This window comes from Kitasatospora sp. NPDC004531, assembly GCF_053602195.1.
Window position 1 is genome coordinate 1 of the sequence record NZ_JBSGDD010000059.1, and the last position, 48,245, is coordinate 48,245.

Annotated in this window: 54 protein-coding genes; 19 read left to right on the forward strand and 35 right to left on the reverse strand. The window is 73.4% G+C overall.

Going from position 1 to position 48,245, the window contains the following annotated elements; genetic code table 11:
• Positions 1–156: 156 nt before the first annotated feature.
• Positions 157–360 carry an acyl-CoA carboxylase epsilon subunit gene (locus ACWEMJ_RS22375; protein ID WP_452138859.1) on the forward strand — a complete coding sequence of 68 codons (204 nt, stop codon included), beginning with the start codon at positions 157–159 and terminating at the stop codon, positions 358–360.
• 52 nt (positions 361–412) lie between these two features.
• Here ACWEMJ_RS22375 and ACWEMJ_RS22380 read toward each other — a convergent pair whose 3' ends face one another.
• The 7 genes from ACWEMJ_RS22380 to hemL form a co-directional block, all read right to left on the reverse strand.
• Positions 413–817, reverse strand: a complete 405-nt coding sequence (locus ACWEMJ_RS22380; protein WP_452138860.1) for a hypothetical protein — start codon at positions 815–817, stop codon at positions 413–415.
• Positions 818–864: 47 nt separating this feature from the next.
• Positions 865–1,989: a c-type cytochrome biogenesis protein CcsB gene (gene ccsB / locus ACWEMJ_RS22385; RefSeq protein WP_452138861.1), complete on the reverse strand. Its 1,125-nt coding sequence runs from the start codon at positions 1,987–1,989 to the stop codon at positions 865–867.
• Positions 1,990–1,992: 3 nt separating this feature from the next.
• A complete protein-coding gene (gene resB, locus ACWEMJ_RS22390; RefSeq protein ID WP_452138862.1) occupies positions 1,993–3,723 on the reverse strand; it encodes a cytochrome c biogenesis protein ResB in 1,731 nt (576 codons plus the stop codon).
• A gap of 3 nt (positions 3,724–3,726) precedes the next feature.
• Entirely contained in the window at positions 3,727–4,506 is a 780-nt protein-coding gene (locus ACWEMJ_RS22395; RefSeq protein ID WP_452138863.1) for a cytochrome c biogenesis CcdA family protein, read from the reverse strand.
• Complete coding sequence (locus ACWEMJ_RS22400) at positions 4,503–5,099, reverse strand: TlpA family protein disulfide reductase (RefSeq protein WP_452138864.1); 597 nt, start codon at positions 5,097–5,099, stop codon at positions 4,503–4,505. Before ACWEMJ_RS22400 ends, ACWEMJ_RS22395 begins: the two co-directional genes overlap by 4 nt.
• 173 nt (positions 5,100–5,272) lie before the next feature.
• Positions 5,273–5,923 carry a histidine phosphatase family protein gene (locus tag ACWEMJ_RS22405; protein ID WP_452138906.1) on the reverse strand — a complete coding sequence of 217 codons (651 nt, stop codon included), beginning with the start codon at positions 5,921–5,923 and terminating at the stop codon, positions 5,273–5,275.
• 32 nt (positions 5,924–5,955) lie between these two features.
• Positions 5,956–7,284: a glutamate-1-semialdehyde 2,1-aminomutase gene (gene hemL, locus ACWEMJ_RS22410; RefSeq protein WP_452138865.1), complete on the reverse strand. Its 1,329-nt coding sequence runs from the start codon at positions 7,282–7,284 to the stop codon at positions 5,956–5,958.
• A gap of 378 nt (positions 7,285–7,662) precedes the next feature.
• On the opposite strand from hemL, the gene ACWEMJ_RS22415 reads away from it, so the two are divergent.
• Positions 7,663–8,151 carry a hypothetical protein gene (locus ACWEMJ_RS22415; RefSeq protein WP_402498719.1) on the forward strand — a complete coding sequence of 163 codons (489 nt, stop codon included), beginning with the start codon at positions 7,663–7,665 and terminating at the stop codon, positions 8,149–8,151.
• Positions 8,152–8,249: 98 nt separating this feature from the next.
• Here the strand turns inward: ACWEMJ_RS22415 and ACWEMJ_RS22420 are convergent, their stop codons facing one another.
• The 3 genes from ACWEMJ_RS22420 to ACWEMJ_RS22430 all read right to left on the reverse strand — a co-directional run bounded on the left by ACWEMJ_RS22420 (position 8,250) and on the right by ACWEMJ_RS22430 (position 11,634).
• The gene (locus tag ACWEMJ_RS22420; protein ID WP_452138866.1) at positions 8,250–8,786 is read right to left on the reverse strand and encodes a hypothetical protein; all 537 of its coding nucleotides are present in this window, start codon (positions 8,784–8,786) and stop codon (positions 8,250–8,252) included.
• 1,199 nt (positions 8,787–9,985) lie between these two features.
• A complete protein-coding gene (locus tag ACWEMJ_RS22425; protein WP_452138867.1) occupies positions 9,986–10,720 on the reverse strand; it encodes a hypothetical protein in 735 nt (244 codons plus the stop codon).
• The gene (locus ACWEMJ_RS22430) at positions 10,717–11,634 is read right to left on the reverse strand and encodes a LysR family transcriptional regulator (protein WP_452138868.1); all 918 of its coding nucleotides are present in this window, start codon (positions 11,632–11,634) and stop codon (positions 10,717–10,719) included. The genes ACWEMJ_RS22425 and ACWEMJ_RS22430 overlap by 4 nt, the downstream gene beginning before the upstream one ends.
• A 65-nt stretch (positions 11,635–11,699) precedes the next feature.
• On the opposite strand from ACWEMJ_RS22430, the gene ACWEMJ_RS22435 reads away from it, so the two are divergent.
• Positions 11,700–12,497, forward strand: a complete 798-nt coding sequence (locus ACWEMJ_RS22435; RefSeq protein ID WP_452138869.1) for an NAD(P)-dependent oxidoreductase — start codon at positions 11,700–11,702, stop codon at positions 12,495–12,497.
• 89 nt (positions 12,498–12,586) lie between these two features.
• Here the strand turns inward: ACWEMJ_RS22435 and ACWEMJ_RS22440 are convergent, their stop codons facing one another.
• Entirely contained in the window at positions 12,587–13,867 is a 1,281-nt protein-coding gene (locus tag ACWEMJ_RS22440) for an MFS transporter (RefSeq protein WP_452138907.1), read from the reverse strand.
• Between the two features lie 249 nt (positions 13,868–14,116).
• On the opposite strand from ACWEMJ_RS22440, the gene ACWEMJ_RS22445 reads away from it, so the two are divergent.
• Complete coding sequence (locus ACWEMJ_RS22445; protein WP_452138870.1) at positions 14,117–14,644, forward strand: YbhB/YbcL family Raf kinase inhibitor-like protein; 528 nt, start codon at positions 14,117–14,119, stop codon at positions 14,642–14,644.
• Between the two features lie 126 nt (positions 14,645–14,770).
• Entirely contained in the window at positions 14,771–15,928 is a 1,158-nt protein-coding gene (locus ACWEMJ_RS22450; RefSeq protein WP_452138871.1) for an alpha/beta hydrolase, read from the forward strand.
• Between the two features lie 53 nt (positions 15,929–15,981).
• Here the strand turns inward: ACWEMJ_RS22450 and ACWEMJ_RS22455 are convergent, their stop codons facing one another.
• Positions 15,982–16,740 carry a GntR family transcriptional regulator gene (locus ACWEMJ_RS22455; RefSeq protein WP_452138872.1) on the reverse strand — a complete coding sequence of 253 codons (759 nt, stop codon included), beginning with the start codon at positions 16,738–16,740 and terminating at the stop codon, positions 15,982–15,984.
• A 179-nt stretch (positions 16,741–16,919) separates the two neighbouring features.
• Between ACWEMJ_RS22455 and ACWEMJ_RS22460 the strand changes: the two genes are divergently transcribed.
• Positions 16,920–17,483, forward strand: a complete 564-nt coding sequence (locus ACWEMJ_RS22460; protein ID WP_452138873.1) for an ATP-binding protein — start codon at positions 16,920–16,922, stop codon at positions 17,481–17,483.
• Positions 17,484–17,499: 16 nt separating this feature from the next.
• On the opposite strand, the gene ACWEMJ_RS22465 is transcribed toward ACWEMJ_RS22460, so the two are convergent.
• The 3 genes from ACWEMJ_RS22465 to ACWEMJ_RS22475 all read right to left on the reverse strand — a co-directional run bounded on the left by ACWEMJ_RS22465 (position 17,500) and on the right by ACWEMJ_RS22475 (position 20,367).
• Complete coding sequence (locus ACWEMJ_RS22465; RefSeq protein WP_452138874.1) at positions 17,500–18,477, reverse strand: N-acetylglucosamine kinase; 978 nt, start codon at positions 18,475–18,477, stop codon at positions 17,500–17,502.
• On the reverse strand, positions 18,474–19,229 hold the full coding sequence (locus ACWEMJ_RS22470) for a sugar isomerase domain-containing protein (RefSeq protein WP_452138875.1): 756 nt from the start codon (positions 19,227–19,229) through the stop codon (positions 18,474–18,476). The genes ACWEMJ_RS22465 and ACWEMJ_RS22470 overlap by 4 nt, the downstream gene beginning before the upstream one ends.
• 97 nt (positions 19,230–19,326) lie before the next feature.
• On the reverse strand, positions 19,327–20,367 hold the full coding sequence (locus ACWEMJ_RS22475) for an SMI1/KNR4 family protein (RefSeq protein ID WP_452138876.1): 1,041 nt from the start codon (positions 20,365–20,367) through the stop codon (positions 19,327–19,329).
• 84 nt (positions 20,368–20,451) lie between these two features.
• Between ACWEMJ_RS22475 and ACWEMJ_RS22480 the strand changes: the two genes are divergently transcribed.
• Positions 20,452–21,030, forward strand: a complete 579-nt coding sequence (locus ACWEMJ_RS22480) for a DUF4291 domain-containing protein (RefSeq protein WP_452138877.1) — start codon at positions 20,452–20,454, stop codon at positions 21,028–21,030.
• A 22-nt stretch (positions 21,031–21,052) separates the two neighbouring features.
• On the opposite strand, the gene ACWEMJ_RS22485 is transcribed toward ACWEMJ_RS22480, so the two are convergent.
• Positions 21,053–22,702: an RICIN domain-containing protein gene (locus tag ACWEMJ_RS22485; RefSeq protein WP_452138878.1), complete on the reverse strand. Its 1,650-nt coding sequence runs from the start codon at positions 22,700–22,702 to the stop codon at positions 21,053–21,055.
• Positions 22,703–22,963: 261 nt separating this feature from the next.
• Positions 22,964–23,203, reverse strand: a complete 240-nt coding sequence (locus ACWEMJ_RS22490) for a chaplin (RefSeq protein ID WP_452138879.1) — start codon at positions 23,201–23,203, stop codon at positions 22,964–22,966.
• Positions 23,204–23,456: 253 nt separating this feature from the next.
• Between ACWEMJ_RS22490 and ACWEMJ_RS22495 the strand changes: the two genes are divergently transcribed.
• From ACWEMJ_RS22495 to ACWEMJ_RS22510, 4 genes are all read left to right on the forward strand, one after another.
• On the forward strand, positions 23,457–23,699 hold the full coding sequence (locus ACWEMJ_RS22495; RefSeq protein WP_452138880.1) for a chaplin: 243 nt from the start codon (positions 23,457–23,459) through the stop codon (positions 23,697–23,699).
• 183 nt (positions 23,700–23,882) lie between these two features.
• Positions 23,883–24,125 (forward strand): chaplin, encoded by a 243-nt coding sequence (locus tag ACWEMJ_RS22500; protein WP_452138881.1) that lies wholly within the window; start codon positions 23,883–23,885, stop codon positions 24,123–24,125.
• A gap of 84 nt (positions 24,126–24,209) precedes the next feature.
• Entirely contained in the window at positions 24,210–24,545 is a 336-nt protein-coding gene (locus ACWEMJ_RS22505) for a chaplin (protein ID WP_452138882.1), read from the forward strand.
• A gap of 98 nt (positions 24,546–24,643) precedes the next feature.
• Positions 24,644–25,027, forward strand: coding sequence for a hypothetical protein (locus tag ACWEMJ_RS22510; RefSeq protein WP_452138883.1), 384 nt, complete (start codon positions 24,644–24,646; stop codon positions 25,025–25,027).
• A gap of 72 nt (positions 25,028–25,099) precedes the next feature.
• Here the strand turns inward: ACWEMJ_RS22510 and ACWEMJ_RS22515 are convergent, their stop codons facing one another.
• Complete coding sequence (locus ACWEMJ_RS22515) at positions 25,100–25,807, reverse strand: hypothetical protein (protein WP_452138884.1); 708 nt, start codon at positions 25,805–25,807, stop codon at positions 25,100–25,102.
• A 313-nt stretch (positions 25,808–26,120) separates the two neighbouring features.
• Between ACWEMJ_RS22515 and ACWEMJ_RS22520 the strand changes: the two genes are divergently transcribed.
• From ACWEMJ_RS22520 to ACWEMJ_RS22530, 3 genes are all read left to right on the forward strand, one after another.
• Positions 26,121–26,465, forward strand: a complete 345-nt coding sequence (locus tag ACWEMJ_RS22520; RefSeq protein ID WP_452138885.1) for a rodlet layer protein — start codon at positions 26,121–26,123, stop codon at positions 26,463–26,465.
• 145 nt (positions 26,466–26,610) lie between these two features.
• Positions 26,611–26,958, forward strand: a complete 348-nt coding sequence (locus tag ACWEMJ_RS22525) for a rodlet layer protein (RefSeq protein WP_452138886.1) — start codon at positions 26,611–26,613, stop codon at positions 26,956–26,958.
• A gap of 195 nt (positions 26,959–27,153) precedes the next feature.
• Complete coding sequence (locus ACWEMJ_RS22530; RefSeq protein WP_452138887.1) at positions 27,154–27,411, forward strand: hypothetical protein; 258 nt, start codon at positions 27,154–27,156, stop codon at positions 27,409–27,411.
• A 74-nt stretch (positions 27,412–27,485) separates the two neighbouring features.
• Here the strand turns inward: ACWEMJ_RS22530 and hemB are convergent, their stop codons facing one another.
• The 7 genes from hemB to ACWEMJ_RS22565 form a co-directional block, all read right to left on the reverse strand.
• Positions 27,486–28,466 (reverse strand): porphobilinogen synthase, encoded by a 981-nt coding sequence (hemB, locus tag ACWEMJ_RS22535; RefSeq protein ID WP_452138888.1) that lies wholly within the window; start codon positions 28,464–28,466, stop codon positions 27,486–27,488.
• Positions 28,467–28,533: 67 nt separating this feature from the next.
• Complete coding sequence (locus tag ACWEMJ_RS22540; RefSeq protein ID WP_452138889.1) at positions 28,534–30,153, reverse strand: uroporphyrinogen-III synthase; 1,620 nt, start codon at positions 30,151–30,153, stop codon at positions 28,534–28,536.
• Complete coding sequence (hemC, locus tag ACWEMJ_RS22545; protein WP_452138890.1) at positions 30,150–31,124, reverse strand: hydroxymethylbilane synthase; 975 nt, start codon at positions 31,122–31,124, stop codon at positions 30,150–30,152. The genes ACWEMJ_RS22540 and hemC overlap by 4 nt, the downstream gene beginning before the upstream one ends.
• A 41-nt stretch (positions 31,125–31,165) precedes the next feature.
• Positions 31,166–32,554, reverse strand: a complete 1,389-nt coding sequence (locus tag ACWEMJ_RS22550) for a glutamyl-tRNA reductase (RefSeq protein WP_452138891.1) — start codon at positions 32,552–32,554, stop codon at positions 31,166–31,168.
• 31 nt (positions 32,555–32,585) lie between these two features.
• Positions 32,586–33,446 carry a redox-sensing transcriptional repressor Rex gene (locus tag ACWEMJ_RS22555; protein WP_452138908.1) on the reverse strand — a complete coding sequence of 287 codons (861 nt, stop codon included), beginning with the start codon at positions 33,444–33,446 and terminating at the stop codon, positions 32,586–32,588.
• Positions 33,447–33,553: 107 nt separating this feature from the next.
• Entirely contained in the window at positions 33,554–34,231 is a 678-nt protein-coding gene (locus ACWEMJ_RS22560) for a 3'-5' exonuclease (RefSeq protein ID WP_452138892.1), read from the reverse strand.
• Between the two features lie 153 nt (positions 34,232–34,384).
• The gene (locus ACWEMJ_RS22565; RefSeq protein ID WP_452138893.1) at positions 34,385–34,663 is read right to left on the reverse strand and encodes a glutaredoxin family protein; all 279 of its coding nucleotides are present in this window, start codon (positions 34,661–34,663) and stop codon (positions 34,385–34,387) included.
• A gap of 99 nt (positions 34,664–34,762) precedes the next feature.
• Between ACWEMJ_RS22565 and ACWEMJ_RS22570 the strand changes: the two genes are divergently transcribed.
• The 3 genes from ACWEMJ_RS22570 to ACWEMJ_RS22580 all read left to right on the forward strand — a co-directional run bounded on the left by ACWEMJ_RS22570 (position 34,763) and on the right by ACWEMJ_RS22580 (position 38,579).
• The gene (locus ACWEMJ_RS22570; RefSeq protein ID WP_452138894.1) at positions 34,763–35,701 is read left to right on the forward strand and encodes an HAD family hydrolase; all 939 of its coding nucleotides are present in this window, start codon (positions 34,763–34,765) and stop codon (positions 35,699–35,701) included.
• Between the two features lie 502 nt (positions 35,702–36,203).
• Entirely contained in the window at positions 36,204–37,052 is an 849-nt protein-coding gene (locus ACWEMJ_RS22575; protein WP_452138895.1) for an ECF subfamily RNA polymerase sigma factor, BldN family, read from the forward strand.
• 357 nt (positions 37,053–37,409) lie between these two features.
• Entirely contained in the window at positions 37,410–38,579 is a 1,170-nt protein-coding gene (locus tag ACWEMJ_RS22580; protein WP_452138896.1) for a DUF5667 domain-containing protein, read from the forward strand.
• A 56-nt stretch (positions 38,580–38,635) separates the two neighbouring features.
• Here ACWEMJ_RS22580 and ACWEMJ_RS22585 read toward each other — a convergent pair whose 3' ends face one another.
• From ACWEMJ_RS22585 to ACWEMJ_RS22630, 10 genes are all read right to left on the reverse strand, one after another.
• Positions 38,636–39,640 (reverse strand): lysophospholipid acyltransferase family protein, encoded by a 1,005-nt coding sequence (locus tag ACWEMJ_RS22585; protein WP_452138897.1) that lies wholly within the window; start codon positions 39,638–39,640, stop codon positions 38,636–38,638.
• The gene (locus tag ACWEMJ_RS22590) at positions 39,637–40,692 is read right to left on the reverse strand and encodes an NAD-dependent epimerase/dehydratase family protein (RefSeq protein ID WP_452138898.1); all 1,056 of its coding nucleotides are present in this window, start codon (positions 40,690–40,692) and stop codon (positions 39,637–39,639) included. The genes ACWEMJ_RS22585 and ACWEMJ_RS22590 overlap by 4 nt, the downstream gene beginning before the upstream one ends.
• A 159-nt stretch (positions 40,693–40,851) precedes the next feature.
• Positions 40,852–41,001 (reverse strand): 30S ribosomal protein bS22, encoded by a 150-nt coding sequence (locus tag ACWEMJ_RS22595; RefSeq protein ID WP_425268772.1) that lies wholly within the window; start codon positions 40,999–41,001, stop codon positions 40,852–40,854.
• 73 nt (positions 41,002–41,074) lie between these two features.
• Entirely contained in the window at positions 41,075–41,278 is a 204-nt protein-coding gene (locus ACWEMJ_RS22600) for a helix-turn-helix domain-containing protein (protein WP_035863710.1), read from the reverse strand.
• A 117-nt stretch (positions 41,279–41,395) separates the two neighbouring features.
• Complete coding sequence (locus ACWEMJ_RS22605; RefSeq protein WP_452138899.1) at positions 41,396–42,259, reverse strand: phosphatase; 864 nt, start codon at positions 42,257–42,259, stop codon at positions 41,396–41,398.
• Positions 42,256–43,440 carry an acetoin utilization protein AcuC gene (locus tag ACWEMJ_RS22610; protein ID WP_452138900.1) on the reverse strand — a complete coding sequence of 395 codons (1,185 nt, stop codon included), beginning with the start codon at positions 43,438–43,440 and terminating at the stop codon, positions 42,256–42,258. The genes ACWEMJ_RS22605 and ACWEMJ_RS22610 overlap by 4 nt, the downstream gene beginning before the upstream one ends.
• A gap of 318 nt (positions 43,441–43,758) precedes the next feature.
• Entirely contained in the window at positions 43,759–45,009 is a 1,251-nt protein-coding gene (locus tag ACWEMJ_RS22615; protein ID WP_452138909.1) for an MFS transporter, read from the reverse strand.
• 96 nt (positions 45,010–45,105) lie between these two features.
• Positions 45,106–45,756 (reverse strand): HAD family hydrolase, encoded by a 651-nt coding sequence (locus ACWEMJ_RS22620; RefSeq protein ID WP_452138901.1) that lies wholly within the window; start codon positions 45,754–45,756, stop codon positions 45,106–45,108.
• Between the two features lie 11 nt (positions 45,757–45,767).
• Positions 45,768–46,595, reverse strand: a complete 828-nt coding sequence (gene proC, locus ACWEMJ_RS22625) for a pyrroline-5-carboxylate reductase (protein ID WP_452138902.1) — start codon at positions 46,593–46,595, stop codon at positions 45,768–45,770.
• 87 nt (positions 46,596–46,682) lie between these two features.
• A complete protein-coding gene (locus ACWEMJ_RS22630; protein WP_452138903.1) occupies positions 46,683–47,309 on the reverse strand; it encodes a DUF6461 domain-containing protein in 627 nt (208 codons plus the stop codon).
• A gap of 146 nt (positions 47,310–47,455) precedes the next feature.
• Here ACWEMJ_RS22630 and ACWEMJ_RS22635 point away from each other — a divergent pair, with 146 nt between their 5' ends.
• Together ACWEMJ_RS22635 and ACWEMJ_RS22640 are read left to right on the forward strand one after the other, a co-directional pair.
• Positions 47,456–47,884, forward strand: coding sequence for a hypothetical protein (locus tag ACWEMJ_RS22635; protein ID WP_452138904.1), 429 nt, complete (start codon positions 47,456–47,458; stop codon positions 47,882–47,884).
• 71 nt (positions 47,885–47,955) lie between these two features.
• The coding region (locus ACWEMJ_RS22640) for a hypothetical protein (protein WP_452138905.1) at positions 47,956–48,245 on the forward strand (290 nt) is incomplete at its 3' end.

The window sequence follows — 48,245 nt, forward strand, 5'->3', positions numbered from 1 at the left end:
CGCCGAGACCCGCGCCGTGCTGGCCTCCTCACTGGCCATGCTCCGCACCAAGCACGCCGACCTGCCGAGCCGCAAGCACGGCAACCCGCCGATGTAACCGGTGCGACGCACCCACCGCCACCGTTCAGTCGCCAGCCTGGGGGAGAAACAGGAACCATGAACGAACCTCTCGTCCGTATCGTCCGCGGCTCGCTCACCGACGAGGAGCTCGCCGCCCTGACCGCCGTGCTGGCCGCCCGGGCCGCGCAGGCGGCGGCGGTCGCCACCGCCAACCAGGCCGTCGAGCCGATCGCCACCTGGTCGCGGCTGGAGCGCCGCCCGGCGTACTTCTCGCCGGTCAGCTGGCAGCAGGCCGCCTGACACGCGCGAAGGGCTCCGGAGGCGGTGCCTCCGGAGCCCTTCGCGTGTGCTGCTACGCCGCGGCCAGTGCGGCGGGACGGCCGGCGTGCATGGTGGTGAGGTTGGCCGCCAGCCGCAGCGGGTCCTGGGCCAGCCAGAGCCGCACCGCGGCCCCGAGCATGACGCAGGACGACCCGAGCCGGACGCCGGTGGACTGGGCGACCCGCGCGGCGGCGATGGTGAGCAGGTCGGCGAGCTCGGTCGGCAGCCACACCGTGAGCGCGCAGGGCGCCGGGGTGGCGAGCGCGGCGAGCAGCCGGTGGGCGTCCGCAGGGCAGTGCAGCGTGGGCAGGACGTCCAGCAGGCCGTCGGCGACGACCTCCGAGACGTCGCTGTGGTGGCCCTGGGCGAGCCGTCGCAGCAGCGCACGTTCCGCTGCGGTGATTCGGACGGTCATGATGACCTCGTCGCACTCCATGGTGCGGCCCTCCTCGCGGCTTGGTGGTTCTCGGGGGATGCGGTGGGTCAGACCCCGGCGTACGAGTGCTTGCCGGTGATGAAGATGTTGACGCCGTAGAAGTTGAACAGCCAGCAGGCGAAGGCGAGCAGGGCCAGGTAGGCGGCCTTGCGTCCACGCCAGCCGGCGGTGGCCCGGGCGTGCAGGTAGGCGGCGTAGGCGACCCAGGTGATGAACGACCAGGTCTCCTTCGGGTCCCACTCCCAGTACTTGCCCCAGGCGGCCTCGGCCCAGATCGCGCCCGCGATGATGGTGAACGTCCACAGCGGGAAGACCAGGGCGTTGATCCGGTAGGACAGCTTGTCCAGGGTGCTCGCGGCGGGCAGCCGGTCCATCAGGTTGGCGGCGCGGACGGTCAGTCCGGCCGCGAGCCGGTGCTCGTGGCGGTCCTTGATCAGGTAGGTGCCGGTGGCGACGAACGCCGCGAAGAAGGCGCCGCCGCAGATCGTCGCGGTGGAGACGTGAATGCCCAGCCAGTACGAGTGCAGCGCCGGGACGAGCTGCTCGGACTCGGTGTACAGCACGGAGACGGCGATGCCGAGGATCAGCAGGACCGTGATCACCACGGGCAGGCCGAGCCAGCGCACGTTCTTCTTGGTGGCCAGCAGGACCGCGTACGAGCCGACCATCATCAGCGCGAAGGCGACCGAGAACTCGTACATGTTGCCCCACGGCCAGCGCATCACCGACAGGCCGCGGGTGATCACGCCGCCGGTGTGCAGCAGCAGGCCGAGCACGGTCAGCGAGACCGCGATCCGGCCGACCATGTCGGCCTTCTCGCTGGTGCCGGCCGGGCCGAGGCCGTCGGCCGGGCCGTCGTCGTCGCCGCGGCCGCTGGTCACGGTGGTGGCGCCGGCGTCGGCCAGCGCGGTGCGGGTCAGGGTGGTGGTGCCGCCGCCCTGGGAAGCCACCGTGACGCTGACCTTGCGCACGCCCTTGGCCGCGTCGGCGGAGTCGGTGACCGACTCGGCGAGGGTGGCCTGCCGGCGGGAGCGGACGGCGACGCCGCCCTTGGCCCCGAACGTCCACTCGAACATCTGGGCGAACATGGCCAGGGTGTAGACGGCCATCGCCGAATAGATCAGCTTGTTGGAGATATCGGCCAACTCATGGTTGACCTGCGCGAGCAGCACCGTCTACTCCTTGGTTTCCGGGGCGGTGGGGGCGGCTGCGGCCGGGGAGTCGGCGGCTGCCGGTGCGTCTTCGGTGTCGGAGGTCTCGTCGACGGCGGGGGCGTCGTCCTGCAGCTCGACGGCGAGCTCGGCGAGCTCCTCGGCGGTCCGGGCGGACTCGCTGCGGCCCAGGCCGGCCACCTCGACCAGGGTGCGGCCGTCGGCGCCGGTGACGGCCCGGACCCAGATCCGGCGGCGCTGGACGAACAGCGAGCCGATCAGGCCGAGGATCGCGGCGACCGCGCCGACCAGGGCGACGGAGTTGCCGGGGTGGTGCGAGATGGTGAACGTGGCCCACTGCTGGTAGCCGTCGTAGGTGAGCGTGCCGTAGCTGTCCGGCAGCTCCCAGGTCTGGCCGACCTTGAGGCGCTTGCTGGCGGGCTTGCCGTCCTGCTGCAGCGCGGTCATCGCCTTGTCGTCCAGCTGGTACACGTTCTGCGGCAGGCCGCTGTCGGTGCGCAGGTCGCCGGCGAAGACGTTGACGACGAGCTGCGGGTCCACCGCGTCCGGGAACAGCGAGATCGGGCCGGTCCCCTCGAAGCTCGGCGCCGCGGTGGGCAGGAAGAAGCCCTGGAAGGCCAGCTGCGTCTTGTTGCCGTTGACGTCGGTGCCGTAGTCGTTGACCTTGATCACGCCGGGCGAGGTCATGTTGCTGTCGCGCGGCAGGAACGGCGTCGGGCCCCGGAAGACGATCTCGCCCTTGGCGTTCTTGACCGTCACCACCGGCGCGAAGCCGTGGCCGATCAGGTAGACCTTCGAGCTGCCGATCTCCAGCGGGTGGTTGACCTCGATGGTGGACTTCTTCAGCTGGGACGCGTCGTCGCCCTCCCAGTACCGGACGTTCGCGGTGAACTGCCGCGCGGTGCCGGTCTGCGGGCCGCTGGTCTGGTACTTGGCGGTGAAGCCGTCCAGCTTGAAGCCGAACGTGTCCAGGTCGTTGACGCCGTAGAAGCGCGAGCCGTAGAAGTCGTCGATCTGGGTGGTGGTGTTGGAGTAGCCCTGCCCCTCCAGCACCAGCTTGCTGGCGGTGCCGGAGGCCACGCCGGCCCAGGCGACGCCGATCAGCAGCGCGAACAGCGAGAAGTGGAACAGCAGGTTGCCGACCTCGCGCAGGTAGCCCTTCTCGGCGGCGACCGAGCCCTTGCCGGCGGCGACCCGGAAGCCGCGCTTCTTCAGCAGCGCGTGCGCGGCGGCGTTCACCGCCTCCGGGTCGGCGTCGCTCTTCCAGGCCGCGTAGACCGGCATCCGGGTCAGGTTGCGCGGGGCCGCCGGGGGCTGCGCGCGCAGCACGCCGACGAACTGCCAGGTGCGCGGCACGATGCAGCCGGCCAGCGAGACGAACAGCAGGATGTAGATCGCCGAGAACCAGACCGAGCTGTAGACCTCGAAGACCTGGAGCTTCTCCAGCAGCGGCGTGATGCCCTTGTGGGCCTCCTTCCACGCCACCACCTTCATGGTGTCGGGGCCCTCCTGCGGGACCAGCGAGCCCGGGATGGCCGCCAGCGACAGCAGGAACAGCAGCAGCAGGGCGACCCGCATCGAGGTGAGCTGCCGCCAGAACCAGCGCAGCCAGCCGACGAAGCCTATGCCGACCGGGGCGTCGGCCTCCTCGGGCGCGGTGCTGAGCCGTTCGACGTCGGCGGCGTCCGGATCCGCGGCATCGGCCGGCTGGGGGCTGGTCTTGGTGTCGCTCACGGGTCAGATTCCGATCGAGAAGTTCTGGGTGAGGTACTGGAGCTGGTTGACCAGCGCGTCCCACGCCCCCGTCACCAGGGCCAGGCCGACCGCGACGAGCATGCCGCCGCCGATCCGCATCACCCACTGGTAGTGCTGCTTGACCCAGCCGAAGGCGCCCAGCGCCTTGCGGAAGGCCAGCGCGGCCAGGACGAACGGTACGCCGAGGCCCAGGCAGTACATCGCCATCAGCAGCGCGCCACGCCCGGCGCTGGCCTGGTTGAACGCCAGCGACTGGATGGCGGCCATGGTCGGGCCGATGCAGGGCGTCCAGCCGAGGCCGAACACCACGCCGAGCAGCGGAGCGCCGGCCAGACCGATCGCGGGACGGCGGTGCGACCGCAGCTCGCGCATGGTGAAGCCGGGCAGCAGGCCCATGAAGGCCAGGCCCATCAGCACGGTGAGCGAGCCCATCACGATCGAGATGACCCGCCTGTGCTCCTGCAGGGTCTGCCCGAACGAGCCGAACAGGGCGCCGCCGGAGACGAAGACCGCGGCGAAGCCGAGGATGAACAGCAGCGAACCGGCCAGCATCCGCCCCCGGCGCGCGCCGCGCGCGTCCGACAGGTCGGCGGCGGAGAAGCCGGTGACGTAGCTGAGGTAGCCGGGCACCAGCGGCAGCACGCAGGGCGAGAAGAACGAGAGCAGCCCGGCGGCCAGCGCGATCGGGAGGGCGGCCAGCAGGGCGCCGCTGCCCACGGTGTCGTTGTAGCCGACCCCGGCAGCCGCCAGGGCGGCGCTCACTTGGACTCCGCGAGGACCGGTTCGATCATCTTGTCGAGGTCCTCGGTGGACATCGCGCGCATGGCGCGGGCGGCCAGCCTGCCGTCCTTGTCGATCACGATGGTGGTCGGGATGGACTGCGGGTTCAGGCTGCCCTTGGGGAACTTGAGGATCTGGGTGCCGTCCGGGTCGTAGATGCTCGGGTAGGTCACCCCGAAGTTCTTCTCGAACGCGACGGCGTTGGCGGGGTCGGTGTCCCGGGTGTTGATGCCGAGGAACTGCACCTGGTCGCCGTACTTCTGCGAGCTCTCCTGGAGGCCCTTGGCCTCGGCGCGGCAGGGGCTGCACCAGGAGCCCCAGATGTTGAGGACGACCACCTTGCCGCGGTAGTCGGAGAGCTTGAGGGTGCCGGTGCCGTCCAGGCCGGTGCCGGTGATGTCGGGGGCGTCCACCCGGTGGCCGACGGCGGCGGTGTCGATGCCGCCCTTGCCGGTGATGAAGCCCACCGAGCCGTTGCCGCCGGAACCGGAGCTGGCGCACCCGGCGAGGGCCAGTGCGGTGGCCGCGCCGAGGGCGGCGGTGAGGCGGGTGCGGCGGCTGGTCGTCCAAGACATGTGAAAAGTTTCGCATGGCTCTTCGGCCCGTTTTCGGGGGGTCCGGCGTTGTCGACCGGACCCCCTGTGAGCTGCGAAAACTCCGCTTATGATCGTCTTAATTCGGGCATTACGCCGCCCGCCGCGCTTACCTCGGGGACGCCGGTGTGAGCAACGTCCCGAAGCCGTCCGGGTCAGGCCCCGAAGCTCTTCCCGACCGGCTTGTCGCCCTTCTTGCCCTTGCCCACCAGGTGGGCGGGCAGCAGGTCGCGGGCCGGCTCGCGGTAGCCGATCGAGACGATCCGGTCACCCTCGTAGGTGAAGCTGGTCAACGAGGCCAGCGAGCACTGCCGGCGGCGCGGGTCGTGCCACAGCCGGCGGCGCTCGGCGAACGAGCGCAGGATCCAGATCGGCAGCTGGTGGCTGACGCACACCGCCTCGTGCCCGCGCGCGGCGTCCCGGGCGGCGGCGATCGCGCCCATCATCCGCACCACCTGGTCGATGTACGGCTCGCCCCAGGACGGCTTGAACGGGTTGGTCAGGTACTTCCAGTACGAGGGGTTGCGCAGCGAGCCGTCGCCGACGCCGAAGGTCTTGCCCTCGAAGATGTTCTCCGCCTCGATCAGCCGCGGGTCGGCCGCGACGGCCAGGCCGTGCGCCTTGGCGATCGGCTCGGCGGTCTCCTGGGCGCGCTCCAGCGGGGAGGCCACCACGTACGTGATGTCGCGGTCCTTCAGGTGGTCGGCCACCCGCTCGGCCATCTGCCGCCCCAGGTCCGACAGGTGGTAGCCCGGCAGCCGGCCGTACAGCACGCCCTCCGGGTTGTGCACCTCGCCGTGCCGCATCACATGGACGACGGTGACGTCCTTCTTCTCGGTCACTTGGACTCCTCGGTGGCCTCGGCGGCGGCGCGGGCCGCGGCGGGCAGGGCGGCGGCGATCCGCTCGACGGCGCGCGCGTCGTGCGCGGACGAGACGAACCAGGACTCGAACGCCGACGGCGGCAGGTAGACGCCCTGGCTGAGCATCGAGTGGAAGAAGCCGTTGAAGCGGAACGCCTGCTGGCGGCGGGCCTCGTCGTAGTTGGTGACCTGCTGGTCGGTGAAGAACACCGAGAACATGTTGCCCGCGGTCTGCAGGCGGTGCGCCACGCCCTCCTTGGTGAGCGCCTCGGTGACCAGGCCGGAGATCTCGGCGGCGACCCTGTCGACGGTGGCGTACACCTCGTCGGTGCAGTTCCGCAGCTGGGCCAGGCCGGCGGCGGTGGCGATCGGGTTACCGGACAGGGTGCCCGCCTGGTAGACCGGGCCGGCGGGGGCGAGGTGCGCCATCACGTCGGCGCGGCCGCCGAACGCCGCGGCGGGGAAGCCGCCGCCCATCACCTTGCCGAACGTCAGCAGGTCCGGCGCCCAGCCCTCGTGGGCGGCCTCCAGCCCGTACCAGCCGGCCTTGGAGACGCGGAAGCCGGTCATCACCTCGTCGGAGATGAACAGCGCGCCGTTCTCCCGGCACAGCTCGGCCAGGCCCCCGTTGAAGCCGGGCAGCGGCGGGACGACGCCCATGTTGCCGGGCGAGGCCTCGGTGATCACGCAGGCGATCTCGCCGGGGTGCGCGGCGAAGGCGGCCCGCACCGCGTCCAGGTCGTTGTACGGCAGCACGATGGTGTCGCCGGCCTGCGCGCCGGTGACGCCCGGGGTGTCCGGCAGACCGAAGGTGGCGACGCCGGAACCGGCGGCGGCCAGCAGCGCGTCCACATGACCGTGGTAGCAGCCCGCGAACTTGACGACCTTCGCGCGGCCGGTGAAGCCGCGGGCCAACCGGATCGCCGACATGGTCGCCTCGGTGCCGCTGGAGACCAGGCGGACCTGCTCGACCGGGGCGATCCGGGCGACGATCTCCTCGCCGAGCTCGACCTCGCCCTGGCCGGGCGTGCCGAACGAGGTGCCGCGGGCCACCGCCTGCTGCACCGCCTCGATCACCGCCGGGTGCGAGTGGCCCAGCAGCATCGGGCCCCAGGAGCACACCAGGTCCACGTACTCGCGGCCGTCGGCGTCGGTCAGATACGGGCCGTTGCCGGACACCATGAAACGGGGCGTGCCGCCGACCGCGCGGAAGGCCCGCACCGGCGAGTTGACGCCGCCGGGGGTGACCGCCAAGGCGCGCTCGAACAGCGACTGGGACTGGGGTGCTTCGTACGGGTAGCTCATCACTCGCTCATCCGTTGGGTCCGCGGGGTGGCCTGGAGCCTCTCTTACCCGAACATGGTCTCAAATCGTGTCTTTGCGTTCTGCATGTCGGGCCCGATCATCTGGAACGATGATCCGTGTGCTGCTCCCCTCACTGCCTGTGGCGAAGGTAAGGTCGAGTAGCGCGCGCTCGTGTAGCGCGCGAGCAGACGGGTAAGGGGCATGTCCGGAGGGAAAGTCGGACATGCGGGGGTCTGTCGATTCCGGCGAGTTCCGGTGAGGATGGTCCGAGTGTCCGAGAGGCAGGACGGTTTCGACGAGGCCGCGGAACGCACCCGCAGGCCGTCCGAGACCGGCGGGGGCAGGGAAGCGGGCAGGGGAAGGAGGGGCGAGGGCAGAGTGGGGGTCACCTACAAGTACTTCGGGGCACCGGACCGCGCCACCGCCGCCAGAGTCCCCACCGCCCTCGGCCCCGGTGGCCTCGGCCTCGACGCCGGCGAGCTCGGCGCACTCGGCCGGCTCGGCGATCTAATGGAGACCAGTGGCTCCGGCAACGGGCACCTCTCCACCAAGATCAAGCCCGAGACGATGAGCGCGATGGTCCTCACGGGCATTCAGGGCGTCCCGCTGCACCACGTGCCGCCGCTCGAACTGGTGGTCCTGCACCCGGACTACGCGGTGGTCCAACTCCCGCACACCGTCGTCGAACCGCTCCGCAAGGCCGACGAGACCGAGCTCGGCGCCGCCGCCTTCATCTGGTCCACCGTCCCCGACCGCCGCGGCCCGCGCGACGCCTTCGTCATCTACCAGATGCTGCACGAGTGGCAGGACTTCGCCAGCCGCCTGCACGAGGCGGGGCACCAGCTGTACTGCCTGGTCTGGCCCTGAGCGACCGATTCCCGACACACCGTCAGGCCGCTGCAGCGGCAGGGCACTTGGGGCGTGCTCGGACGCCCTGCCCGCCGGGCGGGGCGTCCGGGGAGCGTTCACTCGTGCAGGCCGGCTTCGACCTCCGCCCAGACGTCTTCCAGCGGGCATTCGAGCAGATGCGCGGTGAGCATCGCGGCCTCGGCGGTGAAGTCCGCGAGGTCCGTCACCAGGTTGAGGAAGTCGACCTGATCGCCGGTCACGATCTCCGCGCCGACCTCGGCGAGGCCCTGCGCCGAGGAGAGCTGCTCGATCACCCTCGGCACGTGGGGGTTGCCGTCGTGCGCCCGCAGCTCGGCGACCAACTGCCGCATCACCTCCTCGGGCTCCCGGGACTGGGCCACCGCCATGGCCGGAAGCATGTACGACAGGGTGAAGGCGAGACTCGTGAAGAGGTTGCTCAGGCCTTCCATGTCGCCGTTGTCCATGTCGCGCCGGGCGACCAGCGAGACGATCCGTCCGGCCGGTGAGTCGATCGGCCGCTGGGCCTGCTTCGACGCGGGCTCCAGGGACGCCTTCAGCAACGGGACGACCAGGTCCAGCGCCACCGCCCTCGCCTCGGCGGACCGCGGGCCGATCGGGTCGGCCGCCGGCACCGGAGGGTCCTCGCCCTCCGCCCCGCCCGCGGGGGGCGTCGTCGCGGAGGGCGTCGGTGATGCGGCGCAGGGTCCGGTCGTCGGCGTCGTTCACGGCGGCGGCACGCGACAGCGCCTGCTCGATGTCGTCGCCCGCCGCATCGATCTCCGCTTCGACGTTCGACGCCGGACGGGACCGCGACTCGGGTTCCCGGTCCGGGCCGCCTTCGACGGCGGGCCCGGCGGCGCGAAGCCGGTCGAGTTCCTCGGTCAGCGCTCGGACCTGCTCCTGGACCCGGGCGGCGAGGGCTTCGGCCCGCCGCCGCTTCTCCTCCGCGCGCTCGACCTCCTCCTTCGCCCGGCGCTCCTGGTCCAGCGCGCGCGCCAGCTGCCGCTGGGTCTTCTTCAGGGCGCGCGTCCCACCGGCGGTCGCGCGCAGCCGGTCGCGTTCGGCGGACAGCGTCCCCACCCGCTGATCCAGGGTGCGCAGCATGTGCAGCAGCACCGTCACCAGCCGCGCGGAGTTGTTCGCCGCCCGTTCGAGTTCGGCCTGCTGCTCCAGCGAGCGGGTCAGCCGGTCGTAGACCTCCACCTGCTGGGTCCGTGCCCGGACCAGCTCCGCGACGGCTCCCGGTCCGTCCGCCGCGGCGGTGGCGGGCCGCGTCCCGGCCGGGTTCGCCGCGGCCCGCAGCAGGACCAGGGCCTCGGCCTGTCGGCGCTCACGCAGCCTGGGGTCGGGCACGGTGACGAGCAGCAGCCTGGTGACGAACTCCTGGTCCGCGCGGACCCGGCCGGACAGGTAGGAACCGACCCGGGTCCTGGGCAGCCGGATCCGCTCCGCGACCGCCGTCATCGTCAGCGGGCTCTCGTCGACCCGCGCACGGAGGAAGCTCGCCAAGGCTCGGGCCTCGGCCGTCTCCCCGCGGATCGGGCCCCACGGCCGGCCGACCCGGTGCTGCCCCGCCATCTTCCAACTCCTGTCCCCCACACGACCGTTGTCCCGAATGTCCGGGGACAACCGCCCATTGTCCGGACCTTACCCGCAGGAATCCCCCGTGCGCTGTCGAACAACTCGAACCAACGGCACGGTCTGCTCACCGCCCGGCGCGCCGCCGGGCCGATCCGGTGAAGGAGACCGCGTGTACCCGCCGTTCCTGCCTGTCCCGCTGCCGTTCGGAGCCGTGCAGCGCGTCCTGCTCGTCGCGCTGCTCGTTCCGCTGCTACTGATCACCGTCGTCGCGGCCGTCCCCGCCCTGGTCCTGATGCCCTTCCTGCCGGGCCGCGTTGATCGCACAGTCCGGCTGCTGCACGCCCACGCCTCGCAGCTCCGCACCCTGCTGAGCGGCAGCCGCACCGCCCCCGACCTCCGGCCGGATCGGGCGGGCCGGGCGGGCCGGGCCGGGCGGGCTGGTCGGGCGTGAACCCGGGCTCGTGGCCGGGGCGTTGTCGAGGTTCCACTCGGCCGGCAGGGGGGTGTCGCAGACGGCGCAGGTCAGGTCCTCGTCCTTGACCAGGTTGAGCTGCGTGCACGCCGGGCAGCGGCGGAACACGAACGGGGTGGTGAACCGGCCCGGCCGGGGGATTCCCGCGCGGTCGAGGGCGGTGGCGGCGGCGGCCCAGCTGTCCAGGTCCGGGCAGTAGCCGGTGGACAGGTTGCTGATCTCGCGCACCGCCCAGCCGTCGTCCTGAAGCTCGAAGCGGATCTCCCCGGCGGCCAGGACGTCCGCGCCGCCGGCGCATGCGACGTGCTCGCTGCGACGGCGGGCCAGGCGCAGGACGCCGGTGCGGTCGACCACGTAGGTGACCGGCTCGTCGCGCTCAGCTGGCTCCAACTCGCCGAGCCAGGCGTACAGTTCGGCGCGGGAGGGGATGGCGCGGCCGAGGGTGCTCCGGCCCGCGCGGGCGAGCAGCTCGGGCGGGCCGACGTAGGCGAACGTGCGGGGGCTTCCGGTCATCCGGCCACGGTAGGGCGCGGCGGGGCGGCGGTGGCCGCCGCATGCAGGTACGGCAGGAAGGCGGCGACCGCCGGGGCGGGGCGGCGGCCTCGGCGGGTGGCGGCGTGGACGTGGCGGACCGGGGTGTCGTCCGGGTGCAGCGGCACCAGGGCGAGATCCGGGCGGGCGGCGCGAGCGGCCAGCGACGGGATCAAGGTGATGCCCAACTCGGCCGCCACCAGCCCGAGTTTGGCCGTCCACCCGGCCACCTCGTACTCCACCCGGGGCCGGAACCCGCTGCGGACGCAGGCGGCGAGCAGGGTGGACTCGACCCGGCGGCCGGCGGCGATCCACGGCTCCTCGGCGAGGTCGCTCAGCCGCAGCCGGCGCCGCCGGGCTAGCCGGTGGCTCCGCGGCAGGGCCACCAGAATCGGATCCTCGGCGATCCGGTGCAGATCGAACTGCTCCGTGTCGTACGGATGTTCGGGATACGAGGTGACCAGCGCGAGGTCGATCGCGCCCACCGCGAGCCGGTCGAGCAGCTCGGCCGACAGCCCTTCCGTGAGCGTGAGCGCGACGCCCGGGTGCGCGGCCCGGAACGCCGCCAGGGCGGTCGGGACGAGGGCCGCGTTGGCGCTGTCGAATGCCCCCAACCGCAGGTGGCCGGCAGTGAGGCTGGTCAGCGCGGCGAGGTCGCGACGGGTCCCGTCCAGCCGGTCCAGCATCGCCTCCGCGTGCGGCAGCAGGGCCTGGCCATGCTCGGTGAGGCGCACCCCGCGCGCCAGCCGGTCGAACAGCGGGACACCGAACTCGGCTTCCAGTGTGGAGATTTGCCGGGAGACCGCGGACTGGGTGAACCCCAGCTGCTCCCCCGCCGCGGTGAACGAGCCGAGCCGAGCGGCGGTGCGGAAGACGTCGAGCCAAGCCATGTCCATCCGGCATGGCTACCATGCCGGACATTCGTTTGTCGCCTGTCTTCCGTCGCTCTAGCGTTGCGGCCATGGAGATCGAAGAGCGCCTGGCCTTTCTCGGACTCGGCCGGATGGGGCTGCCGATGGCGCGCCGACTCGCCGACGTCGCCGCCGAGTTGACGGTGTGGAACCGGACGGCCGGGCGGGCCGCCGAACTCACCGAGGCCGCCACGGCCGCGGACGCGGTGCGCGGGGCCGGGGTGGTCGTCAGCATGCTGTCCGATCCGGCGGCGCTGGCCGAGGTCGCCGAGCAGGTCGTCCCGGCGCTGGAGCCCGGCACGCTGTGGATCGAGATGTCCTCGGTCGGGCCGCGGGCCGCAGCCGACCTGCGCGCCCAACTCCCGTTCGGCGTAGCGATGGTGGACGCCCCGGTGCTCGGCAGCGTCGGCCCCGCCGCGACCGGCGAGTTGGTGGTGTACGCGGGCGGCGAGGACGCCGACCTCGACCGCGCCCAGCCGGTCCTGGAGCGCCTCGGCCGCGTCCTGCGCTGCGGCGGGCCCGGCACCGGGGCAGCGCTCAAGCTGGTCGTCATCGGCGCGGTCGTCGCGTCCGTGACCGCCGTCGGCGAGGCCCTCGCACTCGCCGAACAGCTGGGCCTCCCTCAGAAGTTGACCTACAGTGCGCTCGCCGCCGGCCCGCTGGCGGGCGTCCTGGCCCGCGCCACCTCCACCGAGGCGGACTTCCCCATCCGCCTCGCCGCCAAGGACCTCTCCCTCGCCGCCGCCGGCCCCGTCTTCGAGGCCGCCCGCGCCACCCTCCTCTCCGCCCCCGCCCTCGCCGAACAGGACCTGTCCCGGATCACCACCGCCCAGCGCCATCGCCCCTGACTCCCCCTGCGCACCGAGCGACGGGCGGGCAGCAGCCGGAGCCCCCGGGGGCGGAACGCGAGCGGCGCGACCGCGTCCCCCGACAGGCCCTAGGCGCGGGCGCGGGGGGACAGGAGGATCAGGAGGGCGACGGGGGCGGCCAGCAGGGCGAATGCCGTGGCGTAGCCGGTGAGTTGGCCGGTGCCGAGGTAGAGGCAGGCGTTGAGGACGGCGGAGGCGAGGGCGAGGATGCCGACCTGGCCGAGGTTCTGGTTGGTCTGCATGGCGCTGCTGGTGTGGCCCTCGCGGCCGGCAGGGCTGTGGGTGAGGGAGAGGACGGTGAGGGCCGGGGAGAGCAGGCCCATGCCGATCGCGGCGATCGGCATCGCGGGGGCGGCGGTGAGGGCGGGCATGCCGGGCAGGGTGCCGAGGACGGCGAGGGTGACGGCGGCGGACATCACCAGGGCGCCGAGGGCGACCACGCGGTGGCGCGGGGTGCGGGTGAAGAGGCGGCCCTGGGCCCAGGAGCCGGCGGCCCAGGCGACGGCCGCGCCGGTGAAGGCGAGGCCGCTGACGATCGGGTTGACGTGCCGTTCGGTGATCAGCAGCAGCGGTACGTAGGCCTCCAGGGTGAAGAACGTCCCGGAGGAGAGGCCGCGCAGCAGGACGGTGGTGGGCAGGCCGCGAAGGGCGCGCCAGGTGCCGGCGGGGAGCAGGCGCGGGGCGAAGGCGATCAGCAGGGCGGCGCCGACGGCGACGAAGAGCAGGTGCCGGGCGTCCCGGCCGGAGACGCCGTACTGGCCGAGGGCGGCACCGACGCTGACCACGACGGCGACGAGCAGCGGCGGGCGGGGCGGGTGTTCGTCGAGGGTGCGCGGCAGCGCGTGGCGGCGGAGCACGGGGACGAGCAGGACGGTGGGCAGCGCGGTCAGCGCGGCCAGGCCGTAGAACACGGCGCGCCAGGACCAGAGTTCGGAGACCAGCCCGGCGATCGGCGGCCCGACCAGGGAGGGGATCACCCAGCAGGCGCTCATCAGGGCGAGCACCCGGGGCCGGAGGTGTTCGGGGTAGGCCTGTCCGATGGCGGCGTTGACGGCGACGGCGGCCATGCCGGCGGCGAGGCCGTCCAGGAAGCGTCCGGCGGCGAGTTGCCAGATCGAGGTGCTGGCGGCGGAGACCAGCAGGGTGACGACGGTGAGCACCAGGCCGGCGGCGAGCGGGTCGCGGGCTCCGGCGCGGTCCGACCAGGTGCCGCCGAGGACGCCTCCGAGCAGGCCGGCCGCCACGAAGCAGCCCGCGACCAGCGGGAACAGCGGGACGCCGTGCAGGTCGGCGGCGGCGGTCGGCAGGGTGGGCACCACGGCCAGGGCGGCGAATCCGGTCAGGAACATGAGGGCGGTGAAGCAGGCGGTGACCGCCCGGTACTCACGGGCGAAGATCCCGTCCACGGCGCGGACTCCCTCGGCGACGGCGGCAGCAACGCCCAAAGGTCTCTACCAATTCCCGTACGGCGCAAGCGAATTTCGTCGCCTGTCACCGACGATGGGTCACTCCAGGCTCCAGTCAAGGATCTTGGCGGACAAGCGGCCGCCCACTAAGGTCGCGGAGCATCCGTCGACACACCACCCACGGGGGACCTCATGTCTGCATCCGCCAGGCCACCGCTGCCGCACGCCTTCCTGCCCCCCGTCCCGACGTTCACGCTGGTCAGCGAGGAGGTGACGGACGGGGGCCGGCTGGGCGCGGAGCAGGTGTACCAGGGCGGGAACCGCTCGCCGCAGCTCAGCTGGTCCGGGTTCCCGGCGGAGACCCGGAGCTTCGCGGTGACCTGCTTCGACCCGGACGCGCCGACCGGCTGCGGGTGGTGGCACTGGCTGCTGTTCGATCTTCCGGCGACGGTGACCGAGTTGCCGCCCGGCGCGGGCAGCGGCGAGTTCCCCGGGCTACCGGCGGGCGCGGTGCACGGCCGCAACGACTACGGCACCCGGGACTTCGGCGGCGCGGCCCCGCCGCCCGGGCACGGCCCGCACCGGTACGTCTTCACCGTGCACGCGCTGGGCGTCGACTCGCTGGGCCTGGACGCGGACACCTCGGCGGCGGCGATCAGCGGCACGCTCGGGTTCCACGCGCTGGCCCGGGCGAGCGTGGTCGCCGAGTACGAGAGCTGATGCCCGGGAGCACTTGAGCTGATGCCCGGGGGCGCGCCCGACCGCCGGGGACGCCCTCTGGCCGGGCGCGGTCGAGACCTCTAGCGTGAGGAGCCGTCAGGCAGGGCCGAGCTCCGGGGGTGGACGATGATCGGGCGACGATCACTGTTGGTGGCGGCCGGGGCGGGCACCGCCGCTCTCGCGCTTCCCGGCCGGTCGGCCTCGGCCGCGCCCGCCCCGCCGATCGGGCTGCCCGGCCCGACCGGCGGCCGACCGGTCGGCACCGTCGCCCTGCACCTGGTCGACCGGGCCCGGCAGGACCCGTTCGCGCCGAGCCCCGGGCCGCGTGAGCTCATGGTCCAGCTCTGGTACCCGGCGCTCGACGCCGACGCGTACGACCGCGCGCCGTACACCACGCCGAGGGTCGCGGCGGTGCTGGAGGAGTTCCTGTCGCTGGACACCGGCACCCTCGCCGCCGTGCGCCCGACCGCGCGCGCCGGTGCGCCCGCCGTGCCCGGCGCCCTCCCGCTGCTGCTGCTGGGGCACGGGCGCAAGGGCGGGCGAAGCAACTGCACCGCGCTGGCCGAGGAGCTCGCCGCCCACGGCTACCTGGTCGCGGCCGTCGACCACACGTACGACGCCTCCGCGGTGGAGTTCCCCGACGGCCGCCTGGTGCGCAGTGTGCTGTCCGACGACCCGGCCGACTGGGGCGCCACCGAGCGCAAGGAGATCGCGACCCGGGTCGACGACCTGCGGTTTGTGGCCACCGCGCTGACGGAGCGCCGGAACCTGCCGCGCCGCCCCGGCCTGCCGCGCGCGGACGACCGGCGTATCGGCGTGCTCGGCCATTCGATGGGCGGCGCGGCGGCCGCCGAGGCGCTCCGTCAGGACAGCCGCTTCGCTGCCGGGCTCGACCTGGACGGCGGCCTGTTCGGCTCCCCGGTGCCCGAACTCGGCCTGGACCGCCCGTTCCTGCTGCTGACCTCACTGGCCGACCACGACACCTGGCAGCGCTGGCGCGACCACCAGCGCGGCTGGGGACGCCAGTTGCGCTTCCACGGCACCGGCCACCTCAGCTTCACCGACCTCCCGCACGCGGCCGTCCCGGGCGGACTGCCGCAGCACCTGCCGGCCGACACGTACGCGGCGCTGTTCGGCACGCTCGCCCCCGCCCGCACCACCGAACTCGTCCGCGGCTACACCCGGGCCCACTTCGACCACTTCCTGCGGCACCGGCCCGCACCACTGCTCGACAGCCCCTCGCCGCGCTTCCCCGAGGTCGAGTTCCGCTGGAGCCACGGCTAGCCCGCCCGCACTTGTCCACAGGCCTGTGGACAACTGCGCCCGACTGTGGGCGGTCAGGCGTCGAAGTCGTATTCGAGGATGTACGAGGACGAGTCGAGCACCATCGCGTTGAACTCCACCACCTGGCCGTCCTCGGCGAAGGCGGTGCGGTGCACCAGGAAGACCGGGGTGCCGGGGGCGAGGGCGAGGCGTTCGGCCTCGTCGCCGGCGGGCATCCGGGAGCGGATGTGCTCCTGGAAGTGCACGGGCTTGTGGCCGAGCTCGGCGAGCCGGGCGTAGGTGCCGCCGGGGCCGGTGTCGGGGTCGGTGATCCGGCTGCCCGCCACCAGCGCGGCCGGCAGGTACGACTCGGAGAGCAGCACCGGCTTGCCGTCGAGCACGAAGCGCCGGCTGCGCACGCAGGCGGACTCGCCGGCCTTCAGGCCGAGCACGGCGGCGATCTGCTCGGGCACCTCGCGCTCGTCGACGGTCAGCTGGTCCACCGTCAGGTCGCGTGGCCCTATGTCGTCCGACCAGACCGAGAAGCCGCTGCCCCAGTTCCGGCCGGACAGCCGCTGGATGCCGCGGCGCCTTATCGGCCGGAACTCCCGGACGAAGACCCCGACCCCCTTGCGGGCCTCCGCGATCCCCTCGGTCTGCAGGACGCCGAGCGCCTGGCGGGCCGTCATCCGGGCCACGCCGTACGTCACCATCAGGTCGTTCTCGCCCGGGAGTCGGTCACCGGGTCGGTAGCGGCCGGAGTCGATGTCGCGCTTGAGGTCCTCGGCGATCCGCTGGTACTTGGGCTGGGTGGCGCGGGGGTGACTGGTCATGGCGGCGGGTTTCCTTCCCCTCTCTAGACATCCTACGCACGGTGTACCCCCCGATGCATTGACATCTCTAGAGATTTCAGCTTGTCTAGAGATGCAAGAATCTGACATACCCTCATATCGGCTGCCGAGTCTCCCGTTCCACGAGCGTTCATCGAGCGATACCGCGTGAGGAGCCCGCCATGTCCGTGCACCGTCGATGGTTCTCACTGCCCCGCGAGCCCGCCACCGTCGCCACCGGACGCCGCCGGGTCCGCGCTCTCATCACCGCCTGGGGCGGCACACCACTGGACGAGGACACCCAGCTGACGGTCGATCTGGTCACCTCCGAACTGCTCGGCAACGCCGTCCGACACGCCGAAGGCCCGGCCGTCACCGTCGGCGTGCACGCCGACCCGCTGCACCACCGGGCCGTCATAGAGGTCTACGACACCTCCCCCGCCGTTCCGGTGGCCGGCCGCCCCGACCGGGAGTCCGAGTCCGGGCGCGGCATCCTGCTGATCGCCGAACTCGCCCTCGCCCACGGCGTGGTCCGCAAGCGCACCGGGAAGTGGGTGTGGGCGGAGATCGCCCTGCCGACCGGGCGGGTCGCCCGCCTGTGGTGGCCCGGCCGCGGCCGCGGCGCGCAGCGGATCCCGGGCCCCGACCGTTGCCCCGACCACGGCCCGGTCCGCCACCCGGAGGAGGGCGTCCCCCGGAAGACCCCGGCCGACCGGCTCACCACCGGCGCGATGACCTGCCACTGACGGGGCGCCCACCGGCTCAGGCGGTCAGCCGGCCGTGCAGCTCCCGCGTCCCGCACCCCAGGCTCCGGGCCGCCAGCCAGGCCGCGGCCCCGGCGCCGCTGCCGGCGGTGGAGACGACCGCGTCCGGCCAGCGGGCGGCCAGGCGCGGGCGCAGGCGCGCGGCGAGCGCGGTCCTGGACGCGAGCAGGCCACCGGCCAGCACCAGCGGCAGCGCGGAGCCGGGGTCGCGGACCAGCGCGAGGGTGTCGACCAGGTGGTCGGCGGCCCGTTCGACCAGGGCGAGCGCCACGGGGTCGCCGGCCGTCGCGTGGTCGAGCACCAGCGGGGCGAACCCGGCCAGCCGGGCCGGTCCCTGCGCGTAGGCGGCGGCGATCAGCGCGGCGCGCGGCTGCGGGCCCAGCCCGCCCGGCCCGGCCAGCGCTTCGGCGATCGCCCCGGCCAGGCCGGGCAGCCGCAGCGACGGACCGTCGTACGGCAGCGCGCGGTCCACGGCGGTGAGCGCGGCGGAGACCGCCTCGCGGCCGAGCCAGAAGCCGGAGCCGCGGTCGCCGAGCAGCCAGCCGTGGCCGTCGGCGGTGCGGCGCAGCGTGTGCTCGCGGATCTCGGCGGCGATCGCGCCGGTGCCGCTGAGCAGCAGGCTGCCGGAGGCGGCGGCGCTCCCGGCGGCGTAGCCGAGTTCGGCGTCGTCGACCATCCGCGGGGTGACGGTCAGCCCGAGGGCGGGCCAGAGCGCGAGCAGTTCGGGCGGGGCGAGCGAGTTGCCCGCGAGTCCGATCACCCCGGCCGCCACGCGCCCGGGGTCGAGCCCGGCCAGTGCGGCGCGGACGGCCCCGCCGATCTCCCGGACGGCGGCCTCCGCCCCGTGCGCGACCGGGTTGCCCCCGCCGCCGCGCGCCGTCCCGAGGATCTCGCCGTCCAGGGTGGCGACCAGTGCGCGGGTGCTGGTGCCGCCCACGTCGAGGCCGAGCACCAGGCGCTTCCGAGGGGGCGTCATGCGGTGCGGCGGATGCGGCCGGCGTACAGCGCTTCGAGCCGGTTGTTGTGCTCGTCGCCGCCGGGGATGTTCGCCGACAGGTAGACCGGCGGGACGCCGCCGCGCTCCTCGACCCGGCGGATCACCTCGGCGACGATCTGCTGGCCGAGCAGTGCGGCGGTGATCGAGGAGATGCCGCAGGCCAGGCCGCCGCCCGCCATCGGCAGCACGGCGTCGCCGAACGGGGCGCCGTTGTCCAGCACCACGTCCGCGTAGTCCCGCAGCCGCAGTCCGGACGGGTGCTTGGGCCGCACCCCGGCGGTGTGCTCGGCGGAGGTGACGACGATCAGCGGGTGGCCGTTCTCCTTGGCCAGCCGGGCGAGTTCGACCACGCAGCCGTTGACGCCGGAGTTGGACGCGAGCACGAACACGTCGGCCGGGTGCGGGTCGGTCAACTCCCAGAGCAGCGCGGCGGGTTCGGTGTCGCGCTCCAGCTCGGACCCGTCCAGGACCTCCACCGGCCGCCCGCCGAACAGCACCACGTCGCGCAGCGCGATCCGGTTGCTGGGCACCAGCCCGCCGGCCCGCCCGGCGATCTCCATCGCGAACGCCTCGGAGTGCCCGGTACCGAACGCCTGCACGATGCCGTCCGCGGCCAGCGCGTCGGCGATCAGCTCGGCGGCCCGCGCCACCTGCTCCGCCTGCGAGCCGCTGACCCGGTCGATGGCGGCATGGGCGGCGGCGACGAAGTCGGCCGCGGAGGGGCTGGGCACGGGGAACCTCCAAGTGCGCACGGTGGGACGGCTCACATGGTCGGCCCGGGCCGCCATCGCTGTCAACGACAGGACTAGACCAGTTGGGGGGTCTCGATCAAGGCTCGACCCCCGCACACTCGAACGGGTCGTCGTCCGGCTCCAGCCCCGGCAGCCCCGGCACGTCCAGCCCGCCCCGCAGCCACTCGACGAGCACCTCCACCAGACTGCCGGACAGCCGCACCTCCTCGCGGAAGTGCCGGGGACGGACCGCCACCGGCCAGGCCTCCGGGTCCGGCCCGACGGTCAGCCAGCCGAGCCGGTCGTTGTCGATGCTCCATCCGATCACCAGGAAGCCGCCCGGCTCCGGCCAGCACGGGCCGGGCCCGGACCGGCCGATCAGCTCGGGCAGCCCGGCCAGTCCACCGGGCGGGGCGAGCCGCAGCCAGTTCGACCAGTAGCCACCGCCATAGGCATCCATCAACTCCCGGTAGTCGGAGGGCAGTCGAGTGCCCAGCCGGTCGAACACCCGCTCCCAGTCACAGCCGGCCGCCGGGGGCGGCGGCACCAGCAACCGCAGCGCGGCCAGGCCCGCCGGGCCACGCAGGGCGAACTCCCTTCCGGTGGCGGTGGGTTCGCGACGCGGCGACGGAATCCCGGCGACCGGCGGATTCCAGTGCGGCGCGACCGTGGCCGGCAGCGGGCCGAGGTGACCGACCCGGTCGAGGATCACCGCCTCCAGGAAGGCGGTCAGCGTCAGCCCGGAGTCGAGCAGCGGCTCGGATCGGGTGGGGTCGCAGAGCACCACCGTCCAGCGGTCCGGCTCGGGGTCGGCGGTGTTCCACAGCAGGGACGTCCGGCCGTTCACGGTGTCGCCCCAGGGCAGCAGCCCGCCTGGTTCGGGGTGCAGCCGAAGCGGCCGGTGGCCGGCCTCGCGCAGGCCGACCCGCAGGTCGTGCTTGGTCCACGGCAGCCCCCCGAGGTACTCCCGGTCGGCCGCCCACAGCACGATCGCCCCGCCGACCACCACCGTGCCGAACCGCGTCAACTCCCAGTAGTCAGTGGGGAGTCGCACGCCCAGCCAACCCTCGACGGCCGCCCGGTCCACCGCGAACGGCACCAGCGGACGGTCGTTTTCGAGCTGGTCGAGCAGGTCCATGCCGCCGATCCTCCGACCCCTTCGAGGCCCGGGGCAAACGGAAATTCGCGCGCGGTCACGGGCCGCCCCGGACAGGATGGCGCGGTGGACGAGATACCGAAGCGGCAGATCAGAGCCCGCTACGACGACGGGACGGTGACGGTCTACCAGGCGTTCCGCCCCGGGATCGCCGACCCCGCCGCGGCCGAGGGGCGCTGGCCCGACGCCTTCCGGCACGACCGGATGACGTGGATCAAGCCGTCGTTCCGCTGGCTGATGTACCGCAGCGACTGGGCGCGCGCCGAGGGCCAGGAGCGGATCCTCGGCGTGGTGATCACCCGGCAGGGCTTCGACGCCGCACTGGAGGCGGCGGTGCTCAGCGGCTACCGGCCGGGCGTGCACGCCTCGAAGGCCGACTGGCAGCGGGAGCTGCGGCGCAGCAGTGCGCGCGTCCAGTGGGACCCGGAGCGGGACCTGCGTCTCCGCCCGCTGCCGCACCGCTCGCTGCAACTGGGCCTGAGCGGTGAGCTGGTGCGCCGCTACACCGCCGAGTGGCTGATGCGGATCGAGGATCTGACGCCGCTGGCCCGGGAGTTGCACGCCACCAGGGACGCCGCGCTGCTGCCGCCGGAGCGGCCGTACCCGGTGGCACCGGGTGCGGCCGCCCGACTGGGCGCGGGCTGACCGGGGGCCGGCCCGCTCCCGATCAGCCGTGCAGGTAGACGATGCCGAGCTTGGTCAGCTGCCAGTGCTGCGCGGCGGAGCCGTTGTCGGCGGCCAGCTGGACCAGCGAGTTGCCCTTGGCGTCGGTCTTGGCGGAGGCGGTGGCCAGCTTGGTCGGGTCCTGCGAGTCGGCCAGCTTGTAGGTGCCGTCGCCGACCGGCTGGAGGATCCAGTGCTGGTTGCCGCCGCCGTTGCAGCGCCACTGCTGGAGCTGGGTGCCGGGGGCGGTGGAGGCCCCGGCGGCGTCCAGGCACATGTCCCGGTTGCCGCTGAAGTCGAGTTCGTAGGAGCCGCCGGCCTTGATCTCGAAGACGAAGGACTGGTTCAGCCCGCCGCCGGCCGGATAGGTGATCGCGGTCCGGCCGTTGGTGGAGTCACCGTAGGTGCCGCCGCCGGAGAGGTCGAGCACCTTGCCGTCGGCCTGGTTGGTGAGCTGGTACCAGGCGCCGTCCTCGGGCGCGTCCGGGAACGGCTTGCCGGGGGTGAGCGCGGTGATCGAGGTGGTGTTCTGCTGGTTCAGCGAGCAGAACGCCTGGGCCAGCCCGGGCTGCTGGTAGAACTGCCGCAGGCAGGCCGCCTCGGCCGCGTACCCGGCGACCCGTAGGTGGTACGACTGCCGGACGTTGTTCATGCACAGGCCGGGGATGGAGATCGGGGTGTCGCAGCCGTTGCGGGTGGTCTCCGACAGGTCGATCACGTCGCCGTTGGTGTACTCGTACGGCGAGCTGGTCCACTCCGCGCAGACCTCGTGGCCGAAGGCGACCCGGCGCTGGTCGAGGTAGCGCACGCCCGGCACGGCGGAGGCGGCCTCGCGCAGCGCGTCGCTCAGCGTGGGGACGACCCAGTTGTGGCCCCAGGCGAGGTCCTCGGGGAAGGCCGGGCAGCCGTCCGCGACCTTGCCGACGTAGTCGTTGCGCCGGATGTCGGGCGTGATCGGGTTGAAGTACGACTGGTAGACCAGCTGGTAGGAGTCGTCGGAGTAGCCGGCCTTGCGCATGGTGTTGCGGATGTTGGTGAGCGCGGCCGTCACCTTCGGCTTGACCCCGGCGGCGCGCCTGGTGATCTCGGCGCTGCCGATGGTGTCCCGGCAGCCCTGGGACTGCGGGATCGGGAAGTACTGGCCGAGGCAGGACATCATGATGCCCGCGAAGTCGAAGTCGTCGTTGGCGCCGATCGTGACGACGACCATCTTCACGTCGTAGTTCGCCGCCGTCGCGGCCAGCTGGACGTCCTGCTTGGCCTCGCCGAAGTCGCCGCTGCCCGGTCCGGTGATCTTCGCCAGCTCGGGGTCGCTGACCAGGTCGCCGGTCTGCGCGCCGGAGCAGGCCAGGTCGATCGGGGTGACGCCGGGGAGCTGGGTCACGAAGATCTCGGACTTGGTGGAGCGGTGGCAGTAGTTGGTGGGGCTGTCGGTGCCGGGGACGTAGTCGTCGTTGGTGTCGGTGCCGGCGCCTTCGCCGGATATCGCGCTGTCGCCGAGGGCGACGATCGCGGCGGGCTTGCCCGCGCTGGGCGAGGCGGCCTGCGCGGTGGCCGCCGCGCCGAGGCCGGAGCCGAGGCCGAGGGCGGCCAGCAGCGCGGCGGTGGCGAGCAGGGCGGGGGGCCTGCGGCGAACCATAGGTGTCCTGGACACTCATGACTCCTTGCGAGGGTGGGGGATCGCCCGGCGGGTGCCGGACGGCGCGGAGCGTGGGGGAACCGGGCCGGAACCCGGCGAACATGAGGCAGGCTCACATGCTAGGTACTGACAGGTAACACAACAAGACTCGCGGCGCGATCCGGCCGGAGCCCGCCACGCGCGGTCAAACCCAGGACGAACAAACACAGTTGAGCCGCCGCCCGCACCACCGGAAGGGGTGCGGGCGACGGCTCGGATCCGTCAGGGGCCGCCGGATCAGCCGCCGTTGACGCAGGTGTTGCCGAACGCCGGGTTCAGCAGACCGACGATGTCGATCGAGTTGCCGCACAGGTTGATCGGGATGTGGACCGGGACCTGGATCTGGTTGCCGGACACGACGCCGGGCGAGTTGGCGGCGACGCCCTCGGCCTCACTGCTCGCCATGGCGGAACCCGCACCGGCGGCGACGATGCCCGCGACAGCGGCGCCGACCGCGGCAGCCTTCTTGATGCTCATTTGAGTCTCCTCGATAAATCAGATCTTCCAATTGCCGCGCCGGGGCTACCGGAAGGAAGCAACGGGACGTGCACTGGGCCAACGAAGCCCCGCCGGATCAGTTGCGATGCTCTTCCGACAATCACCCGTCCGGCGTAACCCAAGCATTCGGGTGAACGGCTCGAACGAACGCCGATCCCGCCCGTTTCCCCCGCCGCACTGGTTCGTTCTTCCTGGCGAAACCCGATCCACCGCAAGAAATGAGACCCGCATCATGCGCAAGCTCGCCTACGGCGCCTTCGGCTCCGCCGCTGCCGCGACCCTGCTGCTCGGTGCCGCCGGCGCGGCCGCGGCCAGCAGCGACGCCGAGGGTGTCGCCGCCAACTCGGCCGGCGTGATCTCCGGCAACCAGATCCAGATCCCCGTGCACGTCCCGGTCAACCTGTGCGGCAACACCGTCGACATCATCGCCGCGCTGAACCCGGCCTTCGGCAACACCTGCGTCAACGGGGGCTGACGCCACCCCGGCGACCGCTCCCCCGCCGTGAGGAACGGTCGCCGCGCTGCCCGGGCCGCCTGCGACACGCGGGCCCTGGGCCGCGTGAGTGACATTCACGGCACACCCCGAAAACAGCGGGCGATGATGCGATCGCCCGACACCCGACCGTCGAGGTCGGGCCGAACGTGAGGAAGAACCACCATGCGCCACATCAAGAAGGCCGCGGTCCTGTCCGTCGCCGCCGCCGGTCTGGTCCTCGGCTCGGCCGGTCTGGCCAACGCCTCCGCCGAGGCCGAGGGCGTCGCCGCCAACTCGCCCGGTGTCCTCTCCGGCAACCAGATCCAGGTCCCGATCCACGTCCCGATCAACCTGTGCGGCAACTCGATCGACATCATCGCGCTGCTGAACCCGGCGTTCGGCAACACCTGCGTCAACGGCGGCTGACCCGCCCGACGCCACACCGTGCCGCGCTGCCCCCGGGCGGCGCGGCACACCAACTGCCCGCTGTGATCTAGGAGATCAACCCTCATGCGCAACTTCAAGAAGGCCGCGGTCCTGTCCATCGCCGCCGCCGGCCTGGTCCTCGGCTCGGCCGGTCTGGCCAACGCCTCCGCCGAGGCCGAGGGCGTCGCCGCCAACTCGCCCGGTGTCCTCTCCGGCAACCAGATCCAGGTCCCGGTCCACGTCCCGATCAACCTGTGCGGCAACACGATCAACGTCATCGGCGTGCTGAACCCGGCCTTCGGCAACACCTGCGTCAACGGCGACGCCGGTGTCACGCCGCCCGCGCCGGTGCCGGTCGAGCAGCCGCCGGCCGAGGAGCCCCCGCACCACCACCACGAGCCGGTCGAGGACTGCGACTGACCGGTCCGGCCGATCGTCGATCCCGTGCAGACTGCCCCTCGGCCACCGGCCGGGGGGCAGTGCTCGTCCCCGTCCACCTCACCCCGAAGGAATGGCCGATGTCCCGGACCACCACCGGCGCGCTGGCCGCGCTCGGCACCGCGCTGCTGATCGGCGCCGCCACCGCGCAGACCGCCCACGCCGAGACCGAACAGCTCGGCGGGCTCCCGCTGCCCACCACCCACCTGCAACCCACCGACGCCCACCAGGCCCTCAGCGGCACCACCGCCGGGCTCGGCTACGCGGTCGCCCCGGTCAAGGACCTGCGGCTCGACCCGTGGGCCAACTCCTCCGCCGACCTGCTCAACAACGGCATCGCGGTGGTTCCCGACAACGGACTCGGCCCGGTCGGCACCGGCACGGTCACCTCGCCGCTGTCCGCCGGCGGCGGGGCCAAGGACCTCCCGCTGGCCGGCCAGCTGCTCGGCGCGCTGCCGATCTGAGCCGCCCCCGGCACGCCTGCGGCCCGGCCTCCGCGAGGAGAAGCCGGGCCGCCGCGCGTTCGCGCCGCCGCGTCACATCCGCGACTGGTCCAGCGCGCCGGTCAGCGTCCCCACCGGGTTCGCCTCGTCCAGCATCGAGCCGCCGATGGCCGTGGTGGTGGCGGCCAGGCCCTTCACCGACTGGGTGACGGAGATCTGGCCCTGCTCGCCGCCGAGCGAGGCCTTGGCGCCCGGCACGGCCTGCACCGGGGCGGTCACCAGGTGCGGGTCCACCTTGTCCAGGGACAGCGCGGCGTCGCTCAGCCGGCCGCTCTCGTCCTGCACGAAGGTCACCGGCTGCCCCAGGCCCACCGCCGGACCGGCCAGGTTCAGCGGGGCGGCGGGCGCGTCCAGGCCCAGGCTGCCGAGCTTCGCGCCCGGGTCCGCCTCGGGCAGCGGCAGGGTGGCGCCCAGCGACGGGCCCGACTTGCCGCCGTTGACGGCCGGCAGGATGTGGTCCGGGATCGGCTGGGTCGGGCTCTGGCCGGTGTCGGCCGGCGGCAGCAGCGGCGAGGTCGGGATGCCCCCGTGGATCTCGCCGCCGTCCGCGAGCAGCGGCAGCGGCGACCCCGCCGTGCTGAGCGGAATGCTGAACGGCACCTCCTGGGTGGCCAGTCCGTCCTCGACCGCGGCCACCTCGGCCGGCGTCGTCGGGGCCGCCTGGGCCACGCCCTGCGCCGCCGCCACGCCGGCGCCGACCGCCAGCAGCAGGGCGCCCGTGGCCCGCTTGGAGAGCTTCATGGTGTTCGCCGTTCGTTCGATGTCCGTTGATTCAGCGCGCCGGTCATTCCGTAGGTCGGTCATTCCGTATGACTTCTCGTGTCGCCAGCGGCTCGGAATGCACATCGGACGCGCGCACCCTGGCGAACGAGCCAGCTCCCGGCCGGATAGCGGCAGTTAACCCGAACGGCCCAATAATCCGATCGGCACGCAGGGAAATCGGTGATCCTCGACGAATTTTCTCCGACCCCGTAACTTTCCTGTTCGCCATTCTTTGATCCCGACGACGACGGGGCAGCACCCCTCGAACGGTATTTCAGAGAGGTATCTCCACATGCTCAAGAAGTCTTTGGCCACCGTCGGCCTGGCCGCCGCCGCGCTGGCCGCGGTGTCCACCCCCGCCGTCGCGATCGGCGACGCGGACGGTTCGGCCGCCAGCATCCAGGGCAACGGTGGCACCAACTCCAGCGGCACCTGGGGAAACCACAGCCCGAACTTCCACTTCGCCGACAACCCGAACATCTGCCTGCCGGAGATCCACAACATCGGCGTGGCAGTACTGGGCGTGGCCGTCCCGGTCGAGGTCGACGCGCTCAACAACGAGCCCAAGCAGACCTGCGTGGTCGGCCAGGGCACCGTCGGCAGCGGCGACGGCGGCGTCTCCCACCTGGTCGGCTGACGCACCGTCACCTCTCCGACGCGGAGCTCCGGTTCCGCGTCCCACGACCCGCCCGGTCCGTTCCCCCGGCCGGGCGGTGGGCCCGGCGCGAGCCACGCGCAAGGGTCGCTGCTCCACTCCATCAGATCCGAAAAGGAATGACCCCATGATCAAGAAGGCTCTCGCCGCCGTCGGCGTCGTCGCCGCCGGTCTCGCCATGTCCGCCTCCCCCGCGATGGCCATCGGCGACGCGGACGGCTCCGCCACCTCGCTCCAGGGCAACGGCGGCACCAACGCCACCGGCACCCAGGGCGACCACAGCCCGAACAACCACGTGCTGGACAACCCGAACATCTGCCTGCCGGACATCCACAACATCGGTGTCGGCGCCCTGATCGGCATCGTGGTGCCGGTCGAGGTCGACGCGCTCAACAACGGCGCCAAGCAGGTCTGCGACATCGGCCAGAACACCGCCACCGCCGGCGACGGTGGCGTCAGCCACCTGATCGGCTGATCCTCCCGGTCACAGCCGACCGCCGGGTCCGGGGCCAGCCCCGGGCCCGGCGGTTCTGTGTCTCCGGCCGTACCCCCACCCGTTCGTCCGCGGCGCGATCGGGTGATCGGAGCACCGGCGGGCGCGTGCAGCGCTCCGCCAGCCGCACCCCCGTGTTGACGTAGTGACACCACCCGACGCAGAGAGGAACTCTCCATGAAGAGCAAGCTGGGCAAGGCCGTTGTCACCTCCCTCGCCGCGCTCGCCCTGACCGGCATCGGTGCCCCGGCCTACGCGGACATCGTCGCCGGCGGCGGCGGGGGCCAGGCCTTCAGCGCCGAGGAGCCCTTCCTCGCGGAGCACGGCATGGGCTTCGCCGCGACCGACCACCTGTTCGCCGCGGGCGGCGGCTTCGAGGCGGCCACCGCGACCGAGCTCACCGAGGGCGGCGGCGGCGTGGCCGCCATCGGCTGACCCCTTCTCGACGGCGAAGGGCGCGGAACCGGTTCACGGTTCCGCGCCCTTCGGGTGTGTCCGGGGGCGTCCGGTCAGCGCAGCAGGCCCGCGGCCTCGGTGGCCCAGTAGGTGAGGATCTGCTCGGCGCCGGCCCGGCGGATCGAGGTGAGGGTCTCCAGGATGGTCCGCTCGCGGTCGATCCAGCCGTTGGCGGCGGCCGCCTCGACCATCGAGTACTCGCCGGAGACCTGGTAGGCGGAGACCGGCACCGGGGAGGCGTCGGCGACCTGCCGCAGGATGTCCAGGTAGGCCATGGCGGGCTTGACCATCACCATGTCGGCGCCCTCGGCGAGGTCCTGCTGCAGCTCGCGCAGCGACTCGCGGGCGTTGGCCGGGTCCTGCTGGTAGGTCTTGCGGTCGCCCTTCAGCGAGGAGCCGACGGCCTCCCGGAACGGGCCGAAGAACGCGGAGGCGTACTTCGCGGTGTAGGCGAGGATGCCGACGTCCTGGTGGCCGGCCCCGTCCAGGGCGCGGCGGATCACCGCGACCTGGCCGTCCATCATCCCGGACGGGCCGACCAGGTGGACGCCCGCGTCGGCCTGCACCACGGCCATCTCGGCGTAGCGCTCCAGGGTGGCGTCGTTGTCGACCGAGCCGTCCGCGGCGAGCACGCCGCAGTGGCCGTGGTCGGTGTACTCGTCCAGGCACAGGTCGGACATCACCACCAGGGCGTCGCCGACCTCGGAGACCACGTCGCGGATGGCGACCTGCAGGATGCCCTCGGGGTTGGTGCCCTCGGAGCCGACCGCGTCCTGCACCTCGGGGACGCCGAACAGCATGATGCCGCCGACGCCCGCCTCGGCGGCCTCGACGGCGGCCCGGCGCAGGGTGTCGCGGGTGTGCTGGACGACGCCCGGCATCGCGGTGATCGGCTTCGGCTCGGTGATGCCCTCGCGGACGAACGCCGGGAGGATCAGCTCGGCCGGGTGCAGCCGGGTCTCGGCGACCAGGCGGCGCATCGCGGGGGTGGAGCGCAGGCGGCGCGGGCGGACGGACGGGAATTCGGCGGACACTTCGAAGGCTCCCTGAGTCACAAAAAGGGTGTCGGGGGGAGGCCCGGGGCCTCCCCCCGACGGAGGGTCAGCGCGCCTTGCGGCGCGAACCGGGGCGGCGTTCGCTCGGCCGGTAGACCGGCTCGCCCGCCGCGGTGGCGGCGTCCCGGCGGTTGGCCCCGAAGTCGGCCAGCGCCTGGGCGAGCGCGGACGCGGACGGGGCCGGGGCCATCACGTCGACCCGCAGGCCGTGCTCCTCCGCCGTCTTGGCGGTGGCCGGGCCGATGCAGGCGATGACGGTCACGTTGTGCGGCTTGCCGGCGATGCCGACCAGGTTGCGGACGGTCGAGGACGAGGTGAACAGCACCGCGTCGAAGCCGCCGCCCTTGATCGCCTCGCGGGTCTCGGCCGGCGGCGGCGAGGCGCGCACCGTCCGGTACGCCGTCACGTCGTCGACCTCCCAGCCGAGCTCGACCAGGCCGGCCACCAGGGTCTCGGTGGCGATGTCGGCGCGCGGCAGCAGCACCCGGTCGATCGGGTCGAACACCGGGTCGTACGGCGGCCAGTCCTCCAGCAGGCCGGCCGCGGACTGCTCGCCGGACGGCACCAGGTCGGGCTTGACGCCGAAGTCGACCAGCGCCTGCGCGGTGGTCTCGCCGACCGCCGCGACCTTGATGCCGGCGAACGCGCGGGCGTCCAGGCCGTACTCCTCGAACTTCTCCCGGACGGCCTTGACGGCGTTCACCGAGGTGAACGCGATCCACTCGTAGCGGCCGGTGACCAGGCCCTTGATCGCGCGTTCCATCTGCTGCGGGGTGCGCGGCGGCTCGACCGCGATGGTCGGCACCTCCTGCGGCACCGCGCCGTAGGAGCGCAGCTGCTCGGACAGGCCGTGGGCCTGCTCCTTGGTGCGCGGGACGAGGACGTTCCAGCCGAACAGCGGCTTGGTCTCGAACCAGGAGTGCGAGGCCCGGTGGGCGACCTGCTCGCCCACCACGGCTATCACCGAGGTCGCCGGGTCCACCGGGGCGGAGACCGGCGAGGGCAGCACCCGGGCGGCCTTCAGGTCGGCGGCGATCGCCGACAGGGTGGAGGTGAAGGTGCGCTGCCGGGTGGTGGTGCCGGACAGCGTCGCGGACAGCGCCGCGTCGGGCTTGCGGCCGTGCGCCACCAGGGCGTTCGCGGTCGCGGGCAGCTGGCCCAGGGTGGTGCGCACCACCAGGGTGGTCTCGGGCATGCCGAGGTCGACCAGCTGGCCGCCGAGCAGCGCCTCGCCGTCCACGAAGCGGACGTCGGCGCCCTGGTCGCCGCGGAGCGGCACGCCGGCGTAGGCGGGCACGCCCACCGACTGGGCGACGCCGGGGACGACCTCGAACGGGACGCCGGCCTTGGCGCAGCGCAGCATCTCCTGGGCGGCGCAGCCGTCCAGGCCGGGGTCGCCGTCGACGGTGCGGACCAGGTGGCGGCCGGCCTTGACGGCGTCGGCGGCGAGGTCGCACAGCTCCTTGCCGGCTTCGGCCGGGTCGATCACCTGGACGCCGCTGGGGCAGTGGGTGCGGACCGCGGCGGCGGTCAGCGGGTCGGCGATCAGCACGTCGGCGGTGCTGAGGACGTCGACGGCGCGCAGGGTGAGCAGTCCGGGGTCGCCGGGGCCGGCGCCGAGGAAGGTGCAGCGCCCTGCGGGCGGGTGGAATCCGGCGGCGGTCATCGGGCGCGCTCCCCCATCAGGTTGGCCGCTCCGGTGTCGAGCAGCCGGGTGGCCAGGGCGCGGCCCAGGGCCGCGGCCTGCTCCTCGGCGTTCTCGTCGGGGACGAGCGGGCCGTTGGCGGACATCTTGAGCAGTTCGGCGCCGTCGGTGGTGCCGACCACGCCGTCGAGGCGCAGTTCGGTGCCGGCCCAGGTGGCCAGCGCGGCGACCGGCGCGGAGCAGCCGGCCTCCAGGGTGGCCAGCAGGGCGCGTTCGGCGATCACGGCGGCCCGGGTGGGGGCGTGGTCGAGCCGGGACAGCACGGCGGCCAGGGTCGGGTCGACGCACTCGACGGCGAGCGCGCCCTGCCCGGGGGCGGGGAGCATCAGCTCGGGGTCGAGGTGTTCGGTGATCTCGGTGTGGCGGCCGAGCCGGTTGAGGCCGGCGGTGGCGAGCACCACGGCGTCGAGTTCGCCGGAGGTGACGTAGTTGATGCGGGTGTCGACGTTGCCGCGGATGGCGACGGTCTCCAGGCCGGCGTCGTGCGCCCGGGCCCAGGCGTTGAGCTGGGCCATCCGGCGCGGGGAGCCGGTGCCTATCCGGACGGTGCGGCCGTCGGCCTTGCCGACCAGTTCGGCCAGGGTGAGGCCGTCGCGGGCGACCAGGGCGTCGCGGACGTCCTCGCGTTCGGGGACGGCGGCCAGCAGCAGCCCGGCGGGGGCGGCGGTGGGCAGGTCCTTGAGCGAGTGGACGGCCAGGTCGATGCGGCCCTCCAGCAGGGCGTCGCGCAGGGCGGAGACGAACACTCCGGTGCCGCCGATCTGCGCCAGCGACTCCCGGGAGACGTCCCCGTAGGTGGTGATCTCGACCAGCTCCACCCGGCGGCCGGTGATCTTGGCCACCTCCTCGGCGACCATGCCCGACTGGGCCATGGCGAGGGCGCTGCGGCGGGTACCGAGGCGCAGCGGCGTCACTGTCTCTGGACCATTCATGAGGTGATCGTCCTGGTCGTGCTGGGGGGCTGAGGGGGTGTTCATCTGGGGGCTCCGGCGGGCGGGGCGACGGCGGCGGCCTGGGCGGCGGGGATGCCGCCGGCCGGGATCGAGGCCCCGGCCCGGTCGCCGACGGGGGTGCCGGAGACAGCGTGCACTGCTGCGGGGTCCAAGTCGAACAGTTCGCGCAGGGCTTCCGCGTAGGAGGCTCCGCCGGGTTCGGCGGCGAGCTGCTTGACCTTGACGGTCGGGGCGTGCAGCAGTTTGTCGACCACCCGGCGGACGGTCTGCGAGATCTCCGCGCTGGAGCGCTCGTCGAGGTCGGGCAGCCGGGAGGTGAGTCGGGCGAGTTCGCTGCGGACCACTTCGGAGGCCATGGCGCGCAGGGCGACCACGGTGGGGGCGATCCGGGCGGCGCGCTGGGCCTGGCCGAAGGCGTCGACCTCGTCGCCGACGATGGTGGAGACGGCGTCCACGTCGCCGGCGCCGGGGGTGGCGGCGTGGGCGTGGGAGAGGCTCTCCAGGTCGACCAGCAGGGCGCCGTCGAGCGCGTGCACGGCGTGGTCGACGTCGCGGGGCATGGCGAGGTCGAGGAAGGCGAGCGGCTGGTCGGCGTCGCGGGCGGCGACGGCGGCGGCGACCTGGGCGGCGTCGATGACGGTGCCGGCCGCGCCGGTGCAGGAGATCACCAGGTCGACGTCGGCGAGGGCCTGCGGGACCTTGGCGAGGTCCAGGGTGCGGGCGGTGCCGCCGAGGATCTCGACCAGGCGTTCGGCGCGGGCCGGGGTGCGATTGGCGATCTGCAGGTCGGTGACGCCGGAGCGGACCAGGGTGGCGGCGGCCAGCGAGCTCATCGAGCCGGCGCCGACGACCAGGGCGCGCTTGCCGGCGACGGGGCCGGCGCCGAGGGCGACCTGCTCCAGGCCGAAGGTGACCAGGGACTGGCCGGCCTTGTCGATGCCGGTCTCGCTGTGCGCCCGCTTGCCGACCCGCAGGGCCTGCTGGAACAGCTCGTTGAGGCCGCGGCCGGCGGTGTGCTCGTCCTGGGCGGTGGCGAGGGCGTCGCGGAGCTGGCCGAGGATCTGGCCCTCGCCGACGACCATCGAGTCCAGGCCGCAGGCCACCGAGAAGAGGTGGTGGACGGCGCGGTCCTCGTAGTGCACGTACAGGTGCGGGGTGAGTTCGTCGAGGTCGACGCCGCTGTGCCCGGCGAGCAGTTGGGACAGCTCGGCGACGCCGGCGTGGAACTTGTCCACGTCGGCGTACAGCTCGATCCGGTTGCAGGTGTTGACCAGCGCGGCTTCGGCGACGGTCGCCGAGGCGGCGGCGTCGTGCAGCAGGCGGGTCGGGGTGTCGCCGGTGAGGGCGGCGCGCTCCAGTACGCCGACCGGCGCGGTCCGGTGGCTCAGACCGACTACCAGAAGACTCATGCCCCCACCTCGTCGTGACGGATGTTCGTGCTCACGCCGGCATCACCGCGGACAGGTCGTCCTCGGGGCCCTTGGCGGCCGGGGTGTTCTTCGCCTGCTCGGCGGCCGCCTTGCCGCCGCCGGCGGCGCGGCGCAGCTTGGCGGCGGCGGCGCGGACCGGCCCGGGGGCGCGGTCGAGCACGGAGTCGCCGGCGGGTTCGTCGCCTGCCTTGCGCTGCTCGTGGAAGGCGAGGATCTGCAGTTCGATCGAGAGGTCGACCTTGCGCACGTCGACGCCGTCCGGGACGGTCAGCACGGTGGGGGCGAAGTTGAGGATGCTGGTGACGCCGGCCTCGACCAGGCGGTCGCAGACCTGCTGGGCGGCGCCGGGCGGGGTGGTGATGACGCCGATGGAGACGTGCTGGGCGGCGACGATGTCCTCCAGCTCGTCCATGTGCCGCACCGGCAGGCCGGCGGCGGTGCTGCCGACCACGTTGGGGTCGGCGTCCAGCAGGGCGGCCACCCGGAACCCGCGGGAGGCGAAGCCGCCGTAGTTGGCGAGTGCGTGGCCGAGGTTGCCGATGCCGACGATGACGACCGGCCAGTCCTGGGTGAGGCCGAGCTCGCGGGAGATCTGGTAGACGAGGTACTCCACGTCGTAGCCGACGCCGCGGGTGCCGTAGGACCCGAGGTAGGAGAAGTCCTTGCGGAGCTTGGCGGAGTTGACGCCGGCCGCGGCGGCCAGCTCCTCGGAGGAGACGGTCGGCACGGAACGCTCGGACAGCGCGGTCAGCGCCCGCAGGTAGAGCGGGAGGCGGGCCACCGTCGCCTCCGGAATTCCCCGCGCACGCGAGGTCCGGCGCGCGGCGCCCGGGTCGGGCGTCTGCGAACTGCTGGGTGAGGGTCGGCCGATTGCCACGTTGCTCCTGTGGGTGAAGCTGGGCTTGGACCGCCAGGCTATGCGTTTGTGAACGTGTGCACAAAGATGGTGTCCGATTTGTCCCCGAACAGTGACACGCATCACTCGTAACCCGCCACGCCGACCAGCGGACGCGACCCTTCCACTCCGGCGGGCCACGGACCCAGCGGGGCCCACCGGCGCAGCACCCGGACCTGGCCCTGGGGACGGCCCGAACGGGCGGGCGCCAGCCTCGGCCACGGCACCGGGGCGACCGCCGGGACGGGCTCGTCCAGCGGGACGCCGGTCCGCAGGCAGTGCCGCAGCAGCTCCACGGTGGCCTGCGCGTCGCCGAGCGCGGTGTGCGCCGGGAACCAGCCGAGACCGGCCGCCTCCACGCACGCGGACAGCCCGAAGCCGCCCGCCTGCGGCAGCAGCCGGCGGGCCAGCCGCATCGTGCACAGCGCCGGCAGTGCGGGCAGCACCACGCCGATCCGCGCGAACTCCCGCTCCAGGAACGCCCGGTCGCAGGTCACGTGGTGCCCGACCAGCACCCGGTCGGCCAGCAGCTCCAGCAGCCGCGGCGCGATCTGCCGGAACCGGGGTGCGCCGACCACGTCCTCCTGCGCTATCCGGTGCACGTGCGTCGGCCCGACCGGCCCGGCCGGGTCCAGCAGCGTGGCGAACTCCCGCTCGGTGCGCAGGGCGGCGTCCAGCTGCACCACGGCGACCTCGACCACCCGGTGGCGCCAGGGGCTACGACCGGTGGCCTCGACGTCGACGACGGCATAGCCGTTCATCGCGCCCTCCTCTTGCACAGCCCCCGGCGGACACGGAAAGACGTTCGATGGTAAGCCGGGAGGCCGTGGAACTCCTAGGCCCGGGCGCGTCGAACGTCCACGAAGGATCCGCCGCCGAAGGCCGGTGCGAGGAGGGTCACACCGGGTGCGCGGTCAGCTCAGCGCCTTGCGCAGCCGCTGCTCGTCCACCCGCCAGAAGTCGTGCTGGCGGCCGTCGATCAGGGTCACCGGGATCTGCTCGGCGTACTGCTCGTACAGTGCCGGGTCCTGCAGGATGTCCTTCTCCTCGAAGCCGGTGCCGAGCTCGCCGACCACCTTGAGGATCACCGCCCGGGCGTCCTCGCACAGGTGGCAGCCGGGCTTGCCGATCAGCGTCACGGTGATGTCGGCCGGGTTCTTCTTCGCACGTCGCAGCAGGCTCACCCGAGCCATTGTGCCGCCGCTCACGGAGCGGGCCGGGACGCCCCCCGTTCACCGTCGCGGCACTCCTCGGACACGGGCCGGGGCGGCCCGGCTGACTATGCTCGTCGCATGGCAGCGCTGCGAAGGCTCACCCGGTCGAGGCGTTCCACCGACGAACGGACCGCCCTGGCGGGCGAGGCCGCGGCCGACGCCGCCCAGGAACAGCTCGCCCCCGCCGGCCCGGAACCGGACCGCCCCAGGACCCCCGAGGGGGACCACACCCCGGTGCCCGGGGACGTCCGGGCGGCCGCGTTCTTCGACTGCGACAACACCATCCTGCGCGGCGCCGCGATCTTCTACCTCGGCGTCGGGCTGTACCGGCGGCGCTTCTTCACCCGCCGCGACCTGGCCAGGTTCGCCTGGCAGCAGGCCGCCTTCCGGCTGCGCGGCGCGGAGAACCCCGACCACATCGCCGACGCCCGCGACAGCGCGCTCGGCCTGGTCGCCGGCAAGCGCACCGCCGACCTGGAACGGATCTGCGAGGAGATCTTCGAACCCGTCCTGGCCGAGAAGGTCTGGCCCGGCACCCGCGCGCTGGTCCAGATGCACCTGGACGCCGGGCAGCGGGTCTGGCTGGTCACCGCCGCCCCGCAGGAGGTCGCCCGGCTGATCGCCCGCCGGCTCGGCATGACCGGCGCCCTCGGCACCGTCGCCGAGACCCGGGACGGCGAGTACACCGGCAAGCTGGTCGGCGGCATGCTGCACGGACCCGCCAAGGCCGCCGCCGTGCAGGCGCTGGCCCGCCGCGAGCACCTCGACCTGGCGCGCTGCGCCGCGTTCAGCGACTCCGCCAACGACATCCCGATGCTCAGCCTGGTCGGCCACCCGTACGTGATCAACCCGGACGCGGCGCTGCGCCGGCACGCCCGGGCGATGGGCTGGCGGGTGCGGGACTTCCGCACCGGGCGCCGGGCCGCCCGGATCGGCATCCCCGCCGCTGCCGCGCTCGGCGTCGCCGCGGGCGCGGCCGCCGCCGCGGTGGCGATGCGCCGTCGTCAGCGCGCCTGATCGGACGTCACCCGGGACATCCTTGACCGGGCGTCACCCGGGACACCCTTGACCGGGCGTCAATCCGAGGCCGCCGACACGCCCCCGTGCGGGTGGTCCGGGCCCGCCCCGGCGCCCGCCCGCGCGCCCTTCCGGCCGTGCGGGGACCGGCTTGCACGCCGTGACCGGAACTGATCGTTCGACAGTCCGCCAAAGTCGTGGGTTGAGAACGCTCCGACCGGGGAAACCCCGGCCTTCCGCCACCGATCGGTCACCCGGTGCGCACAACTGGTCGCGTTGAGTCGGAGAAATGGTGTCAACTCCGGTCAGCGGCAGACGAATATGCGCAACAAGTGGACCTTGTTCGACCACTTCGACCACGCGGTGTAGCTGTCATTGCACAAAGCGTTATTCTCTCCTGGATGCACGCCACCCCGAAACGTCCCCGTGACGGGTGGTCAATGCGGCGTGCTCTCCGCACAGGCGGAGGTGATCCGTCCACTGTTCTGCCTCTGGGAGTCCCGTGTACCCACCCGTCCGGAACGACGCGCCAGCCACCTCCCGCCCGTCGACCGCCGGCCTGCGCCGCGGTGTGCGCCTGGAGCGACTGTGGGCCGCGATCCGCGAGTTCGAACTGCTGGTCCCGGAACCGGCGGTGGCCGGCCCCGCGTTCAGCGCGCCCGCTCCCGCCGCGTTCGCCGCGCCCCTGCTGCGCTCCACCGCCGCCGGCAACCCCGCCGCCGCGCCGCGCAGCCGGACCGTCCCCTCCCCCGGCACCCGCGGCCGCACCCGCACCGCGCCCGCCGGGCCCGGCTACGACACCGAGCACAACCCCGTCGTCGAGCTGGTCGAACGCGCGCAGAACGGCGAGAGCGAGGCCTTCGGCCGGCTCTACGACCACTACGCCGACACCGTCTACCGGTACATCTACTACCGGGTCGGCAGCCGGGCCACCGCCGAGGACCTCACCAGCGAGACGTTCCTGCGCGCGCTGCGCCGGATCGGCACCTTCACCTGGCAGGGCCGCGACTTCGGGGCCTGGCTGGTCACCATCGCCCGCAACCTGGTGGCCGACCACTTCAAGTCCAGCCGGTTCCGGCTGGAGGTCACCACCGGCGAGATGCTCGACTCCAACGAGTGCGAGCGCAGCCCCGAGGAGTCGGTGCTGGAGTCGCTCTCCAACGCCGCCCTGCTGGACGCGGTGCGCCGGCTCAACCCGCAGCAGCAGGAGTGCGTCACGCTCCGTTTCCTACAAGGGCTTTCGGTCGCCGAGACGGCCCGCATCATGGGCAAGAACGAGGGCGCCATCAAGACGCTGCAGTACCGGGCGGTGCGCACACTGGCCCGCCTGCTGCCGCCCGACGCCCGGTGAACCGCCGCCCGTGGACCCGACCGGCGCCCCGCTCCACCGCCCACCGCCGGCGCGCCGGTCGGGAGCGCGCCCGGGCGCGGCGCGGCGCCCACGGCGCGGGACGCGGATTGACGCGCCGTCAATCGCCGCCTGGCGCTTGCCCGTCCGGGTGAGGGGGCGGTCATCTGCTCTGCTTAATACGCCAGGGGGGTCGTGCGTAACCGCCTCCCGACACCGCTCGTTGGCCAGCGTGCAACCCGCCACCGGGCCCGCAGTCAAGTGGGATCTCGAACTGTCACCCGATGGTGCGGTTTCGGCCTGTCGGGACAACCAACCGGCGGGCCACGGTGTCGAAAACGACGAAGGGAGGTGTGGCCCGTGACGGCAAACGTGCTGGAGCACCGGCGGGCGAAGTCCTTCGCCGAGGCGCTGGAGGCCCACCAGAGTGACCAACGGAGCAGCGGCGCGCACCGGGCCGGCTCCGCCGCCATGACCGAGCTGCTCGCCACGGCCGACGCCCTCGGCGCGCTCCCCGCCCCCGAGCTGCCCGCCGAGACGCGGACCGTCCAACGCGCCCGGCTGATGGCCGCGTTCGAGCAGCAGTGGGCCGACGGCGCCCCCACGGCGGTCCTCCCCGTCCAGCGCGGCAGGCGCACCCGCCGCACCCGCTGGGGCCGCCGCCTGGCCATCGGCGGCCTGGTCGCGGGCGTCGCCGTCGGCTCCCTCGGCGGGGTCGCCGCCGCCTCCACCGGCGCCCTGCCCGGGGACGCGCTGTACGGCATGAAGCGCGGCCTGGAAGGGCTGCGCTTCGACCTGGCCGGCAGCGACTCCGAGCGCGGCGCGCTGCTCCTCCAGCAGGCCTCCACCCGGCTCGACGAGGCGCAGTCCCTGGTCGGCCGGGCGGATCCGGGCAGCACGCTCAGCCCCGCCACGGTCGACCAGGTCCGCCGCGCCCTGGACGACATGCACGCCGAGGCGCTGCGCGGCCGCGACCTGCTGCGCGCGGTCTACCGCTCCAACGGCTCGCTCGCCCCGATGCGCCAACTCGCCGGCTTCGCCGGGCAGGACGAGCGCTGGTCGGCCCTGCAGTCGCGGCTGCCGTCCGGTCTGGCCGGCCAGGCCGACAAGGTGGACCGCCTGTTCAGCGACATAAGCGAGGACGTCGCGCCCCTGCGGCTGGTGCAGCCCGCCGGCGGGAGCAGCGACGGCAGCGGAGCCGCCGGCGGCACCGGCGGCCCGGGCGCCGGTGCCGGGGCGGGCCAGCAGCCCGCCGGCGGCACGGCGGGCGCCGTGGGCGGCGCCGGCCACGACCCGGCCGGCGGGGCGTCCGGGCGGGCCAGCGCCTCGCCCAGCCCGTCCGCCAAGCCCGGTCTGGGCGGCCTGCTGGACGGCCTCACCGGCTCCACGCCCACGCCGGCCACCCCGCCGGCCCAGGGCGGCGCGGCCCCGGCCCCGTCGACCTCCCCGGCCGCGCCCGCGGACGGCGGCCAGGGTCTCAACCTGCCGCCGCTGCTGCCGGGGATCCTGCCCGGGCTCAGCCTCAGCTGAGCGCACCGCCCGCCTCGCGCCCACCGGTCGATGGGCGCGGGGCGGGCGGGCACCCGTCAGCCGAACACCGAGCGGCGCTCCACCAGCAGCTTGTACAGCGTGTGCTGGATGGTCTCGCGCACCTGGTCGGTCAGGTTGAAGACCAGCATCGGGTCGTCGGCGGCTTCCTTCGGGTAGCTGTCCGTCGGGATCGGCTCACCGAACTGGATGGTCCACTTGGTCGGCAGCGGAATCGCGCCGAGCGGCCCCAGCCAGGGGAAGGTCGGCGTGATCGGCACGTACGGCAGGCCGAGCAGCCGGGCCAGCGACTTGAAGTTGCCGATCATCGGATAGGTCTCCTCGGCCCCGACGATCGAGCACGGCACGATCGGCACTCCGGCCCGTAGCGCGGACGCCACGAACCCGCCGCGGCCGAACCGCTGGAGCTTGTACCGGTCCGCGAACGGCTTGCCGATGCCCTTGAAGCCCTCCGGCCAGACCCCGACCACCTCGCCGCGCTCCAGCAGCGTCTGCGCGTCCTCGTTGCAGGCCAGCGTGTGACCGGCCTTGCGGGCCAGCTCGTTGATCACCGGCAGCACGAACACCAGGTCGGCGGCCAGCATCCGCAGGTGCCGGTCGGCGTGGTCGTGCACCGCGACCTGGGTCATCAGCGCGTCCAGCGGGATGGTGCCGGAGTGGTTGGCGACGATCAGCACCCCGCCGTCGGCCGGGATGTGCTCGGTGCCGCGCACCTCGATCCGGAAGTACTTCTCCGCCAACGGGCGCAGCAGCGCCAGGAACACCTCCTCGGTCAGCTCCCGGTCGAAGCCGAAGTCGTCGACCTCGTAGTCGCCCGTCAGGCGGCGGCGCAGGAAGCCGAGTCCGCCGGCGGCGCGCTGCTCCCAGCCCTTGCCGAACAGCTGGGTCGCGGCGACGCCGAGCCGGCCGGAGAGGGCCGCGCCGACGCCGTCGGCGAGCCGGTCGGCGAGCGCCGGGCGCGGTTCGGGGCCGGACCAGCTCGGTGCGGACTCGATCGGGATGACCTTGGCCGCCGGGTCGGCGGGCTCCCGGGCGGCTGTCATCGCGGCCTCAACTCCTCCGGTGCGGTGGGACGGTGGTCGGTGAGCAGGTCGGTGATCCGGTCGGTGACGGCGGTCAGCCGGGCCGGCGGCAGCGGGCCGGGCGCCACGTGCGCGGCGAAGTCGGCGAACGCCTCGGGGGTGGTCCAGCGCGGCGTGAAGCCGAACGTGCCGCGCAGCAGCGCGGTGTCCACCACCCGTCCGTGGGTGAGCAGTTGGAGCTGTTCCTGGGAGAACGCGCGGTCCGCGGGGGCGGTCAGCTGCCGGGCCAGCCGGCCGACCAGGCCGAGGGCGGGCCGCAGCAGCGGCACGGTGGGGCGGCCGAGCCGGCGGGCGCACTGGGAGAGCAGCAGCACGCCGTCGCCCGCGACGTTGTAGGTGCCGGTGGGGGCGTCCAGCGCGGCCAGCCGGAGCACCTCCAGCGCGTCGTCCTCGTGCACGAACTGCAGGCGCGGGTCGTGACCGAGCGCGGTCGGCAGCAGCGGCAGCCGGAAGTAGGCGGTCAGCGGGGTGTCGCCGTGCGGGCCGAGGATGTTGGCGAAGCGCAGCACGGTGACCGCGACGTCCGGGCGTCGGCGGGCGAACCCGCGGACGTAGCCCTCGACTTCGGCGGCGTCCCGGGCGAAGCCGCCGACCGGCAGGGCCTTGGGCTGCATCCGCTCGCCGAACACCGCGGGGTCGCGCGGCGCGGAGCCGTAGACGGCGGTGGTGGACTTCACCACCAGGCGGCGCACGCCGAGGGCCTTCTGGCACGCGGCGAGCAGCTGCATGGTGCCGATGACGTTGTTCTCCTTCACCAGCGCCCGGCCGCCGTGGCCCAGCGCGGTGACGTGCAGGTGCACCACGGTGTCCACCCGGTGCTCGGCGATCACCCGGGCGATCGCCGGCCGGCGCAGGTCCACCTGCGCGTACTCCACGCCGATCGGCAGCGCGGCCGGCGGCGGGCCGGCGTCCACGCCCACCACCCGGTCCACGCCGGGCTGTTCGGCGATCCGGCCGGCGAAACGCGCACCGAGCCGGTGTGCCACTCCGGTGACGAGCACGACCTTGCCCACGTTGCCGCGACCTCCCATGGCTGCCGGTGCTGCCTTCCCCCTGGCCTGCACCGTACCGCGCCGCGGAGGCGGGAGCGGAAACGCCACTGCCCGCCGCCGGAGATCATCCGGGGGCGGGCAGTGGTGAAACCTGGCGGCGCGAGGCGACCGCAGGCGGTGTTACTTCTTGTTGCGACGCTGCACACGAGTGCGCTTGAGAAGCTTGCGGTGCTTCTTCTTGGCCATACGCTTGCGACGCTTCTTGATGACAGAGCCCACGGAACATTCCTCGCTCACTCGGACCCGCGCCCGTGAGGAACGGGAGTCCATACGACTGACGGAGGGCCTAGCCTACCGTCCACCTCGCGTTTGCCGTAATCGGAGTCCGTCGGCGGTTGTGGAGCTACGCGCTCTGCAGTCGCACGTAGGACTCCTGGAGGTATTCGTGCACCTTCTGCTCGGGCACGCGGAACGAGCGTCCGACCCTGATGGCCGGAAGTTCGCCGCTGTGCACCAGGCGGTAGACCGTCATCTTCGAGACCCGCATCACCGAGGCGACCTCGGCGACGGTCAGGAAGACCACATCCTGCAGGGGACGCTCGCTCATGACCCTCACCCGACCCTTACCCGTGTGCAAGGCACCGGCTTCCCCTCCGGTGACTCCACCGGCACACGTGTATCCCCAGAGTAGTTATGGGTGGTACGGGTGGGAAGGGGGTTGTCGTCAACGGTTGTACGGTGCGAGATCCGCCCGTTGCAGTACGTAGTCGCTCAGCGGTCTGTAGCAGGACGCGGCCGAGCCGTCCTCCAGCGGTACGACCACGGTGACCAGCCCGTCCGCCTCGGCGGCGAACGGGGCGACGTCGTTGCAGTCCGCGATCCCCCCGGCCGGGATGCCGAGGAGGCCGGCCCCGCAGAGCCAGCCGTGGTCGCCCAGGACCAGGTCGGGAGGGCGGTGTCCGGCGTCCGCGAGGGCGCTCACGGCGAGTCGGACGGGCAGCGGGGAGTGGGTGTGGGCGAGGTCGCCGGGGCCGGGGCGGCCGGGGCGTTCGGGGCCGTCCAGGGCGCGCATCACCAGGACCCGGTCGACCACGTCGAGGTAACGGGGGCGGTCACCGTCCGGGGTGGGCTCGCGGAAGCGCACGCCCCGCGCGGGGGTGTGCACGGGGCAGCCGGCCGCTTCGAGCGCCCCGGCGAGCGCCGCGTGGAAGCCCGCCAGCTTGGTGGGGTGGCCGGTGCCGGCCAGCACGCTGCCGCGGCGGTCGGCGGTGCGGCGCAGCAGGGCGGCGAGGCGGTCCAGGGCGGCGAGGGTGAGTTCGGGGTCGATGGTGTCGGGGCCCTCGGTGTACCGGGGGTCGGGGCTGACGCCGACGCGTTCGGCCATCAGCGCCAGCACCGCGTCCGGGTCGCGGCGGGGGTGCGGGTCGAGGCCCATCAGCGCCTTGGGGTCGCCCTGGGCGAACAGCCGGTAGTGCCGGAGGTTGTTCTGCCGGGGGGTGGGCACGTCCGGTCCGGCGAGGCGGTGCTTCAGCAGGTGGGCGCGGAGCTCGTCGCGGGAGCGGGCGGTCGCCCGCGCGGTGGCGGTCACGGGAGCAGTCCGTGGTGCGGGAGGACGGCGCGGCGGGTGGCCAGGACGGCCTGGTCGAGGCGGTCGGCGGGGTCGTAGCCGCCGTCGTGGAAGTCCGTCCAGTGCGGGGTGGCGCCGTCGGTCATCCGCAGCGGGGCGGGGCGGCGGGTCAGCCGGTAGACCTCGGCGCGCCACTCCTCGGGGGTTTCGGTCTCCGGGGCGACGGGCTGGCCGGCGGCGGTGGCCACCAGGTGGGTCCAGGTCCGCGGTACCACGTCGACCACCGCGTACCCGCCGCCGCCGGTGGCCACCCAGCGGCCGTCGGCGTGTTCGTGGGCCAGACGGTGCACGGACTCGGCGATCAGCCGCTGGGCGTCGACGGTGACGGCGAGGTGCGCGAGCGGGTCCTCGACGTGGGTGTCGGCGCCGTGCTGGCTGACGATCACCTGGGGGCGGAACGCGGCCAGCAGTTCCGGGACGAGTGCGTGGAAGGCGCGCAGCCAGCCCGCGTCGCCGGTGCCGGCCGGCAGGGCGAGGTTGGCGGCGGTGCCCTCGGCGTCCGGGCCGCCGGTCTCGGTGGCCCAACCGGTCTGCGGGAACAGGGTGCTGGGGCTCTCGTGGACGGAGACGGTGAGCACCCGGGGGTCGTTCCAGAAGGCCTGCTGGACGCCGTCGCCGTGGTGCACGTCCACGTCGATGTAGGCGACGCGTTCGGCGCCGAGTTCCAGCAGTCGGGCGATCGCCAGGGCCGGGTCGTTGTAGATGCAGAAGCCGGACGCCTGGCCGGGCATCGCGTGGTGCAGGCCGCCCGCGAAGTTGACGGCGTGCGGGGTGCGGCCGCTCCACACCGCCTCGGCGGCGGCGACCGACTGGCCGGCGATCAGTGCGGAGGCGGTGTGCAGGGCGGGGAACGACCAGTTGTCGTCCGTGCCGAGGCCGTGTGCGGGGTCGGTGGCGGACGGGTCGGCGGCGGCCTGCTTGACGGCCGCGACGTAGTCGGCGGTGTGCACCAGGCGGAGGGTGGAGTCGCCGGCGGCGGGGGCTGAGCGGACTGTCACGGTCGGCCGCTCGGTCAGTCCGAGGGATTCGATCAGACGCATCGTCAGGGCGAGGCGGGTCGGGTCCATGGGGTGGCCCGGCCCGAAGTCGTAGCCGGTTTGGGCCTCGTCCCAGAAGAGGTGCAGTCCGCAAGTTTCTGCCATGGGCACACGGTATCCGGCGGGGCGTGAGGGGGTTGGGACGCGTCCGCCTGCCGGCAGCGGGAGTGCCTGCCGGGAGCGGACGCCCGTGCCGGGGGGCGCGAGCACGTGCAGGTCATTGGGGGCGGCGCGATCTTTCCCCGGGTCGGCTTCCGATTCGCGCAGTTCCCCGCGCCCCTGGTTTCGCGACCACCCGCGCTGCCGGGTTCGCGACCGCCCCCGCTGCCGGGTTCGCGACCGCCTGCGCCGTTGGGTTGGCGGCCACCTGCCAGGGGCGCGAGCACGTGCAGGTCATTGGGGGCGGCGCGATCTTTCCCCGGGTCAGCTTCCGTCTCGCGCAGTTCCTCGCGCCCCTGGGTTTGCAAGCACCCGCGCCTCGGGGTTCGCGGCCGGCTTCGCGGTGGGGGCGAAGTGGCCGGCGAGGGGGAGGATGGCCAGGATCAGGAGCATGGGGGCGCCGAACGCCCAGCGGTAGTCGGTGAGTTCGGCGAGGGTGCCGACGAGCGGGGAGCCGATCAGGAAGCCGACGTAGTTGAAGAGGTTGAGGCGGGCGACGGCGGCGTCGCTCGCGTGCGGGAGGAGGCGGCCGCCGGCGGCGAAGACCTGGGGGATGATCGCGCAGATGCCGAGGCCGAGGACGGTGAAGCCGAGGATGCCGGCCCAGGTGCCGGGGGCGGTGGCGGCGATCAGGAAGCCGGCGCCGGCCAGGCCCGCGCCGGCCCGGACGACGGGGACGGCGCCGAAGCGCTGGACGGCGCGGTCGCCGACGGCGCGGCCGAGCAGCATGGCGACCATGTAGCCGAGGTAGGAGAGTTTGGCGAGGTCCTCGCGGCTGCCGAGGCCGTCGGTGAGGTACTTGACGCTGTAGTTGGAGACCGAGGCGTCGGCGATGTAGGCGAAGGCCATCGCGGCGCACAGCGGCAGCAGGGGCCGCCAGGGGATGCGGCGGGCGGCGAGTTCGACGGCTTCGCGGACGGCGTCGCCGAGTTCGGCGGGTCCGGCGAAGTGGCGGCCGACCAGGAGCGCGGCGGGGACGAGGACGATCGCGGTGCCGCCGAAGACGGCGGGCAGTCCGGCGTCGTAGTGCGCGCCGAGGCCGGCGAGGGCGGCGCCGGCGATGCCGCCGAGGCTGAACGCGGCGTGGAAGCCGATCATGATGCTGCGGCCGTAGCGGTGCTGGAGGCCGACGCCGAGCATGTTCATGGAGGCGTCGAGGGCGCCCACCAGGATGCCGAACAGGCCGAGGGCGAGGGCGAGTTGCCAGAGCCGGTCGCCGAGTCCGGCGAGCGCGAGGGCGACGCAGATGGCGGGTTGGACGATCCGCAGGACGCGGCGGGGGGTGGTGCGCCTGACCAGGGCCTCGGAGCCGATGGAGCCGACGCCGGCCAGGACCGGGACGGCGGCCAGGAAGACCGGCAGCAGGGCGTCGCTGAGGCCGTAGCGGCCTTGGATCTCGGGGATGCAGGTGACCAGCAGGGCGAAGGTGATGCCCTGGAGGAGGAAGGAGAGTGCCAGCGCGGCACGGGCCCTGCGCAGTCGCGGGGTGGGTTCGGCCATGGCCGTGACCTGCATCGGAACCTCGCTCACCACCGACGCTACCGGCCGGTACGAAGGATGTTGGCCAGAGCGTAGGGGGTGGGCGGCGTCGGCGGGAGGGGTCGCGCGCGATCAGTTCAGGAGGTCGATCGCCCGTTCCAGGTCGGTGTAGAGGCCGGTGGCTCCGGCGGCGGTGAGCTTGGCCGGGTCGGTGAGCGCGGCGTACCCGTACACGTCCATTCCGGCGGCGCGGGCGGCGAGGACGCCGTTGCCGCTGTCCTCCAGGACCAGGCAGCGGGCCGGGTCGGCGCCCATGGTGCGGGCGGCGTGCAGGAACAGGTCGGGGGCGGGCTTGCCGATGCCGACGTCCTGCGCGGAGAACAGCAGCTCGTCGGTGAAGTACCCGGACAGGCCGGTGAGCCGGTGGGCGGTGCGGATCCACGAGTGGTGCGCGGAGGAGGCCACGCAGTAGCGGACGCCGCGCTCCCGGAGCCGGCCCAGGAAGGCCTCGGCGCCGCGTACGGGCTTGAGCTCGCCGTCGAACGCGGCGAACACCCGGTCGTGGAACAGGTCGTCGAAGCCCTCGGGGAGGGCGGCCCCGTACCGCTGCGCGATCACGTCGTGGACGTGGTGCGCGGCGGTGCCCATGAAGTCGCGGTAGGAGTCCTCGACGGTGGTGGGGTAGCCGAGTTCGGTGAGGTACTCGGCGAGCACCCGGTTGGATATCGGCTCGCTGTCCACCAGCACGCCGTCGTTGTCGAGGATCAGCAGGTCGTAGCTCACGTTGCTCCAGGTTACTTTCCGCCGGTGGCGAGTTCCCGGGAGCGGTCCCGGGCGGCTTCGAGGGCGCCGAGCAGGGCGGCCCGGACGCCGTGGTTCTCCAGTTCGCGGATGGCCGCGATGGTGGTGCCGGCGGGGGAGGTGACGGCCTCGCGGAGCTTGACGGGGTGCTCGCCGGAGTCGCGGAGCATCACCGAGGCGCCGATCGCGGACTGCACGATCAGCTCGTGGGCGACCTGCCGGGGCAGGCCGAGCAGGATGCCGGCGTCGATCATCGCCTCGACCAGGAAGTAGAAGTAGGCGGGGCCGGAGCCGGACAGCGCGGTGGCCGCGTCCTGCTGGCTCTCGGGGACGCGCAGCGCCTTGCCGACCGAGCGGAAGATCGCCTCGGTGCGCTCCAGGTGGGCCTCGGTGGCGTGCGAGCCGCCGGAGATCACGCTCATGCCCTCGTCCACCAGCACCGGGGTGTTGGGCATGACCCGCACCACGGGGGTGCCGGGGGCGAGCCGTTCCTCGAACCAGTCGGTGGGGATGCCGGCGGCGGCCGAGACGATCAGCTTGTCGGCGGCGACGTGCTCGGCGAGTTCGTCCAGCAGGGTGCCCATGTCCTGCGGCTTGACGGCCAGGATCAGGGTGTCGGCGAGCTTGGCGGCCTCGGCGTTGGTGACGGGGGCGACGCCGTAGCGGTCGGCGAGTTCGGTGGCGCGCTCGAAGCGCCGGGCGGTGACCAGCACGTCGCCCGGGTCGGTGCCGGCCCGCAGCAGGCCGGAGAGCAGCGCTTCGCCGATCTTGCCGGTGCCGAGGAAGGCGATCTTCTGACCGGCGGTGGTGCTGTTGCTCATGGGGCCCTCCGTGCGCTGCGGTTCGTGCCCGCCATCTTGCCCCGGATCCCCTCCCCCGCGACGCGTCCGTCCACCCTGCGGGCGGGGTCAGTCGGTGTCGTCCTCGTCCGCGTCGGCCACCACGCCGAGCAGGAACTCGGCGTCGCGGACGGTCTCGTCGGTGATCCGGACGCCGGTGAGCCGCTCGGCCAGCGCGAAGAACGCCGCCTGCTTGCCGGACCCGTGGTAGCCGACCTCGCGCAGCAGCGGTTCGAGGGCCCCCGGGTCGCTGCCGTAGGACCACTCGGGCTCCTCGAAGCCGGTGACCACTTCGCCGTCCCGGCAGTGGGTGAAGTGCTGCATGGGCTTGCCGGCGTTGCTGTCGTGGGTGACGGTGACGCCGCCCGCGGAGAGCGCCGGCAGGTGGCCGCCGACGCCGACGCCGGAGTCGAGGGCGAGCAGCAGCGTCCAGTCGCCGCCCTCCCCCGGGACGGTGACGGCGGCCGCGGCGAACGAGTCGTTCTGGTAGTCGTCGACCCACTCGCGCAGTTCCTCGTGGCAGTCGAGCAGGTCGTCGAAGCCGTCGCCGAAGCCCTGCGGGACGGCGCCGATCACCTCCAGCACCTGCTGCGGAGTGCGGCCGCGCACCAGGGTGAGGGAGTACCCGTCCTGGTCGCAGCGCCCGAACCACTGGGAGCGGGCGAGCCAGGCGTAGTCGTTCGCGGTCGAGGTCATCGGACCAGTGTGCCCGCCCGGGCCGACAGGGTGTCACCGGCTGCGTGCCGTGCGGCGGCGGGGCCCCGTAGGGGGAATCTCAGGGGTTCGAGTGCTGGATTCCCGGGCGGCCGTGGAGGACCGTGGGAGGCATGGGACACGGAGAGTTGTCAGGACGTGAGAACCGTCAGGTCGCCGTCGCCGCGGCGACGCTCGGGCCCTGGCGGACGGCGACGGCGGTGGGCGCGGTGGTCGGTGGCGCCGCGCTCGCGGTGGACGTGGTGACCGGGCACTGGGCGATGGACATCCTGGCGGGGCCGGTCGGCCTCGGGCTGTTCTTCTTCTTCCTGGTGGGCACGGTCGGCGGGCGGCTGCGCAAGGGCGGCGACCGGCGGCTGGCGCGCTGGGCGGCCGAGCACCCGTGGCAGTCGGCGGTCCCGGCGTCGGGGGCGCTGTGGCTGGCGAACACCGTGAACCTGTGGCTGCTGGGCGACTGGAACCTGTTCGCGGCGCTGTTCACCTCGCTGCTGCCGGCCGGTCTGCTGCTGGCCGTGGCGGGCGTCGTGGGTTCGGTGAAGGCGGCCCGCAAGGAGTAGCCGCCCGCAAGGCGTGGTTCTCCCGGCCCCCGGTGTCGGGCGTGTCGGCGGCGGTCGGCATACTTCCGGCCGTGCCGAGAATTGCGGGGCCGGGGCCGGAGAACGGCGAGCCCGGACGACAGGGGAACCCGTTCGCGGGGCCGGCGCCGGACGAGCGCGAGCCGCTGTGGGCGGACCGGACGACGCGCCGGACGCAGGTCGCACTGATGGTGTTCGGGGTGCTGATGCTCGTTTTCACGGTGGTGGTGCTGGCCGTGAAGGGGAACCCGAAGGAGAAGCTGCGGGAGCGGGCCTCGGCGCGGCCGCCGGCGAAGGCGGCGCCGGCCGCGCCGAGCAGCACACCGCCGGCCGTGGTGCCGGG

Excerpts from the sequence above, each read along its gene's own strand:
- ACWEMJ_RS22510 (WP_452138883.1), top strand. The coding sequence starts at position 24,644 with ATGTCCCGGACCACCACCGGCGCGCTGGCCGCGCTCGGCACCGCGCTG.
- ACWEMJ_RS22520 (WP_452138885.1), top strand. The coding sequence starts at position 26,121 with ATGCTCAAGAAGTCTTTGGCCACCGTCGGCCTGGCCGCCGCCGCGCTG.
- ACWEMJ_RS22610 (WP_452138900.1), bottom strand. The coding sequence starts at position 43,440 with ATGGCAGAAACTTGCGGACTGCACCTCTTCTGGGACGAGGCCCAAACC.
- ACWEMJ_RS22455 (WP_452138872.1), bottom strand. The coding sequence starts at position 16,740 with ATGACCAGTCACCCCCGCGCCACCCAGCCCAAGTACCAGCGGATCGCC.
- ACWEMJ_RS22465 (WP_452138874.1), bottom strand. The coding sequence starts at position 18,477 with ATGACGCCCCCTCGGAAGCGCCTGGTGCTCGGCCTCGACGTGGGCGGC.
- ACWEMJ_RS22380 (WP_452138860.1), bottom strand. The coding sequence starts at position 817 with ATGGAGTGCGACGAGGTCATCATGACCGTCCGAATCACCGCAGCGGAA.
- ACWEMJ_RS22400 (WP_452138864.1), bottom strand. The coding sequence starts at position 5,099 with ATGTCTTGGACGACCAGCCGCCGCACCCGCCTCACCGCCGCCCTCGGC.
- ACWEMJ_RS22565 (WP_452138893.1), bottom strand. The coding sequence starts at position 34,663 with ATGGCTCGGGTGAGCCTGCTGCGACGTGCGAAGAAGAACCCGGCCGAC.
- ACWEMJ_RS22450 (WP_452138871.1), top strand. The coding sequence starts at position 14,771 with ATGATCGGGCGACGATCACTGTTGGTGGCGGCCGGGGCGGGCACCGCC.
- ACWEMJ_RS22445 (WP_452138870.1), top strand. The coding sequence starts at position 14,117 with ATGTCTGCATCCGCCAGGCCACCGCTGCCGCACGCCTTCCTGCCCCCC.
- ACWEMJ_RS22615 (WP_452138909.1), bottom strand. The coding sequence starts at position 45,009 with ATGCAGGTCACGGCCATGGCCGAACCCACCCCGCGACTGCGCAGGGCC.
- ACWEMJ_RS22505 (WP_452138882.1), top strand. The coding sequence starts at position 24,210 with ATGCGCAACTTCAAGAAGGCCGCGGTCCTGTCCATCGCCGCCGCCGGC.
- hemC (WP_452138890.1), bottom strand. The coding sequence starts at position 31,124 with ATGAATGGTCCAGAGACAGTGACGCCGCTGCGCCTCGGTACCCGCCGC.
- ACWEMJ_RS22375 (WP_452138859.1), top strand. The coding sequence starts at position 157 with ATGAACGAACCTCTCGTCCGTATCGTCCGCGGCTCGCTCACCGACGAG.
- hemL (WP_452138865.1), bottom strand. The coding sequence starts at position 7,284 with ATGAGCTACCCGTACGAAGCACCCCAGTCCCAGTCGCTGTTCGAGCGC.
- ACWEMJ_RS22495 (WP_452138880.1), top strand. The coding sequence starts at position 23,457 with ATGCGCAAGCTCGCCTACGGCGCCTTCGGCTCCGCCGCTGCCGCGACC.
- ACWEMJ_RS22540 (WP_452138889.1), bottom strand. The coding sequence starts at position 30,153 with ATGACCGCCGCCGGATTCCACCCGCCCGCAGGGCGCTGCACCTTCCTC.
- ACWEMJ_RS22440 (WP_452138907.1), bottom strand. The coding sequence starts at position 13,867 with ATGTTCCTGACCGGATTCGCCGCCCTGGCCGTGGTGCCCACCCTGCCG.
- ACWEMJ_RS22490 (WP_452138879.1), bottom strand. The coding sequence starts at position 23,203 with ATGAGCATCAAGAAGGCTGCCGCGGTCGGCGCCGCTGTCGCGGGCATC.
- ACWEMJ_RS22560 (WP_452138892.1), bottom strand. The coding sequence starts at position 34,231 with ATGAACGGCTATGCCGTCGTCGACGTCGAGGCCACCGGTCGTAGCCCC.
- ACWEMJ_RS22585 (WP_452138897.1), bottom strand. The coding sequence starts at position 39,640 with ATGACAGCCGCCCGGGAGCCCGCCGACCCGGCGGCCAAGGTCATCCCG.
- ACWEMJ_RS22570 (WP_452138894.1), top strand. The coding sequence starts at position 34,763 with ATGGCAGCGCTGCGAAGGCTCACCCGGTCGAGGCGTTCCACCGACGAA.
- ACWEMJ_RS22500 (WP_452138881.1), top strand. The coding sequence starts at position 23,883 with ATGCGCCACATCAAGAAGGCCGCGGTCCTGTCCGTCGCCGCCGCCGGT.
- ACWEMJ_RS22430 (WP_452138868.1), bottom strand. The coding sequence starts at position 11,634 with ATGGACATGGCTTGGCTCGACGTCTTCCGCACCGCCGCTCGGCTCGGC.
- ACWEMJ_RS22425 (WP_452138867.1), bottom strand. The coding sequence starts at position 10,720 with ATGACCGGAAGCCCCCGCACGTTCGCCTACGTCGGCCCGCCCGAGCTG.
- proC (WP_452138902.1), bottom strand. The coding sequence starts at position 46,595 with ATGAGCAACAGCACCACCGCCGGTCAGAAGATCGCCTTCCTCGGCACC.
- ACWEMJ_RS22475 (WP_452138876.1), bottom strand. The coding sequence starts at position 20,367 with ATGGACCTGCTCGACCAGCTCGAAAACGACCGTCCGCTGGTGCCGTTC.
- ACWEMJ_RS22525 (WP_452138886.1), top strand. The coding sequence starts at position 26,611 with ATGATCAAGAAGGCTCTCGCCGCCGTCGGCGTCGTCGCCGCCGGTCTC.
- ACWEMJ_RS22515 (WP_452138884.1), bottom strand. The coding sequence starts at position 25,807 with ATGAAGCTCTCCAAGCGGGCCACGGGCGCCCTGCTGCTGGCGGTCGGC.
- ACWEMJ_RS22405 (WP_452138906.1), bottom strand. The coding sequence starts at position 5,923 with ATGCGGCACGGCGAGGTGCACAACCCGGAGGGCGTGCTGTACGGCCGG.
- ACWEMJ_RS22550 (WP_452138891.1), bottom strand. The coding sequence starts at position 32,554 with ATGAGTCTTCTGGTAGTCGGTCTGAGCCACCGGACCGCGCCGGTCGGC.
- ACWEMJ_RS22595 (WP_425268772.1), bottom strand. The coding sequence starts at position 41,001 with ATGGACTCCCGTTCCTCACGGGCGCGGGTCCGAGTGAGCGAGGAATGT.
- ACWEMJ_RS22460 (WP_452138873.1), top strand. The coding sequence starts at position 16,920 with ATGTCCGTGCACCGTCGATGGTTCTCACTGCCCCGCGAGCCCGCCACC.
- ACWEMJ_RS22530 (WP_452138887.1), top strand. The coding sequence starts at position 27,154 with ATGAAGAGCAAGCTGGGCAAGGCCGTTGTCACCTCCCTCGCCGCGCTC.
- ACWEMJ_RS22435 (WP_452138869.1), top strand. The coding sequence starts at position 11,700 with ATGGAGATCGAAGAGCGCCTGGCCTTTCTCGGACTCGGCCGGATGGGG.
- ACWEMJ_RS22630 (WP_452138903.1), bottom strand. The coding sequence starts at position 47,309 with ATGACCTCGACCGCGAACGACTACGCCTGGCTCGCCCGCTCCCAGTGG.
- ACWEMJ_RS22600 (WP_035863710.1), bottom strand. The coding sequence starts at position 41,278 with ATGAGCGAGCGTCCCCTGCAGGATGTGGTCTTCCTGACCGTCGCCGAG.